The following is a 57,671-nucleotide window of genomic DNA, read 5'->3' on the forward strand; positions in this document are numbered from 1 at the left end:
ATGATCTCGGATATATCGACTTGGAACAGAGGACTTTGCAAACCATCGACAACCCGTTCGGCACGAGGTTGTTACCTATGTCTTAGGAACAGATTGTTACCTATGTATCCGGGTTGGACAAGGGTATAATTGGCGACCCCTGCAGGACTCGAACCTGCGACAACCTGCTTAGAAGGCAGGTGCTCTATCCAGCTGAGCTAAGGGGCCGTCGAGGCGTCTTTTAACGCCTCACTGATCAATGCGTCCAGGGCTGAATGCGGTTATAACGGAAATTATCGGGATAGGCGACAACCTGACGGACGGGGTCCTTGGGTGGCATAACGCGGTATTCGATGTTGTTGCGTTGGGCGTAGGCTTCTGCCTCTTCCTGGCTTTCGAAGAACAGCCGGACTTGCTGCTGCATATCCCCCGTTGACGTATAGCCCATCATCGGATCGATCTTGCGAGGCATCTCCTGATCGAATTCCAGGATCCACTGGTTTGTCTTTGCTTTTCCAGACTGCATCGCCGTTTTGGACGGCCGGTAAATTTTAGCAGACATTGCTGCATCGCCTCCGTAGTGCCTTTGGCCGCTTGAACCAGGCCGATCCAAATCGGCACCTGCCTGTTCTACAAGCGAAATAGTGAAGATTTGGATACCCGTCATCGCTCCCCATTTCAAGGAGAAAAAGGGGAAATAAGGGCAATCCTAAAGAGGGCAAGCGCTCGTGATCAAAAACAAAAACAAGCGTATCTGCCCTTCCAAATCTTACTGCATGGCTACCTTTTCGGCGTTCTTCTTACAAGTTGCCGTCAGGTCTAGCGATGGTTTGTACACCTTGGTTGACACATTCATCAGCCCGAGCACGGAGTGGAAGAGATTGTCATGGGAGACGGGTGCGGTCGCGCCTGTTTCCAGACATGAAACATTGATGCCTTCAGCCTTGCTGAAATCAGGCGAAAGCCATACCGCAATCGGAACATGGGTCTGCTGCGAAGGAGCGATGATATAAGGTGCGCCATGCAAATAGATGCCATTCTCACCCAGCGACTCGCCATGATCTGACAGATACACCATAGCAGCCGACACTTTATCCTCGTGCCTCTTCAGTGCGTCGATAACGCTGCCGACAATATGGTCGGTGAACAGGATCGTATTGTCATAGGCATTGATGACTTCTTGCGGCGTGCATTTGCCGAATTCGGCGCTTCTGCAATCGGGCTTGAAGCGGCGGAACTCTTCTGGATAGCGCTCATAGTAAGCCGGGCCATGGCTGCCGAGTTGATGCAGCACAAGCACGCTATCGCCCTTCACATTGGAAAGCCATTCATCCAGCCTGTCGAGCAGGATCGTGTCTTTGCACTCTCCTTCATGACAGAAGCGTGGATCGGCGCTATCAGGCAAAAAGCGATAGCGAATGCGATCTGCAACGCCATAGCTTCCCGTATCATTGTCCCACCAGTCGACGGTTACGCCGGCGTGGCCAAGGATGTCCACGAGATTATCCGTCGCCAGGCCTTTTTCATGGGTATAGTCCGCACGGGAATAACCCGAGAACATGCAGGGAATCGAAACGGCCGTCGAGGTTCCGCAGCTTGAGGCGTTGGAATAGTAGACGACGCCCCTCGCCTTCATTTCTGGGTTCGTCTCGCGCTCGTAGCCATTCAGCGAGAAATTCTGCGCTCTGGCGGTCTCACCGGCAACGATGATGGTCACACGCGGCTTTCCAGTCGCGCTCGCAGCCTGCTGCTTCGCATCCAGGCCCAGAGGAACCCGCACGATCTTCTTGTCCTGCTCGGACGAAAAGGCGTAGCGCGCGGCGCTCGTAACCGGAATGATCGGATTGAGCGTCAGCATAAGATCGCGGTGGAGGCGTCCAACTGCGGCATAGGTTTGCGAAAAGCTGAGGCCGACCGCAACGAGAATCGCAAGGCATGGTGCAATGACCGCCATGTTCCATACGGCTTTACGCATAAAGGTCCTGTGCCGCACCTTCACCCACACAATCAACAGGCTCGGGAGAACGCCCTTCAGCAGAATGTGGAAGATGAAGGCTGACGTCATCAGATGCTGGGATTCGGCTGCCGTGGTCACGGCTGCATTTCTGATCATTTCCCTGTCGATGACGATGCCGAACTGATCGGTAAACCAAGATGCGCTGACAGCCGCCAGGATAAAGAAGATCAAGAAGGGCTTTATCAAATATTTGATCGAGAATGTCGTCACCAGCGCGATCATGGCCGCCGTAATGCCGACGACAAAGGCAACGAAGGCGCTAGGGGAAGACGACAAGTAAGTGTAGGCGCGCGTCCAAAACGTATGGTTCGCGATTGCCAGAATGTAGATCGCTGTCACAACCGACAGCGAAACGCTGCCTATAGATGGACGCCACCGCGCGAAACCGATGCGCATGGTTTTGGCACTTTTCAAGATGAAATTTCTCCATGAGCGAAACGACCCGCCCCTCAGGTCTTCCGCATTCGGCACCTGATGACAGCGTTTCCTGACAGTTTCCTGAACGACGTCATCTAACTGTCATAATATGCACAAACGCTCACACTCGTTCGCCACCAAGCGTCGGCCCGGCGCACACATCTGAGGCATTTCCCAAATCAGTGATACTAAGAAGAGAATTTCGCAGCGTCTCGCGTCACGAGAAGACAGGCTCAGGTTCCGTTTCAGGTAGTGCTGAGTCGCCGCATTCAGAAAGTCGCCGGGGAGAGTCAAACATACCCGTGCGGCGCAAGCCAATTTTATGTTGAGGGGAGTTTCGCCTATAGCCGGCTTAACGAAGATGCTTAAAGCATCATCTTCTTAAACTTCATTATTTCTGGGAAAAATGGTCGGAGTGGAGAGATTCGAACTCCCGACCCTCTGGTCCCAAACCAGATGCGCTACCAGACTGCGCTACACTCCGTCCTTGTGGAAGCCGCAATACACGCTCATGCGTTTGGCTGCAAGAGGCAATTTAGCCTATTTTTATCTGATGCGGCAGTGGCTTGCAAAAACGGTGCTTTTGTCCACAGGCACAGCGTAACTCACCACGCGCATGACCGACGGTCACGGGGTGAGCGTGGCCAGAGAGGCGAATTTCGTCAAATCTCAAGACCGTGCGGGTAACTGCTATCTGGCCTTCGTTGCCGCGCTCGCAATGCGATCGCCGATTTTGATCGACATTTTCTTCACGCTTCCAGCGTTAAGTTCCAGGACATATCTTACCGCCCCCCCCGAATCGATGATGTCTCGCGAGTAAGGAACGGCATTTTCCTTGATGTTCCGCACTGTGCCGGCTGCGTCCATGAACAGCATATCGAGAGGCAGCACCGTATTTTCCATCCACATCTGGACCGGCTGGGCTTTGCCAAAATCGAAAAGCATACCTGCGTTTTCAGCCATCTTTGTCCTGAACATCAGGCCACGCTCCCGTTGCTCAGGTGTTGTCGCGACCTCGACCTGCAGTTCGATCTTTTGTCCGCTTTGCTGGACGATCGTGAGCGGCTCTTTGTCAAAACTTATAGCCCGCTGTGCGAGTGAAAAAGCTGGCATGAGCACGATGAAAAAAAGCGCCATAATGGCGCTTTTGGTCTGAAGCGATCTATACATTAGTGAGCCCGGCTCATCGGCGTTGGTGCATCAGGGTGAATTTCAGCAGCCATGAGCCCTTTATCTCCAGGTCCATAGCGAACCAGCACCACTTGACCTGGACGCAATTCCGTCAGGCCGAAGCGACGCAACGTCTCCATATGAACAAAAATATCCTCGGTACCTTCGCCTCTCGTCAGGAAGCCAAATCCTTTTGTGCGGTTAAACCATTTTACCAAGGCCCTTTCGAGGCCGCTTGTCGGCGTAACCTGAACATGGGTTCGGACCGGCGGCATCTGCGATGGGTGGATTGCCGTTGACTGATCCATCGATAAAATCTTGAAGGCTTGATAGCCACGCTCGCGGCGCTGGATCAACGCAACGATACGCGTGCCTTCAAGGATCGTCTGATAGCCGTCTCTTCTCAGGCATGTAACATGCAAGAGCACATCCTGCATCCCGTTATCCGGCACGATGAAGCCGAAGCCCTTGGCGACATCAAACCATTTGACGACGCCTGTAATTTCAACGAGATCGACAGCATCGCCAAGAACATTATCGTCGAGGCCAGCAATCTCAGTCGGTGAAATCCTGTCAGCCATGTCGCTATCCCCTTACACGCGTCACACGCTTACGTCGCCTGATTCTCCAAGTTCAGATTAACATCTTGGTAACAGATTCGCGCAAGTCCTAGTTTTCGATTATCTGGAAAAGGAAGGTGGCGTTCAGGCCTTGTCCCAGGCTGACCAAGTCCCAGGTTAAGCGTCATCTTCGAACAAACAGGAAGGTGTTACATGCGCTATTTGCACACGATGGTCAGAGTAAAAGACCTCGACGCTTCACTTGCTTTTTACTGTGGCCTCGTTGGCCTTCAGGAGGTGCGCCGCATCGACAATGAAAAAGGACGCTTTACGCTCGTATTTCTGGCAGCCCCTGGCGACGTGGATAGAGCAAAGAATGAAAGCGCGCCGTGCCTCGAGTTGACGTTCAACTGGGACCCTGAGGAATACACGGGTGGACGCAACTTCGGCCATCTTGCCTACGAGGTGGACGATATCTACGGTTTTTGCCAAAGGCTGATGGATGCCGGTGTCATTATAAACCGACCGCCTCGCGACGGCCACATGGCATTTGTCCGCTCGCCGGATGGCATTTCATTGGAGATTCTTCAAAAAGGCGAGCGTCGCCCGCCAGCCGAACCATGGGCTTCCATGGAAAATACAGGCTCCTGGTAAGCGTTCCAGCCTCCAGGCTTTCCTGAGCCTTGCCAGAATGTCGATTTGATCCAGCGCCGCAGCTTCGGTGCTTGCTCAGACCGAAACAGGCGGGCAAACATTCGTCGACTCGACGCAGGAGACGACATTTGCCCGCCCGCAATGCCCTAAAGACCACCAAGGCCGCGCTTATTATTGCCGTGCCTCTACTTGGCGTTTCCGGCTGTGTGACGTCAAAGAAAGAAGTGCCGGCGGAGGCAAGCCCTACGGTTGAGACGCCTGTTGACGGAGCTGCGGCCACGCGCACGGCGGCTATAGGCGCCCAGAGAAATCCCAACGGAAATACGTACACGGATCCGACCGTGAATGCCGCAAATGCGGCAAATCCTTCAGGCGCACGCGGCCCTTGGAGAGGATTTCAAGCCCCTCCAGAAGGCTCGACTGCCGCGGCGCCTGGTGCTTCAATGGCCGATATGGTGATGCAGCCGACTGGCATCAACGCGCAGGCAATGAGCATCTTTTCCTCGCGTCAACCCCCTGTTCAGAACAACACGATCTCCACCACAGTCGCACCTGCGGACAGCAATGCTTATGTCGCCCCGGCGGGTGGGATTGCTCCCGCGCGCGGCAGTGTTTTCAGCCAGCCAAACGTGGCCACACCGCCCCTTCCCAAAAACAGCGCCAATGCGGCAGCGGGCTCAGTGCAGCCGATCGCTTATAAAATGACGACGCAGCCCTATGCGACACCGACGCGCAGTCTGTTCGGTGGGTTGAGCAATCTTCTGCAAACAGCGTCGCTTCCAGGAATGACCCGTATGGCTCCAAACGGGGTCCATGTTCAAAATGAAAGCGTCCAGGTCAGCTGTTTCAAGCCAAAGCTAATGGGGCTGATTCATACGCTCGAATCACACTATGGCAAACCGGTCGTTGTCTCCTCCGGCTATAGAGACCCCGAACATAATAAGCTCGTCGGCGGTGCAGAAGAATCAATGCACAAGAGCTGCGATGCCGCCGATATTCAGATCGCCGGCGTTTCCAAATGGGACATCGCAGCCTTCACGCGGGCTTTGCCGGACCGCGGCGGCGTTGGCACTTATTGCCACACTGAATCTGTCCACATCGATATTGGCAACAAGCGGGACTGGAACTGGGGCTGCTCGAAAAATCAGAGTGAAGCACAGCCCATCTGAAACTCGAAGTAACCGTAAGCGCCATTGCCCTCTCGCTTGAACATGTAACGGACGCAGTGCGTCGGGAGGCAGCCGTCGCAAGAATGTTCGCGACTATCCAGCGAGGCAGCAACTCCCGACAGCAGCGGGCTGCGCAAGCCTCTGAATTAATTCATTAAAGAAGGCTTTATTTCGATGGCCATCCACTGTCATCTTTTTTGCATAAAAATGCATTTTGCGACTTGCGAGATCAGAAAGCCCTGACTATAAGGGCGCCACACAAGCGCACGCGCCCTTCGTCTATCGGTTAGGACGACAGATTTTCATTCTGTAAAGAGGGGTTCGACTCCCCTAGGGCGTGCCACCTCCTCTCATTTTCCAGGTTCGTTGATTGGAGATTCGTAGGTCTCCAAATTTAAATCGCCCGGCCGCTGTTATGCGAACCGGGCAATCGGATTTTTATGATTTGGCGTAACCTATCTGAAAACACCGCGTTCGTCGCGGGTATAGATCCTTTATCGATGCATAACGTGAGTTGGACTTATTCGCTCCCGTCATTCGAACGGGATTTGCGAGCCGTTTTCAGAGTGTCGGATGATGTCTTTCCGTCCGGCTCTTGCCCATAATAGGTTCCGCCAAGATGCGCGCCAGCGCTGGTGTTTTCCACTTGGCGCTCTGCACGCTTACGAATCTCTTCAGCGTCTGTCTTGCTCACGAATAGTCTCCTTTTCGTTTTGCGTAACGAAGAGATAACCGGTAAGCGCGAGCCAGGTTCCTATTTTTCGCTTCGGTGAAGGACAAAAAACCTCTTCTGCAAGATTTCGCTTGTCATCAAACTGTTACAAGGACAGTATTAACGAAAAGACATGTGAAGGGGAAAGACCATGTCGAGATGCGGAAGAATTGTGCTGACGGGAACCAGCCTTTCTCATACGTGCGTGTTTAAGACCGACGACAAAGGCGGATACATTAGAAGCGATCCTCGCTTTCTGTCCGGCGTTGTTGGAAAGAGCAATCTTCGTCTCGTTGAAGAGGGCTGGAGCGCTTCAATCAAGTTGACGAGCTTCGACAGACGCGGCAACGCTGTGTTCACCTGGGTGAGGCACGGTTGAGTCAACCGTTTGCCTCGGACGAAGTGGCTTTTCCCGGGTTTCCACAAGCCACCAAAAAATAATGAAAATTTGCTTTTTTCAGCCTTAAACCGCTTGCGGATTTTTAAGGCCCTGACTATAAGGGCGCCACAAAGCACGCGCCCTTCGTCTATCGGTTAGGACGACAGATTTTCATTCTGTAAAGAGGGGTTCGACTCCCCTAGGGCGTGCCACTCTACCTCAAGAATGTGTTGATCATTTTGCATCAGTCCTCTCAGCAGGATGTATTCTTCCGTTTCTTCCACGGAAGAGCGTAGCTGCTAACGTTCTTTCTCTTTGGTCGTAACAAAGCGGTTTTTCATGCTCTGCGCTTAGATGGTGGGTGACGCATCACTGATGCGAATCTGAATACGCCTTGTCCCCTGATAATGCTCCGCACCGATAGTTCCGGCGACATGAACTGCCGCACCGCGTGCCGACAGTAAAAGCGAGCCAAGCGGCGTATCTGCGGAACGGAAGGCAATGCCATCTAGACGCGCTCCGTCCATTCCCTCCAGCGTGACTTTGACATGCTTTTCCCCAACGGTTCTGACATCACGCACGCGGTGGGCCGGAACAGCAAAAACCGGCTGGCTGTGCCCGGAGCCATAGGGACCGGCGGCTTCAAGCTTGTCGATGAGGTCGGTCGTTGCACCGCTGGCACCGATCGCTCCGTCGATCTTCAACGTTTCATTTGCAACAAGCGATGCCACCGTCTTTCCGGCGCGTTCTTCGAAGAAGCTTCTCAAACTGCCGAGCTTTGCGCGTTCCACGGTCAAACCGGCCGCCATTGCATGGCCTCCACCCTTAAGAAGAAGCCCCTCCTCCACCGCCGCACGAACCATTCGGCCCATATCGAATCCATTTATCGATCGTCCCGATCCAGTCCCTCGACCGTTCGGATCAAACGCAATTGCAAAGGCAGGACGACGGAATCGTTCCTTGAGTCGCGCTGCGATCAAGCCGACGATGCCCGGATGCCACTTTTCGCGCGCGGTCACGATGACCGACGCACCCTCTCCATTGCCATATTCCGCCAGTGCCTCTGCCTCCGCTTCAGCCAGCATAGCAGCTTCCATGGTCTGCCGATCACGGTTGAGCGCATCCAGTTGTCCCGCAATATCCTCCGCCTCGGCCGCATCCTCCAGCGTCAACAACCGGCTGCCAAGCGCCGCATCGCCGATTCGCCCGCCCGCATTGATGCGTGGGCCAATCAGGAAGCCGAAATGATAGGGCGTGACAGGCCCCGCCAAACCTGCTTTGCGGAAAAGAGCCGCCAAACCGGCATTTCCTTGGTGGCGAGCAGCAACCAAGCCTTTTACCACATAGGCGCGGTTGAGACCTTTGAGCGGAACGACATCGCAGACCGTCGCGAGGGCCACAAGATCGAGCCACTTTAAAAGGTCGAGACCGAGAATACCTTTGTGGCCAATCTCTCGCAGCCGACGCAGCGTTGCAACAAGAACCAGGAACACGACACCTGCGGCACATAAATGCCCCTGCCCGGACAAATCATCTTCGCGATTTGGATTGACCAAAGCATGGCAGACAGGCAGGTCGTGTGTCACTTGGTGGTGATCGATCACAACAACATCGATTTTGCGATCAGCCGCGGCCACCAGCGCGTCGTGGCTGGTCGAGCCACAATCCACGGTAACGATGAGGTTGGCACCTTGATCGATGAGTTGATTGATCGCCGTTGGATTTGGCCCGTACCCCTCGAAGATCCTGTCCGGAATATAGATTTCGGCACGTAGCCCAAAATGATGCAGAAAACGGAACATCAAAGCTGAAGACGCCGCTCCATCGACGTCATAGTCACCAAAGATGGCGACCTTCTCCCCGTGCCTGATTGCGGCGACCAGACGCTCGGCGGCCTTCGCGCAATCCGTCAAGACCGACGGGTCGGGCATGAGGCTGCGGATTGAGGGCTGAAGAAACTCCAATGCCTCTTCGACGGAAACGCCTCGCCCCGCGAGCACGCGCGCTATGAGATCGGGAATCCCGTGCTTTTGCGCGATGGCCATCGCCCTGTTCTGCCCAGCCTGATCAAGACGCGCCACCCAACGATGGTTGAGCACGGACTTATCGACCCCGAGAAAGGCGCGCTGGACCGGATCGACAGCATTGTCAGACATATGTAAGGGCGGCTCCATGATCGTTGTAAAGCCTACTTAGGCATTCACGAGCCGGCCCACAATATCGGTGCGCAGCATAAGGCTACGCCTTTCACAGGAGCGATCAGGCTTTTGGCCGCTCGATACGAATGACCTGTGGTTCGCCAACGCAATAACCATCGTCGCGAATCGTCGCAACCGCCTTGCGCACGGCTTCTTCGGTCGTCGCATGCGTGACAAGAATGATGGTCTGATGTGAAGAAGGCGACAAATGCTGCTTCGATCGTTGAACGATCGATTCCAAGGAGATCTTGTTCTCGGCCATTTGGGTTGCAACGCTGGCGAACACGCCAGTGCGGTCAAGCACCGTCAACCGGATGAAATAGCCGCCTTCATGGCTCTGAATTTGCGCCTTGCGATATGGCTCCAATTTTGCGGCCGGATGGCCAAGAACGGGAACGCGCTGAGCGCCTGGCTGGCTCTTGGCAATGTCCGCAATATCGCCAAGGACGGCAGACGCGGTTGCGTTTCCGCCAGCGCCCGGCCCTACCATAAGAAGTTCCCCCAACACGTCGGCTTCGATTGCAACGGCATTGGTCACGCCCTCGACTTGCGCGATAACCGAGTCGATGGGAATCATCGTTGGATGGACGCGCTGTTCGATGCCACTGTCCGTTCGCTGCGCCACTCCGAGAAGTTTGATGCGATAGCCGAGATCGGCCGCGGCCCGTATATCCTCGATCGAGATATTTGTGATGCCTTCGAGATAAATATCGTCCGCAGCGATCTTGTTGCCGAAGGCGAGCGTGGTGAGGATCGATAGCTTATGAGCGGTATCGTTACCCTCAATATCGAAAGCGGGATCGGCCTCTGCGTAACCAAGCCGCTGCGCCTCCTTGAGACAGTCGGCGAAGGATAGGTTTTCCTTTTCCATTCTCGTCAGGATGTAATTGCAGGTCCCGTTCATGATCCCATAGACGCGAGAAATCGTGTTACCCGTCAGCGACTCGCGCAGCGCCTTGATAACAGGGATACCACCTGCCACAGCGGCCTCGAAGTTCAGCAGGACACCTTTTTCCTCGGCAATGGTTGCGAGCTCGACACCGTGATAGGCCAGAAGCGCCTTGTTCGCCGTCACAACATGCAGACCACGTGACAATGCAGCTCTTACGGCTCGATTGGCGGCGCCTTCCGCGCCACCAATGAGTTCGACAAAGAGGTCGATATCAGCCTTGCCCGCAAGTTCCTCCGGGCTCTCGAACCATTCAATGCCACCGAGCTTTAGACCGCGATCTTTTTGCCGATCTCGTGCCGATACAGCTGTGATTTGAATGGGACGCCCGCATGTTGCCGCCAGTTCTTCGGCGCGGTTTTGAACGATGCGCGTCAATGCGGCGCCAACGGTACCGAGACCCGCAATGCCGATTTTAAGAGCGTCTACCATTATCAAATCCTGAAAAATCACGTGGAGCGGACGGCTCTAAGCAAGCCGCCCGTCCTGATATCAACGATGAGCGTTGAGGGAAACGACGTTGTGCATCGTCTGATCGGCGGTCGCGAAAAACTTCTTCAAGCTGCGCGCAGCCTGGCGAATGCGATGTTCGTTCTCAACGAGCGCGATGCGGACATATTCATCGCCGAGTTCGCCAAAGCCAACTCCAGGGGCAACTGCGATGTCGGCCTTTTCTACCAGTAGCTTGGAGAATTCTAGAGAGCCCAGGTGACGAAATTTTTCCGGAATCTTGGCCCAGGCAAACATCGTTGCAGCTGGAGGCGGAACGTCAAATCCGGCCTTGCCAAAACTTTCGACCATGACGTCGCGGCGCCGTTTATAGACCGCGCGCACTTCGGCGATGTCGGAGCCATCCCCATTCAGAGCATGTGTCGCAGCAACTTGAATCGGTGTGAATGCACCATAGTCGAGATAGGATTTGACGCGTGTGAGGGCGGCGATAAGCCGCTCGTTGCCGACGGCAAAGCCCATGCGCCAACCCGGCATCGAGAAAGTCTTCGACATGGAGGTAAACTCGACTGTGACGTCCATGGCACCAGGAACCTGTAGAACCGACGGTGGCGGCTCCTGATCAAAGTATATTTCTGCATAGGCAAGGTCGGATAGGACAATGATGTCATGCTTCTTCGCGAATGCGATCACGTCCTTGTAAAAATCCAGAGAAGCGACATGCGCCGTCGGATTGGACGGATAGTTGATGATGAGCGCCAAGGGCTTTGGGATCGAATGGCGGACTGCCCTCTCCAGCGGCGGGAAAAAACTCTCGTCCGGTTCGACAGAGATCGAGCGAATGACACCGCCCGTCATCAGGAAACCGAAGGCATGAATCGGATAGGTGGGATTGGGGCAAAGAATAACATCCCCTGGCGCCGTAATGGCCTGCGCCATGTTCGCAAAGCCCTCTTTGGAACCGAGCGTAGCGACGACCTGCGTCTCAGGATTGAGCTTTACGCCAAAACGACGCGCATAATAAGCCGCTTGCGCCCGGCGTAGCCCCGGGATTCCCTTGGAAGAGGAATACCGATGCGTACGAGGATCCTGAACGACTTCACAAAGTTTATCGACGATCGCCTTCGGAGTCGGAAGATCGGGATTTCCCATGCCGAGATCGATAATGTCGGCGCCACCGGCTCGCGCGCTTGCTTTCAAACGGTTGACCTGTTCGAAAACATAAGGCGGTAAGCGCCGAACTTTATGAAACTCTTCCATCTTCTTCCCCATGGAATCGCGGTCGTTATGACCGCAGCGAAGCCCGTTAGGTTGAGACAGCCTGCACACGAACTTCAATATGCAGGTGCTTTAGACATTCCAATCCCGGAGGGCGGCTACTCTGTGGCCTGTGGCGGCATACGCTATCGCCAATCCATGCCGGCCATAGAGTGAGCCTCTGCGCTCAAATATCTCGAAAGGCAAGGCCTATTTCGGCATCTGCGAGAGCGTATCGGTCCCATGATCGGCCGCGAGTTTACGAAACGCAGCGACGCGGCGCTGATATTCCGCTTCGGAGATTGCGCCAGACTTGCGCTGCGCAGCAAGTGCGGTGAGCGTCTTTTGCTGGCCAGCGGCCTGATCATCGTTCATCTGCACATTCGCGGCAGTGAGCGGTGCACCAAACGACGGATATCCATCTTTGTAGTGTGTCAAGCTGCTCTCGGTCGAAACCTGACCTTTGGTCGGGCCCATAATCACCGCTTTCGGTGCTGCTCGCTTTTCGGCCGCTGCGGCCTTTTCGGCAGGCGTGGCCTGGCAAGATGCAAGAACGGCAGCCGCGAGTGCGCTAACCAACGCAACACGCAAACCAGGGGCTACTCTCACATAGGCGTTCTTCATCATGCCGATCTTCCGAATCTTCACGTCTTGCGACTGTTAGATTTGTCCGCCTCACAAAGCAATAGTCACAGAGCCAACGGCGCTTGTTTTCGGACACATCACAGATGTAGATAGCATTGCGAGGCGCTTTAGGGAGCAATCATTGGCCAACAACAAGAAGGCGACTGAGGATACCGGCGGTTCCCAGGATCGTAGTTTCGATCCCTATCTTGTCAAAGATCCGGAAGCGATGGCGCTCAACATCGCCCGCGCCCTAGAAAACCTGGGAGCAGCAGCATCCGCCTGGCTTGAACCGCGGCAAGATCCGAAGCGCCCTCCGGCTGGCCTCGGACCCGCAGCAGACATGATCCGAACAATGTCCTCCATCGCCAGTTATTGGACGAGCGAGCCACAGCGAAGCCTGGAGGCGCAGACAAGGCTGCTTGGCGGGGTTCTTGACATATGGATGCGCTCTTGGCGTCTGTTATCGGGCGAACCTATGGATACGCAGCCGCTCGATCGAGGTCTGGGCCGTTTTTCAGATGGCGACTGGCACCGAAACCCCTTCTTCGACTTTCTGCGTCAAATCTACGTCCTGGTCTCTGATTGGCTGCAGAAGCTCGTCGCCGACACGCAAGGGCTGGACGATCACGCGCGTCATCGGGCGGAGTTTTATACAAGGCAGATATTGGCCGCGATCTCTCCAGAAAATTTCGTCCTGACAAATCCGCAACTCTTCAGAGAGACCGTTGCGACTAGCGGTGAAAATCTGGTTCGCGGAATGCAAATGCTACGCGAAGACATTCTTGCCGGCGGCGGCGACCTCAAGATCCGTCATACGGATATGAACCGCTTTGTACTTGGCAAAGATCTTGCCGTTACGCCGGGAAAAGTGGTCGCACGAAATGATCTTTGTGAGATCATACAATATGCAGCATCCACCGAGACTGTGTTCAAGCGGCCCTTGCTGATTTGCCCGCCTTGGATCAACAAATTCTACATTTTGGATCTTAGTCCGGAAAAGTCGATAATCCGCTGGCTCGTTGAGCAGGGACATACAGTTTTCGTCATATCCTGGGTCAATCCCGGCAGGCGCCACGCCGAAATGGGTTGGGAAAACTATATAGATGACGGGATCAATTTTGCGCTCGACACGATCAAGCAAGCGACTGGAGAAAACCAGGTCAACGCTGTCGGCTACTGCATTGGCGGAACCCTTCTTGCCGTCGCATTGGCGCTTCACGCGCAACAAGGCGACAAGCGAATCAAAACTGCCAGTTTGTTAGCGGCGCAAGTTGACTTCACCTATGCGGGCGATCTCAAGATTTTCATCGATGAGGAACAACTCGCAGCACTTGAAGAACATATGTCGGCGATTGGTTATCTCGACGGCGCTAAAATGACGGCGGCCTTCAACCTGTTGCGTGCCTCGGAGCTGATTTGGCCTTACGTCGTCAACAACTACCTCAAGGGAAAGGATCCTATCCCTTTCGATCTTTTGTTCTGGAATGGCGATTCGACCAGAGTGGCTGCTGCGAACCACGCTTTCTACCTGAGGCAGTGCTACCTCAACAACGCGCTGTCTCGTGGTGAGATGAGGATCGGCGATCGCACGCTTTCTCTCAAGGACATAAAAATTCCCGTTTACTGCCTTGCGGCCCGAGAGGACCATATTGCGCCGGCGCGATCGGTCTACGAAGGCTGTCATTACTTCGGTGGAAAGGTCGATTTCGTGTTGTCTGGATCCGGCCATATTGCCGGCGTCGTCAATCCGCCAACGCGTCAAAAATATCGCTATTGGAAGAACGCGACAAAGGACGCAGCCGATTTCAACAGCTGGATTGATAGCGCCAATGAGACACCGGGATCTTGGTGGCCGCACTGGCAGAGGTGGATTTCTTTAAAAAGCAAGGCTAAGGTCGCGGCGCGCGAACCAGGAGGAACATCACTGACTGCTCTGGGAGATGCGCCCGGAGAGTATGTCATGATGCGGTGACATGGGTAAATCGACGTCGTTCCCCGACGGTTTTTGGGTGCGTAAAGGAATTAGCAACCATAGTTTGCGAAGATGCAAATCTGTCGAGAGTGGTTAACAAAGCCTCATTTCGGCCCTGTTGTTAAATTACCCGGCCGGCAATCAAGCTTTGCTGTCGATTCGCCGAACCAGGTAACGCGTTGGAAAGAACGAGTGCCATGGCGTATACAGTCGATGCGGTAAGCTCAATTCGCCGAACCGGAGATACGACTATTCGTCCCATCAGGACCCGCCGTTTTCTTTCCGGCGCAGCCTTTGCTGGCGCAGGAATTGCAGTCGCAATGTGGTGCGCCTTTGCAGGCGCCGTGCACTCCCTGAGTTCAACCGCCCCACGAGGTGGCGATCCATTCGCAGAACTGCGGCTGAGCAACAAAGTTCCGTACCAAAACGCTGCTATTGCCAAGGAACGCGCGCTTCACATGGCGAAGGCGGCACGCTTGAGGCCCTGGCAAAACGATCAAGATTATGCGCTGACCAGCGAAGACATCAGGGCATATGGTCTCGCTCACCTCAAAAACCCGAAAGACGCGATCGCGAAGACGGCTCGCCTCGACGAAACAACAAAGCCCGCAACGGCAGCTACAGTTGAAGTTGCTGCAGTAGCGCCCGCGACACCGGCGATCGTCAATGCACCCTCAGAAGCACCGACGCAAGCGTCCGCTGCCACTGACCGGATTGTCATTCCCTCCAAGGATGAAGTGGCTGCACGGGAAGAAAAAGAGCTTCTTGCCCTCGCTGCAGTACCGGCGTTAATAGCAGCACCGCTCGCTGCCAACCCGCCCGTGCCTACGCCGCGGTCTGGCGCGCCAATCAGACAGGCTGAAGTCGAAGTTGCCTCGGTTGAGGAGAAGACTGACGCTGCCGCATCATCAGGCCCCGATGCTTCTTCCGCCTTCGGCCTTGTTCTATCCGGCCGGGACAGTGACGTTCCATTGCCGATGTCACGCCCTGCAGCTCCATCCAATGCGGGCGGTCGTGGCGCGCCGGCAGCCCTCGCCTATGCCAAAGTCGAAAACGACGAAGATGACGATAACGATGATGACGTCACGCCACGGATCCGCAAGCCGACCATCGCTGCCGGCCGTGGCGTAGCGATCTATGACATCTCGGCCGGCACCGTTTACCTGCCGAGCGGCGAGCGTCTCGAAGCTCATTCTGGTCTTGGCAAGATGCGTGACAATCCGCATTATGTCGATCAGAAGATGCGCGGGCCAACACCGCCGCATACCTATGCTTTGACGATGCGCGAAGCCCTTTTCCACGGGGTGGAAGCCATTCGGTTGACGCCATTGGGCGGCGCCGGTGCAATCCATAATCGCGTCGGTCTGCTGGCGCACACCTACATGCTCGGTGCACGCGGCGATTCCAACGGTTGCGTCTCCTTTAAAGACTACAAGCGCTTTCTTGCAGCCTTTAAGCGCGGCGAGATTCGGCAAATGGTTGTTGTGGCTCGTATGTCTGATGCTCCGTCCTTTGCCTCTTCACCGGCAAGCGGCGGCGCGAAGAAGACCCTGGCTTCGTTGCTCTTCTCGAAGTCTTGAGAGTTGACGCGGCGCACGCGATGAAATGCGACGCATCGGTACCGCTATCGAAGTCTATTACGGAGTTCTTACCCTGCTCTTCCGCAAGGAAAGTCTCGATTGCAGACCTGGTACGATCTTTTTACTTTAGCCGAAAGACACCTGCCTCTACCGTCGCGCCTTCAGGCAGGCCAAAATCCCTGACGTCATAACTGGCAATCTCGCAAAGGCGCTCGCGAGGCAGTGACGTACGACCCGGGTCGCCGATCAGGATATCGATGGTGTGCCGCGAACAATCACTCAAGAACGTAAACATTGAGCGAGCTACTTTCTCGTCGTAGAAGACATCGCCCGCGAGTATAAGATCAATCTGATCTAAGACGTTTGTCGCATCAAGCATGCCGCCAGCAATCTCGATGTGGACTGAATTGGCCGCGCTATTGAGTTTCATGGCTTCGATCGCATAGTCGTCGATCTCGGCCGCGCGCACGATACGCGCACCGCACAAAGCCGCAACGATTGCGACAAAGCCTGATCCAGCGCCGAGGTCCAGGATTCGTTTGCCGCACACAAGCTGTGGATTGCGTGCAATATGGTGAGCCAACGCCCATCCGCCGGCCCAAAGATAGGCCCAGTATGGCGAAGCCGAGGATTTCCCTCTGACGAACGTGCTCAACCTACTTCCAGGATGAGCAAGATAAAGACGGATCGGAAGAGGATCGGTAAAAGTCATCAGTGCGAGATGACGGCGCAGAAGACGCGCCTTTTGCTCAGCACGATCGAATGATCCTGCCGAGCAAGTCGCACCCACGATTTTCAGCCCTTCTTCTTTTTACCGGCAAACTGCTTGCCTTTGCCGGCATTACGCGTATCGCCGGACCGTTCCGGCTTTCCTGCAAAACGCTTCTTCTGCTGATCGTCGCCGCGAGGTTGCCATGCTTGTTTCGTCGCAGGTCGCTCATCCCGCCGCTTTTCGCGCGGTTCGGCCGCAGAGGGCTTGTCGCTTCGCTGACGGCTGAGATCCGGCTGTCCCTGCAGACGCTTCAGGCGCATGCCCCTTTCCAGGGTCCCGTTCGGACCAGCACCGGCCAAAAGCGCTTCGGCGCTGTCGGCTGCAATCTCAATGAACGTTTCATCCTGCTGCATCTTGATCGCGCCGATATCACGCTTGGTCAATCCGCCATTGCGGCAGAGCATCGGAATAATCCAGCGCGGTTCGGCATTTTGACGCCGACCGACAGAGATCGAAAACCAAACGCTTGGCCCAAACTCACCACGCGGACCGTTGTCGATCGGAAATTCGCGTTTACGGTCTGCGCCTTCGCGTGGTTTGCGGCTCTTCGTGTCGTGAACATTGACATCAATCAGTTCTTCAGGAGCCGACTGCCGCGCGCGGTAAAGATTGAGGAAAGCCGCAGCCAATTTTTCCGCGCCATGCGCCGCAAGAAGACGTTCGGCGAGAGGCTGTTCTGCTTCCCCGACGGGGCTTTCAAAAATTGGATCGGCCAAGAGGCGCTCTTCGTCTCGACGCGTGACGTCATCGGCCGAAGGTGGACGCGTCCAACTTGCATCGATATTGGCCCCATCCAGCAGTCGCTCAGCCTTACGGCGCGCGTTGAGCGGAACGATCAGCGCGCTTACGCCCTTGCGTCCAGCGCGACCGGTTCGGCCACTGCGATGCAGAAGCGTTTCCGAATTGGTCGGCAGATCGGCGTGAATGACAAGCTCGAGTCCAGGAAGATCGATACCGCGTGCTGCGACGTCTGTCGCGATACAAACGCGCGCACGACCATCGCGCATCGCCTGCAGAGCATGACTGCGTTCGTTCTGTGTCAATTCGCCAGAAAGAGCAACGACATCGAAATTGCGGTTGTGGAGGCGAGCGGTCAAGTGATTGACTGCTGCGCGCGTCGAGCAAAATACGATCGCGTTGCGCGCTTCATGGAAGCGCAAGACATTGACGATGGCGTTTTCGCGATCGGAGGGCACAACTACGAGTGCCTGATAGTCAATATCGACATGCTGGCTTCTCTCAGCCTCTGTCGTAATACGCGCTGCGTTCTTCTGATAGCTTGCGGCAAGACGAGCGATCGCGGCTGGCACAGTGGCCGAAAACATCAACGTGCGTCGTTCGGCAGGCGCCGTATCGAGAATGAATTCCAGATCTTCGCGGAAACCGAGATCCAGCATTTCATCCGCTTCATCGAGAACGACAGCCTTGAGCTGTGAAATATCGAGCGAGCCACGGCGGATATGGTCGCATAATCTGCCTGGAGTGCCGACGATGATGTGCGCGCCGCGTTCCAGTGCACGCCTTTCCGTACGGGGGTCCATCCCGCCGACGCAACTTGCAATAACGGCGCCGGTCATCTCGTAGAGCCATTCCAACTCGCGGCAAACCTGCAGAGCGAGCTCGCGTGTCGGTGCAATCGCCAAAGCCAAGGGCGCACCTGCTCTACTAAATCGCTCGGATCCTTCAAGAAGCGTGGGCGCCATGGCAAGACCGAAAGCGACTGTCTTACCTGAACCAGTCTGGGCAGAGACAAGAACGTCCCGCTCCAACAAAGCAGAATCCAACATGGATTTTTGGACGGGGGTAAGGGTCTCGTAGCCACGCTTCGTCAACGCGGAGGCGATCGCCGGTACGACGCCATTAAGTTCTGTCATCTTTATCTGTCTTTCGGAATTCTCGTGCGCGACACGCGCAAAAGCCGGTCATGCCGGCTGGGATTGATGCGCGTTCCTACGCCGTTCGCCGGCGAAAGTCAAAGTACAATCGCGTGACAGACTTAATGTTCAAGCTCATGTCACCGACGCTGGAGATAGATTCTCCGGGTCTGGTCCAATGTAGCGTGCACGCGGCCGTATGAGCTGACCGGTTTGGGCCTGCTCCATCGCGTGCGCGAGCCAACCGGCGACACGCGCCAGAGCGAAGATCACCAATGGGGCATCTTCGGGCAGATCGTAAGCCGCCGTCATAGCCATCAAGGCAAAATCGACCGTGACTGCCTCCCCTATCAATTCTTCGCCAATCTGCCTGAGCTCAGCAAAAATCTTCGGCACAGGGATATTGTCGAGGAGACTTTGCGCACGCGGGTCGCCGTTTGGATAGAGCGGATGACCAAATCCCGCCGGCGCAATCGCCTGTTGCAGAACCATTTTGACGGCTTCGGCAGATCCAATGGATCGCGCGGTCCTCAAGAGATTTGCTACGCCGTGCCACGCACCGCCATGACGTGGACCCGTCAAGGTCGCAAGGCCGCAGAGAACGCATGCGGATAAAGAGGAGCCGGATGAGGCGCAGACGCGTGACGCAAAGGCAGACGCGTTGAGTTCATGATCGGCAAGAAGAACAAGCGATCGCCTGAGAGCATCGGCGGCGTCTGGCCTGTCCCAAGCCAAGGCGAGCCTCAGATGCATAGGCTGATCGGCTTTGCCAGGAGCCAGGGCATCAGCCACGTCATGAAAAACGGTCCAGGCTTCGGAGACGAGCGCGGAACGCGACCGACCGAGCGAAGGCAGATCGTGGGATACCCGCGATGCCAGTTTGGTGAATGCCACCGCTATAGAGGGGCAGACAGCTTCGCCAGCAGCGCGAATCGCAGTCCTCGGAGCGCTCGCCTCCCACAACAAGGCGGCGATATCCTCCAAAGTCGCGTCTCTGGACATAAGGATGGCGTCGCGACCGCGATAGAACAATCGCTCGTTTCGTACCGTTGATATTGTCGATGGCAGAATGGGATCGCCCCATCTGATTGCCTCGGCCGCAACTGCTTCGGCTTTGCGTCGACCTGAATGGCGCTGCGCCAATCGCATAACGTCTTCAAGGCGATAGAGGCTCTTCCGCGGATTGGTGGGATCCGGTTTGGCGTGGATCCGGCCACGGCTCACATTCGCATAAAGCGTCTGGGGCTTGGTACCTAGTCTTTCAAGTGCCTCGTCTGCGGATATCCAGGTCATGGGCGTGACATTGATGTTATGGATCAAGATTGACGTCAATGTATGTAAGAGCAATCCTTGCGTTGGTAAAGGAGAAAACTATGACCAAGAGTGGATTGGACGACGTCATCGCAACGGAAACTCGCCTTTCGGACGTCGACGGAGAAGCTGGACGCCTGATCATTGTAGGGCTTGCCCTCGAGGAACTTGCCGGTCGTGCAGGCTATGAAGAGACAGCAAGTCTTTTGCTGCGCGGGCTTTTCAATGAGCCAGTCAATGCGCATTCTATGCGAGAGCAGGTTGGACAGGCACGTGTCGAGGTTTTTGCGCGAATGTCCAGATTAGACGCTGATCTCGCTTTTATGCCGCCAGTAGATGCGATGCGCGCGCTGATCGCGCTTCTGCCCGATCAAGGAGATCTTCGCTGCGCCCTCACGCTGATGGCAGCTCCCGCCGTTTTTCTGCCTGCCCTGCTGAGGATGCAGAAGGGCTTGGCTCTGATCGCACCAGATGAGCGCCTTAGTCAGTCCGCCGATATTTTGAGAATGTTGACCGGTGCCATGCCGGACGAAAGCCAGGTTGCAGCCTTGGACGCTTATCTTGTCACGATCTGCGATCACGGCCTGAATGCGTCGACTTTTGCAGCGCGCGTCGTTGCCTCCACCCAAGCAGGCCTCACATCCGCAGTCGTTGCTGCAATTTCCGCTCTGAAGGGGCCACTGCATGGCGGAGCTCCTGGGCCAGTGCTGGATATGCTCGATTCGATTGAGAAGCCTGAACTCGCAAGGTCATGGTTAAGCGCAGCACTCGATCGGGGAGACCGTCTCATGGGTTTTGGTCACCGCATTTATCGCGTGCGCGATCCACGGGCTGACGCTTTGAAGGCAGCGCTAGGTCCGCTCGTAGCCTCCGGGCGTGTCAACAAAGAGCGGATTGCTCTTGCTGAAAGTGTCGAACGCGCAGCTCTGGCAATCCTGAGAGAACGAAAGCCGAATCGCTCGCTCGACGTCAATGTAGAGTTTTACACCGCGGTCCTTCTGGAATCCCTCGGCTTCCCGAGGGATGCATTCACCGGGGTTTTTGCCATAGGTCGAACCGTTGGATGGATCGCACATGCGCGCGAGCAAGCGATCGATGGTCGGCTCATCAGGCCAAAGTCCGCATACGTCGGTGAAATGCCCGCCGCAGCCTGAGCTCGGCATCCTGATCTCAGCACAAATGCTGCAGTTCCCATGCGGATGCTGACAATAAAAAAAGCGCCGCTGCGGTTCGAGCCGCGGCGGCGCTCACTTTTGACCATTGAGTTGCGGGTATGTCTACACGAGGCGGCTTTGCTCGATGGCCGCACCGATGAAGCTTGAGAAGAGCGGATGCGGATCTAGCGGCCTGCTCTTAAGTTCAGGGTGATACTGCACACCAATAAACCAGGGATGATCGGGATATTCGATCGTCTCCGGCAAGACGCCATCAGGCGACATTCCCGAAAAAACGAGACCACAGCTTTCAAGACGGTCCTTGTAGTCGATATTCACTTCGTAGCGATGGCGATGACGTTCAGAGATTTCTGTCGACCCATAGATATCGGCGATCTTGGTATCTTTCTTCAGAGCTGCCCGATATGCACCGAGCCGCATGGTACCGCCCAGATCGCCGCTTGCGGTTCTCTTCTGCAGTTCATTGCCTCTCAACCATTCCGTCATCAAGCCGACCACCGGCTCTTTGGAAGGACCGAATTCCGTTGACGATGCATCTTCAATGCCGGCAAGGCTGCGCGCCGCTTCAATGACGGCCATTTGCATTCCAAAGCAGATGCCAAAATATGGAACCTGCCGCTCGCGTGCGAAGCGCGCTGCCAAAATCTTACCTTCCGAACCACGCTCGCCGAAGCCGCCTGGAACCAGAATACCGTGGACTTTTTCGAGATAGGGAACAGGATCCTCTTTTTCGAAAACTTCCGATTCAATCCATTCGAGATTGACCTTGACCCGATTGGCAAATCCGCCGTGATGCAGGGCCTCGATCAAAGATTTATACGCGTCCTTCAAGCCGGTATATTTTCCAACGATGGCAATCGTGACCTCGCCTTCAGGGGTGCGAATGCGATTGCAAACATCCTCCCATTGCTGCAAGCGCGGTTTCGGGGCCGGTTCGATCCCAAAAGCAGCCAGCACTTCGTTATCAAGCCCTTCCTTATGATAGGCCATTGGCACATCATAAATGTTGGAAACGTCGAGCGCCTGGATAACCGCCGATGGACGGACGTTACAAAATAGCGAGAGCTTTCTGCGTTCGGCTTCAGGGATTTCGCGATCGGCCCGAACAAGAAGAATATCCGGAGCTATACCAAGGGCCTGGAGTTCCTTGACCGAATGCTGTGTCGGCTTTGTCTTCAACTCTCCGGCAGCTGGAATGAACGGCATCAGCGTCAAATGCAGGTAGATGGCCGTGTTGCGAGGAAGATCATTCCCGAGCTGGCGAATAGCCTCCAGGAATGGCATCGCCTCGATATCGCCCACTGTACCGCCGATTTCACAGATAACGAAATCGTAGTCCTGGTTGCCTTCGGTAATGAAGTCCTTGATCTCGTTCGTAACATGCGGAATGACTTGTACCGTCGCGCCGAGGTAATCGCCGCGACGTTCTTTATCAATGATGTTCTTATAGATCCGGCCCGTCGTGATGTTATCGGTCTTCGTCGCCGAACGTCCCGTAAAGCGTTCGTAGTGACCGAGGTCGAGATCGGTTTCCGCGCCATCATCGGTCACGAAGACCTCCCCATGCTGTGTGGGGCTCATGGTGCCGGGATCGACGTTGAGGTAGGGGTCGAGCTTACGCAAGCGAACACGGTAACCGCGTGCCTGAAGGAGAGCTCCCAAAGCGGCAGCTGCAATTCCCTTGCCAAGAGAGGAAACCACGCCGCCTGTGATGAATACATATCGCGCCATGGGAGTCATGGGATACCTTCTCAAAAACGATTCCGCCAGCCTAAAATTCTCAACTAAGAGATTTTAGGGGCGCCAAGTTGAACAATGGCGCACTCTCTGTTCGTGCACCGAAGTGAAGAGCTTTCAACAAAAGAAAACCGGCAGGTCGTAAAACCTGCCGGTAACTTCTTTCTCATACCCGATTACTGGCCGTTCGGAACGGTGCCGGGAGCAGGTTGGGACGGCGCTGCCGGCGTGGTTGTCGACGGCGACGGAGTGGTGGGCGCTGCCGTCGATGGCGCCGGGCTCGCGGGCGCTGTCGCTGGTGCGGCTGGCGCAGCCGGGCTCGTAGGTGCCGGTGCAGCACTTGACGGCGCGCTCGGCGCAGGAGCCTGCGAACCTTCTGTCGGTACGCCGTTGCCGTTCGTTTGGGCCGGGGCAGCCGGAGCTTGGCCGTTAGAAGGGCTCAGGGAATCAAGAATACCATTGCCCTGCCCGCTCGTTGCCGGAATGCGATTCAAGATGTCACTGGTGTTGTTTTGATAGCGGTTCAAAATCCCAAGACCCAAAGAGGTCAGGAAGAAGAGTGTCGCGAGGATCGCCGTCGTGCGAGTCAAAGCGTTTGCCGTGCCGCGCGCAGACATGAAGCCGGAACCGCCGCCGATCCCAAGGCCCCCGCCTTCAGAGCGCTGAATAAGCACCACGCCGACAAGCGCCAGCACGATCATGAGGTGAATAACGATCAGAATGGTTTGCATTGATTGGTTTCCCTGCCCCTGACCGGGGCATAGTTATTTATGGCCGGCTCTTTACATGAGGCCAGCGCCCATTCCAAGCCCTCGCGGACGCTTTTAAGCGAGCAGAGTTTCGTAAGCGCTGTAAATGGCAAGGAAGTCCGCAGATTTCAAGCTTGCGCCTCCGACCAAGGCTCCATCGACATTATCGATTGCCATCAGTTCCGCCGCGTTTGAGGGTTTTACCGATCCACCATAAAGAATCCGGATCTTCTTCCCTTCGCCGCCGAAGCGGGCGACAAGATCATCGCGCATATATTGATGGGCGATCTTGATGTCTTCTGCTGTCGGCGTAAGGCCTGTCCCAATGGCCCATACGGGTTCATAGGCGATGACTGTGTTTTCTGCAGAAGCGGCATCCGGCACTGATTCCAGAAGCTGCCTTTTAAGAACTTGCAAGGTCTGCTCTGCCTGACGCTCTTCCGCGGTTTCGCCGATGCAGATAATCGCCGTCAGATCGGCTGCAAATGCCGCCTCTGCCTTTGCACGGACGAGCGCGTCCGTTTCCCCATGATCGGTTCGCCGCTCCGAGTGACCGACGATCACGTAAGTTCCGAAACAATCTGCAATCATATCAGCAGAAATGTCACCGGTATGAGCACCGGAGACCGCCTGGTGACAATCTTGCGCACCGATTGAAAGCGGGCTGTCAGTTGCCAGCGCAGTCGAAACATAAAGAAGTGTCGCGGGAGGGCAGATGAGAGCTTCGACCTTTTGCGACAGCGGCCCGGACACACCTTCAGCGATCGCTTTGATTTGGCTAAGCGCGTCGCGCGTCCCGTTCATTTTCCAATTGCCCGCTACGAGCGGCCGCACATCTGGCGTCATTTTCTCCCCTCCAAATTACCCGTATGGGCCATAACAAAACGATCTGCGGATTGAAAGCCGGCAACAGAGGAGAGATCAAAAAAGTCGCGCAGAATGAAGCACGCTCAGTTCCATGGCTCGCGACTTCAAGACGACAGGATCCAGTTCAATGTCTCGCGCCAATCAATCATTCTGATTGGCGTTCCATGATTACCGGTATCGAAGAGCGTGAAGCGCGTCGGATAGCCGCTCTTGTGAAGCTTTTCAAAAAGCCCCTGCTGATCGGCTGCCGAATAGACCGGATCGCGGCTCCCATGCCCGAACCAGATGGGACGCTTTGCCTTGAAGTAAGGGCTCTTCTGGAAATCCGGATCCATGACCCCGCTGAGGATGACCATCCCTTTCAACCGCGCCACGCTTGCTTGATCGCGTGTTTCGCCCCAGCAGATCTGACTGCCCATGGAAGCGCAGGCAAGAATAACGGGACGGCCGGGCGCATTTTCACTGGCGTAGCGGATCAACTCGGCGACGGCGCTAGCGCCATCGCTGTCGAAGGTCTTCACCGTCGGTGAGTAATAGACGCCGCCATTGCCGGCGACCAGATTTTTCAGACGATTGAAGTTTCCGCCAAAGGTAAAGTCATTCGCCCCGAGGCGCCGGGTGCCATCTCTGCCGTGGATGAATATCACAGTAAAGGCCGCGTTTTTTGCAGGCCCAACACGCGTGACGTCGATCCTCTTGCCGTTCAATGACAGCGTTTCTTCAACCTGTAGCTTTTTGATCGCAAGCGACACATATTTCTGCTGAACGCGGCGTTCGGGTATGTCGTCGCGACCGTTGATATCGCGCATTTCATCATATCCAATGACTTTGAATGCGCCGCCATCCGCGCTGGAAAGCACCTGTTGTGTTGAAAACAATTCGTCCTTGTAAGGCGGCAAGGTCTCCGCGTTGGTCGAATTAGGCGCAGTAAACAGAAAAAATGCCGCAATTGTCGCGAAATAACGGCAATGACTTGTGGACATCGGCATATCTCAGGCTCCTCTTTCGCGCCAGCGGCTTGCCATTCGTCCGCCAACAAAGCAAATCAGTTATTTGAGAGCGCGACGCGTCAGTTTGAGTAGCGTCGCATAGAGACGCGCTTTCTGGCAGAATCGGCCCGATTCGCAAGCCTGTCACGTAATGTCGCTATTCCGCGTCAGGCGCATCCATCACGATACGGAAGATCTGAACGACCTCATGGACGATAGCAACGACCTTTTCTCCGCTCTTCCCATCGATCAGAAGTCAAAGGCGTCAAACGATGCTTCCGGCGAACCGGCAAAGGCGACCAGCATCGTGAAACCCAATGCGGCGGTCTCGGCATCTGCATCGGGAGATGATTACGGTGCGTCCTCCATCCGCGTGCTGGAAGGCCTCGAGCCTGTCCGCATGCGACCGGGCATGTATATCGGTGGAACGGATGAGAAAGCGTTTCATCATCTTTTCGCCGAAGTGATCGACAACTCGATGGATGAGGCCGTGGCCGGCCACGCCGATTTCATCGATGTTTATCTTGCGTTGGATGGATCGCTGACCGTGACTGATAATGGTCGTGGGATCCCAGTGGAAAATCACCCTCAGGTTCCGGGGAAGTCCACCCTCGAAGTCATCATGACCAAGCTGCACGCTGGCGGCAAATTCGACGGCAAGGCTTATGAAACCTCCGGTGGCTTGCACGGCGTCGGCGTTTCGGTTGTCAATGCGCTTTCGGATATTCTCGAGGTCGAAGTTGCTCGCGGTAAGAAGCTTTATCGTCAGCGATTTTCCCGCGGCGTTCCACTGGCCGGACTAGAAGAACTCGGCGACGTCCATAATCGCCGCGGTACCCGTGTGCGCTTCCATCCCGATCCGCAGATCTTTGGCGAACACGCTAAGTTCGATCCAGGCCGCGTGTTTCGCATGGCGCGATCGAAGGCCTATCTTTTTGGCGGCGTCGAAATCCGCTGGAGCTGCGAAGCCGGCCTATTGCCGGAAGGATCGGATATTCCTGACAAAGCGGTGTTTCATTTCCCTGGCGGCCTGAAGGATTACCTTCAGGCGACCATGGGCAAAGAGTTCACCGTGACGCGGGAAATCTTTGCGGGCAAGACAGAGAAAACAAGCGGCCATGGATCGGTGGAGTGGGCCATCACATGGTATGGCGGCGACCCTCAAGTCCACTCTTATTGTAACACGATCCCGACGCCAGAAGGCGGCACGCATGAAGCCGGTCTGCGCATTGCATTGACCAAAGGCCTGAAGAACTACGCTGAGTTGACGCAAAACAAGCGCGCCCAGCAGATTACCACGGACGACGTGATGATCTCGGGGATCGGCATGCTTTCGGTCTTCATACGAGAGCCGGAATTCGTTGGGCAGACGAAAGACAAGCTCGCCACCGTAGAAGCACAGAGGATTGTCGAAAATGCGCTGCGTGATCCTTTCGATCACTATCTTGCGGGCAATCCAGCGGAAGCGGCCAAACTTCTCGATTGGGTGATTGAGCGCGCAGAAGAGCGGCTGCGCCGGCGTAAAGAGAAGGAAGTCAATCGTAAGACGGCTGTCCGCAAGCTACGCCTTCCTGGCAAGCTCGCCGACTGCTCGCAGAACACGGCAGAAGGCGCCGAACTCTTCATCGTTGAGGGCGATTCGGCAGGCGGCTCGGCGAAGCAAGCGCGCAATCGCGCCAACCAGGCGATCTTGCCGCTTCGAGGGAAGATTCTCAACGTCGCCTCGGCGGGTCGTGAAAAGCTGTCAGCCAATCAACAGCTTGCGGATCTGATTCAGGCGCTAGGATGCGGAACACGCACCAAATATCGCGAAGAGGACCTTCGCTACGAACGCATCATCATCATGACCGATGCGGACGTGGACGGTGCCCATATTGCCTCGCTCCTCATCACCTTCTTTTATCAGGAAATGCCGGAACTCATCCGCGGCGGTCACCTGTTCCTTGCTGTTCCGCCACTTTTCAAAATCACGCAGGGCGCGAAATCGGCCTATGCTCGCGATGATATTCATCGCCAGCAGCTGATGGAGAAAGAATTCAGGGGCAAGGGCAAGATCGAAATTTCCCGCTTCAAAGGTCTCGGCGAGATGTTGCCGGCTCAGTTGAAGGAAACGACCATGGATCCCACAAAGCGGACGCTTCTTCGCGTTGGCATTGACGAAGTGGATTTCGAAGGTACACGGACGGCAGTGGATGATCTGATGGGAACGAAAGCGGATGCGCGCTTCCGCTTTATCCAAGAAAGAGCAGCCTTCGCGGAAAATCTCGACATTTGAGGCCGAGAATAACGGAAGCATCTTGCCATTTGACCTGACGCCGTCACAATGATTGCACAACTAGGATCTAATGGAACTAACCATTGGGGGCGAACCGGTTGAGCAAACCGGGCACTAAAGCTCGTGTTGTTATTGCACGCGTCAACCGCAACGCCCATATTCCCGAGACACGAGCCGGAGCATTACGTTGAGCCTTCCCACCAAAAGCAGCAATAGGAAGAGCGCCCCGCGTTGGATTGGGCCGACGGGCCCAGCCCGAACGCCTCTCATTCCGTCTATTTCTGCGGCCCGGTGGCTGTTGCTTCTTATCGCCGCTGCAGGTGTTTACTTCTTCCACGGCTTCCTTATCCCTGTGCTGGCTGCCCTTGTCATCGGATTTGCCAGCTGGCCGCTATTTCGTCGACTTTTGTCGCAGGTGAATGGAAACACGACGATTGCAGCTACAATCGCGATCATCTGCATCGTGGCCTTCATTGTGCTTCCGCTCGGTTTTGCCATTCACTACACGACCGGCGAAGTGAAAGACTGGCTGACTTGGGCGATCAAAGCAAATCGCGAAGGCGCACCGACACCGCAATGGATGCTGGCGCTACCCTTTGCTGGCCCTTATGTGGACCAGATCTGGACAAAATATGTGGGCAGCCCCGGCGCATTGGGCGAGTTTATTCAGGCAGTCAGCGGTGCGCATATCGGAAATATCTATCGGGCCGTCGTGGTGGCAGGTGGTAATGCGTTTCACCTTCTCCTAACCATGCTTTTCATGCTGATAGCGCTGTTCTTTGTCTACCGCGATGGTAGCGCGTTTTCCCGTCAGATCGATATGCTGGGCGAGCGAATACTCCCCAATCGGTGGGAACGGATTTCGCGCGTCGTTCCGGCTACCATCAGTTCCACTGTCGTGGGCATGACATTGATCGCTATTGGCGAGGGCATCGTTCTCGGCGTTGCCTATTTTATCGCTGGCGTTCCCTCACCCGTTACCCTCGGCGTCATCACCGGCATCATGGCCTTGATACCAGGTGGCGCGCCCCTCTCCTTCACCCTTGTTTCGGTCTATCTCGTGGCAAGCGGTTCGCATGTTGCCGGGATTGCCCTATTGACCTGGGGGACGGTCGAACTCTTCATTGTTGATAAGACGCTGCGACCAAAGCTTGTGGGCGGGCCTATCAAGCTTCCTTTCCTTCCCACATTCTTCGGCCTGGTTGGCGGTGTGAAGACTATGGGCTTTCTGGGACTGTTCATTGGACCGGTGCTCATGGCGCTTCTCGTGGCGATATGGCGCGAGTGGTTGCGTGATATCGCAGAGACCCCGGAAGAGCCAATGGCGGAGGCCGTTATTGGCGAAACTCAGCCTCCGACACGTCGTATTGCCGAAGGCTGATATTGGTAAAGCGATGTCGGAAGGCACGCTGAGCCGACCTCGGAACTGGTGTGAAACAGCCTGTCATCTCGCCAGTGAGTTTAGGGCCTTGCCTTCTTTCGGTTTCAATTCAGGGGCACAACAGGCGCTTTAGATCTTCATTGAAAGAATCCGATATGTCTGCTGCTCTTATTGCAATGACGATTTTAGGATGCAACGACGCGGTGACGAGCTGCCGCTATGTCGCGACGGTCGACAAGAAGTGGGAAACGGTTGCTGACTGTAACACTGCCTCTGAAAAGAGAGTTCAGCTCTATACAAACGCAAATTACCCCACTGTTATTGCGGTATGCGAAAAACCTCAATCAGAGGAAGTAAGTCCGACAGTTGCTGCAACCCCGCCAGAAAACCAACCCAAACCGCCTTTAGAGACCGTGCAGTCTCCCAGCTTTGCTGCACGGATCGCTGCTGAAGTAAGAGCGCATCTTCCGTCAGGCAATGCAATGACCACCGTCATTGCCAAACCGGTACATTACGTGTCGGATGGCTATGCCTGGATGGTACGTCAGTTCTGAGTCCTCGGAGGAAGCAGACCCCAGTTTCGTGAAACCACGAGCTGTTCGACGAGACCCCGACTCCGCTTGCCTGTGCTTAAAGCGCTTTGTCGCAATTTCTATTTTTGAGCAGCGATTAGGCGGCAGTCAAAAGGCGCGACGACGCATATTGGCGTGCAAAGGCTCGCTGTTCGTCGATCTGAAGTCGTTGCACAAAATCAATGAGTTCTTGTCTTGAATTTAGCTGCCCACCCGCTTTACCGAAACGTGACACCAGCTTGCGCGTCACACCGGCCATGATCGTTTCTCGCCGGCTAGCCGCGGCATTCCTCCATAACATCGTCGCCTCAACAAAGACGACGGTCATGTCGGAAGGAATACCAGCCAAATCATAGAGCGCAGATACAGCGTGACTGCGACCGTTTGCGATCACCGAGCGAACACGGCGCTCATCGCATCGTGTCAAAGCGACGATGGCTGCCGCAAAGAATTCGGTTCTGCCGGTGCAGAGGGCACGCATCATAAGCGAGGTAGTCAGCTGTTCGGTTTGTTGCAAAAAGCCGACAAGCTCAGGAAGCTGCTCTGGCAAAGCCTCTTCGGCGATGGCACACGCTGTCGTCTCCAGCGCCTCACGCGCCATCTCTTCTAGATGATCTTGCGGAAGTACGGCCTGGACCAACGGCATGTCTGCGAAAGCAGCGGATAGCCGCATTGCCAGCAAATGGCGCGCTTGCAGCGTCAGATCCGACCTCGACAAGAGAACATCCCTGATTTCGTTGTTATGTCCGAACCGTTCCGCGATCCGGGTAAGTGAAAAGGACGGCAGCGACGCACCCTCATTTTCCAACAAACAGAGCAGTTCGTCTTTATCTCCAATTTCCGCGATGGCTGCGCAAACCGACGGGGAAAGCTGCGCTCTCGCAGCAATCATCATGCGCGTCGCGCTGCTGCCACGAACTGCAATCTCAACCAGATCATGATCGGACAGCAGTGGCGAACATATCAACACGTGGCCCGCCACTTCAGGCTTATCGCCAGCCAGTGACAAAACGACGGCGCGTGGAGCGTCTTTCGACCAAGCCAGAGCTTCTGAAAGCGCTGCGCGCACAGCCGGCGCCGGATCGTCAAGGAGATAGACCATCGCCATTTCTGCCGCATGCCGTTCGTCGACAGACATTGGCGAGAGAAGATAGGCCCGCCCTAACGCATTTGCAGCGCGCGCTCTATCCTTAGACTTCGCACCTCGTGCCCAACGAAGAAAAGCGTCAACGACCACAATACGCCCCGATTCTCATCGCGCTTCCGAAAGCGCGGTACCCTTATGAAAACCGTAAAGACAAATGGTTTACTTTCCGTTCACCATGTTATTGAGCTCATTACTTTTTCAGATCCGTCCGACCAAGCTTCTTGCGACGACTTAGACTTTCGGTCGCATCATTTCGAACACTTCGCTCGCTTCGTTATAGTCCATATATCCCAAACGAGCTACGGGCTTTGCCAGCGCCATATCGAGACGCCCGTCTCTGATGATGCCTTCATCGATGTGGATACCGACCACCTGGCCAAAGGCCATAATGTTTTCAGAGGGCGCGCAATCCAGACCTTTTGGGACGATGATCTCCGTGACCTTGCACTCGAGGACGGCAAGCGCTTCGGCGACGTAGGGCGCATCGACGATCTTTCCCATTTCTGGCGTCAGGCCAGCAAAGGAAAATTCATCGACACCATATGGCAGCGCAGCCGACGACAGGTTCATTTTCTCCACCAAATCCCTGCCGACAAAGTTGCAGGTGAAGACACCGGTTTCCTCAGCGTTTTTTACGCTGTGTTTTGCGCCTGCCGATGAGAACATGACCAGCTTAGGCCGATCGGACACCGCGTTGAAAAACGAATAAGGGCCGAGATTGAGCGAGCCATCCTTGCCCTTGGTTCCGATCCAGCCGATCGGCCGCGGCGAGACGATTGCCTTGAACGGATCATGCGAAAGGCCGTGGCGATTTGTATCGGTGGTGTAGAACATGCTCTCAGCTTTCGCCATGCCAGGTAACGACGTCAGACAATTCGGGCCGCGGGCGTTCGACAGGTGGGAAGGTTGTGGATCCGATATGGATAAAGCCAGCCACTTTCTCTCCGTCCCGCACGCCAAGAAGCGGATAAGCGCGCTCATCGAAGGCGAACCATTCGGACAGCCAATTGGCGACATATCCATGGGCATTCGCAGACATGATGAGATTGAGGCACACCGCGCCGGCTGACATGACCTGCTCCCATTCGGGTATTTTGACGTGCGGCGCAGCCGTGCTCATTACGCCAACAACCACAGGCGCGCGCGTAAAACGGTTCCTCTCGACCTCAATCATTTCAGCCGAAAGATCAGGCTTGGCTTTAAGAGCAAGTTTAAGCAGCTCTTCGCCAAGGCGCGCCCTTTCCTCGCCCCGGTAAATGATGAAACGCCATGGTGCGAGTTTGCCATGATCGGGAACCCGAACGGCTAAGCGCAAGATATCTTCAATTTCAGCCTTGTCAGGCCCAGGTTCGCACATCTGAAATGCAGGAATGGAACGGCGGGTGGCCAAGTAGTCGATCAGCTTGATATCTGATTTCATGGGGAAGCTTTCATTATCTATCATCGAGGCCAGGCAGGGTCTTGAATTTGCCATGGCATTGGTTTTGAAGTGGCTTGTATGAGATATAATGTCAATTGCTGCGACAGAACACGATGAGAGCCGTTTCTCTTGCCGGGCGCATCACCCTTGCGGCAAGCCTTGTCGCCGCTGCACAATTGCCTGCTCTTGCCGAAAATCCATTTCAACAATTTCATCAACTCGATACGACCAGCAAGACGTCGAAGCCAGATGCTTTCGTTGCGCCCGGAACAGTCCCGGAAGGCGTGAAGCTTCATTCTGTAGGGTTTGACGCAAAATTGACTAAGGATGGCCCTGCAATCGAGGACGGCTTGGTATGGTATGTCTTCAGCCCTGTCCCCGGGCCGGACGGCAAACTTCCAATGGTTGCGACATCGCGGGGCGGATCGGCGAATTTCCAGCTGGCGCCTGGCGATTACTTCGTTAACGTGTCTTTCGGACGAGCAGGCGCCACTCGGAAGCTCACAGTCGAGGATCAAGGCGAGCCGGCGCGCCAAACAATGGTTCTGGATGCCGGCGGCCTCCTCCTGAACGCGGTATCGGGATCTGATGTTCGCATTCGCCCGGATCAACTGAGCTTTTCGATTTACTCCTCCGAAGTTCGCGAGGACGGCGAGCGAGGATTGGTGATGGCGAATGTCCCGCCCGATACAGTAGTAAGGCTCAATGCGGGAACCTACCATATTGTCTCACAATATGGGGATGTGAACGCATCTGTCCGTGCTGACATTCAGGTAGAGGCCGGCAAGTTGACGCAGGCGACGATCCAACACAAGGCGGCGCAGATTACCTTCAAACTTGTCTCCGAACATGGGGGAGAAGCGATTGCGGATACTGCATGGTCGATTTTGACGAAGTCAGGCGACAGCGTCGGCGAAAGCGTCAGTGCCTTTCCGACGATGGTGTTGTCGGAAGGCGAATATTCAGCCGTCGCTCGCAACAAAGACAAAATCTATCAACGCGATTTCAAGGTAGTGGCGGGACGTAACATCGATGTCGAGGTCTTGATGGCCGACTTGCAACCGCAGCAGCCAGCAAATACCGCAGCAAAGACGCTTCAAGTTCAGCAATCAGCACCCGAAGGCCAGCCGCCATCCTCGAATACCGCGCCGCTGCCCAGTTTCGATGAATTGCGAGGCGGCTCGAGCACCAGCACCGATACGGATTGACCGTCAGCCGCTTTATTGCGGCCTCCATCTCCAGTCGCGAATTTCCGGCAGGTCTTCGCCATATTCTCGGACATAGGCTCGGTGCTCGTCCAACTTGGCTGAGAGTGTTTCTATAGCAGTCGGAACTTGCTCAGCAAGCCCTGGGACACGCGCAATAGCTTCCAGAGCTAAGTGATAGCGGTCCAGTTCATTCAAGACTGTCATATCAAAGGGCGTGGTCGTGGTTCCCTCCTCAATGAAACCTCTTACATGAAAATTGTCGTGGTTCGTGCGGCGGTACGTGAGCCGATGAATGAGGTAGGGGTAACCGTGATAGGCAAAAATGACAGGCTTATCCTTCGTGAATATGGCATCGAAGCGATCGCCATCCAGCCCGTGAGGATGTTGTTCTGGATCTTGAAGCGCCAGAAGATCCACGACATTGACGGTCCTGATTTTGAGCTGCGGGATTAAGTCATGAAGAAGCATGACTGCTGCCAAGGTCTCCATGGTCGGCACGTCACCCGCGCAAGCCATGACGACATCCGGTGCAATTGCATCGTCTTCGAAACTAGCCCATTCCCAAGTGCCGATGCCTTGTTGGCAGTGAGCAGTCGCTTCCTCGATGGAAAGATATTGCGCTTCAGGCTGCTTGCCCGCAACGATGACATTGATCCTGTTGTAGGTTCTCATGCAATGATCGGCGACCCACAGAAGGGTATTGGCATCCGGCGGTAGATAAATGCGAACGATGTCAGCTTTCTTGTTTGCAACCAGGTCGATGAAGCCAGGGTCCTGATGGGAAAAGCCATTGTGATCTTGGCGCCAGACATGAGAGGTCAGCAGGTAGTTGAGCGATGAGATTGGCTTTCTCCAGGCAAGTTCACGCGACACCTTGAGCCATTTTGCATGTTGATTGAACATCGAGTCGATGATGTGGATGAAGGCTTCGTAGCAGGAGAAAAGTCCATGGCGACCTGTCAGAAGATAACCTTCAAGCCATCCCTGACACAGGTGTTCACTCAACACCTCCATCACCCGGCCGTCACGCGCAAGGTGCACGTCGTAGTCTTCGATGGCTTGCATCCAAACACGCTGCGTCTCCTCGAAGACGTCGCCAAGGCGGTTAGACTCCGTCTCATCCGGGCCGACGATGCGGAAGTTCTTCGTGTCCGCATTCAGTTTGATGACCTGCGTCAGATATCTGCCGAGAATTTCGGTAGACTGGACCTGCTTCGCACCTCTTTCCCCGATATCGACGGCTGAGGCGCTGATGTCGGGTAAAACAAGCTCTGTGCGAAGCAAGCCCCCATTGGCAAAGGGAGTTGCGCCCATGCGTTTCTCACCTGTGGGTGCGAGCGATCTGAGATCGTCTCTCAGTCGGCCGTCTGCATCGAAGAGATCGTCTGGATCATAACTGCGCATCCATTCTTCCAGGATCGCTCTATGTCCGTCGTCGGCTCGGCAGTTTCCGACAGGAACCTGATGGGCGCGCCAGAAACCCTCGACCTTTTTCCCATCAACCTCTTTGGGTCCTGTCCAGCCTTTAGGGCTCCGCAAGATAACCATTGGCCAGCGCGGAACCGTCGACGAGGCGGTACCTTGGCGTGCTTGGTGCTGAAACTCCCTAATCTGGTCGAAGGCACGATCAAACGCCTTCGCCATTTCGCGGTGCATCTTCTCAGGCTCATATCCTTCAACGAATATCGGCTGATAACCATAGCCGGTGAACAGCCGCTCCAGATCCTCATCACTACTTCTGCCTAGGATCGTCGGGTTCGCGATTTTATATCCGTTCAAATGCAGAATCGGCAAAACCGCCCCGTCACGTGCCGGGTTCAGGAACTTGGTGGAATGCCATGCAGCTGCCAGCGGGCCGGTTTCCGCTTCGCCATCGCCAACCACACAGGCGACAACCAAATCGGGGTTGTCAAAAGCGGCACCGAAGGCATGCACAAGCGCATAGCCGAGCTCTCCGCCTTCGTGGATTGATCCGGGTGTCTCCGGCGCAGCATGGCTGGGAATTCCGCCGGGAAATGAGAATTGTTTAAATAGCCGTCGCATTCCTTCGACGTTCTCTGGAATGTCCGGATATATCTCGCTGTAAGTGCCCTCAAGATAGGTGTTTGCCACCATGCCCGGGCCGCCATGGCCTGGTCCACAAATGTAGAGCACGTCTAAATCGCGCTGCTTGATCATCCTGTTGAGATGAGCGTAGATAAAATTCAAACCCGGGGTCGTTCCCCAATGGCCGAGTAGTCTTGGCTTGATATGTTCCGGCTTGAGCGACTCCTGCAGAAGCGGATTGTCCATGAGGTAGATCTGTCCGACCGACAGGTAGTTAGCAGCCCGCCAATATCTGTCGATCAGCTTGACCTCGTGATCTGATAGCTCTTCAGGTTTGACTGTCTGCATGATCTCATCCTTATGTATTGGGTTTAGAGATGACCTCAAGGCCCTCATCTGCAATGATTTTTTCTTCATTTGTTTGAATGACAAACACCTTGATCGAGCTCTCGGGTGCGCTGATGAGGCAGGCGGATTTGTCGTTCGCATGCTCGTCAAGTTTCAACCCAAGAAAGGCGAGATAACCAGCCACACTTGAGCGGACCGCTGGCTGATTTTCCCCAATGCCGGCCGTGAAGACTAAGGCGTCGAGCCCGCCGATCGCGATGGCGAGGCGCCCAATTTCACCGGCGATCCTAAAATAGAAGAGATCCAGTGCTTCCTTTGCCGCGGATGCTTTGCTCTCCAGCAGTTCACGCGTATTGCCGCTGATCTCCGAGACGCCGAGAAGACCGCACTGGTGGTACAGAAAATCCTCCAGTTGATCAGGACTGGGATGATGTTCGCGCAAGAAATGCACCACGACGCCGGCATCAAGCGCACCCGGCCTCGTGGCCATGGGAATGCCGTCCAGGGCTGAAAAGCCCATGCTCGTGTCACGGCTGACACCACCGGACATAGCGCAAAGACTTGCTCCGCTGCCTAGATGTGCGCAGATTATCCTTCCATTAGCGATATCAGGATCAACCGTCACCAGCTGGCGCGCGATGAATTTGTACGAAAGACCGTGAAAGCCGTAGCGCCTTATGCCGGCTTCGTGCAGAGATCTTGGGATCGCGAGTCGAACCGCCTCCGGTTTTTGCGTCGCGTGAAAGGCAGTGTCGAATGATATCGTTTGCGGCACTTCAGGGTGAGCCTTAGCGACCGCTCGGATGACACGCAAAGCGCCCGGCTGGTGAAGCGGTGCAAGAGGAACAAGCGCCTCGAGTGCAGCAAGCGATTCGGCGGTCGCCAACACAGGCCCGCGAAATTGTGAACCACCATGAACGACCCGATGTCCCGTAAGGACGAGATTGGAAGAAGTGGGAAGAACATAATCGCTTAATTTCGCGATGAGACGATCATCGACCTCTTCGACAGTGCCAAGATCGAGTCGACCTTCTATCCCCTCGCCTGAATAGTGCAGGTTAGCATTGTCTCCGAAGCTGAGACTGCCCTTGCCAAGCTGAACCGCCTTGTTTCCGTCAATCGCGAAAACACCGATCTTGATGCTTGATGAACCAGTATTGAAGGTTAGAGCGACGTTCTGCATTTTTGTCCCTCACATTACACCTTCTGGTCGAACGCGCGGTCGCGGGAAGGGTTGCCTTGTGACAAATGTTTAGGTCGCACTAAGGCCCCCGGGCGTTTGAATAACGACCGGGATCATAACAGATGGGCAGCTTACTGCTTTGATGGGGATCAATGATCTGGGCCGAGTTGGCCGCTGGTTCGCTTTCGACAACAGCAACAAAAAACCCTGCCTCGTTTCCGTCGCAGAAGGTCATGATCAACCTATTGAGCGCAGTCCGCGAAGCAGGGTTCTTAAAGAGTATGATCGCAAAGTTTAGGCTGATTTTGCCTTTCTTGCTTCCGCCTTGCGGCGCAAATCCGGCGGTGTCGCTTCAAGCGCTAGCGATGCCAACGCATCGTCAAGGGACATCGCAGTCTGCTGCTGGCTGCCGAGCCTGCGAATATTGACGCTACGCTCTTCAGCCTCTTTCTTTCCGCAAACGATGATGACCGGCACCTTTGTGACCGAATGTTCGCGGATCTTGTAGTTGATTTTCTCATTGCGGAAGTCGGTCTCCACGACGAGACCCGCATCACGCAGCGCTTCAGCCACTTCCTCGCCATAGCTGTCAGCTTCCGAAGTAATGGTCGCCACGACAACCTGCAATGGAGAGAACCAGAGCGGGAGATGGCCTGCAAAGTTTTCGATCAAAATGCCGAGGAACCGCTCCATCGAGCCGCATATCGCGCGGTGGATCATCACCGGCTGGGTCTTCTCTGAATTGCTGTCGATGTAGAAGGCGCCGAAACGCTCGGGAAGGTTGAAGTCAACCTGCGTCGTTCCGCACTGCCATTCACGGCCGATCGCGTCCTTCAACGTGTACTCGAACTTCGGTCCGTAAAATGCACCTTCACCTGGCAAAATACCCGTTTTGACCTGGCTTGATTGAGACTGGATGGTGTCCAGCACACCCATCATGACACTTTCGGCGCGATCCCAAAGTTCGTCCGAACCCACACGCTTTTCGGGTCGAGTCGAGAGCTTGATCGTGATCTCCTCAAAACCGAAATCGCGGTAGACAGACATGATCAGATCATGGATTTTCAAGCATTCGGCCGCCATCTGCTCGTCTGTGCAGAAGATATGCGCATCGTCCTGCGTGAAGCCGCGCACGCGCATCAGGCCATGCAAGGCACCAGACGGTTCGTAGCGATGTACGTTTCCGAATTCTGCAAGTCTAATGGGCAGTTCGCGGTAAGACTTCAACCCATGCTTGAATATCTGAACGTGCCCGGGGCAGTTCATCGGCTTCAGTGCGAAGACCCGATCATCGTCAGTTTCGTCGCCTGCCACGGTTACCTTGAACATGTTGTCGCGGTACCAGCCCCAGTGTCCGGACGTTTCCCAAAGCGACTTGTCGAGAACTTGAGGCGCGTTGACTTCCTGATAATCGCTTTCAAGCCTGCGGCGCATATAGGCCACGAGGCTCTGGAACATACGCCAGCCCTTGCCATGCCAGAACACGACGCCCGGGCCCTCTTCCTGGAAGTGGAAGAGATCCATCTCGCGACCGAGACGGCGGTGATCGCGCTTCTCAGCTTCGGCGAGCACATGGAGGTAATTGTCGAGATCGGCCTGCTCTGCCCATGCGGTACCGTAAATGCGCGTCAACATCGCGTTGTTGGAATCGCCGCGCCAATAAGCGCCGGCAACCTTCATCAGTTTGAAGGCAGTGCCGACCTGACCTGTCGATGCCATGTGGGGTCCGCGGCAAAGATCGAACCAGTCGCCTTGAAAGTAAATCTTGACGTCCTGATCCTCAGGGATCGCGTCAATCAGTTGAACCTTATACATTTCGCCCTTTTCGGCGAAGATCTCTTTTGCCTTCTCGCGGCTCCAGATCTCTTTGCGGAACGGAGCATTGCGCGCGATGATCTCCTTCATCTTCTTTTCGATCTTCGGTAGATCGTCGGGCGTGAAGGGTTCGTTACGGGCAAAATCGTAGTAGAAGCCGTTTTCGATCACTGGACCGATCGTCACTTGCGTTCCGGGCCAAAGCTCCTGCACGGCTTCAGCCATGACGTGCGCTGCGTCGTGCCGGATCAGTTCTAGCGCGCGTGCATCACTGCGCGTGATGATTTCGATCGCACCATCGACAATAGGATCCCCGAGATCGCGGGTTGCACCGTCAATCGAAATCGCCATCGCCTTTTTCGCGAGCGATTTCGAAATGGATTCGGCAACGTCACGCCCGGTCGTTCCTGCTGGGAATTGACGGACAGAACCATCGGGAAATGTGAGGGAAACGGCTTGAGACATAAATTTCTCCATATCCAGTCCCGCCAACCAATGCGGGTGGGTCAAAAGATTCAGCCCGGCGCGGGCCGGTTCGGGTGACGGCGTGATAATTTGAAACCGCAAGGGAGTAAAGAATTATCGCTGCTTCTGCCGCGCGTAACCGAGCAAATCTGCTGGGCGATCCTACTGATGGGCAGACCGAAAGTACCGCCAGGGCGTCCACCAGCGCTGACGAGTGGAAAGACGTTCCGGCACCGGATCGAGTCCAGAGGTGCCGCCTGGGCCACAGCGCAAGACACGAAAAAGCGTCAACCACCCGCCCGGCCAGATACCATGTCGTGCAACGGCTTCATATCCATATTCAGAGCAGGTCGGAATATGACGACATGCGTTCCCGACAAAACCCGACAGCGTAAGTTGGTAAAACCTGATCATCGTCATGCCGAGCAACCTATCCGGCGTCTTGCGATAAGAGCCGCGATAGTTACGTGAGCGACTGGGTTTGGAAGCCGCTGCACCGCCTTCGTCGGCGTCATTTTCTGGCCCTAGGCAATATTGGCACATGCGGTCAGGCCTTCACCCGCTCCGTATGTTGCGACTGCGCCTCATCGATTGCAGCCACAACCGCGTCGAATGTCAGCATGGTGGACGCATGGCGCGCTTTAAAATCCTTCACCGGGCGCAAATAGCGCATATCCTCAAACCGACCGCTCGGGCCTTCTCCGTCTGCCTTCAGCATGGCGAGCATATCCTCGCGCGCCTGACGCAGTTCAGTTGTCGAAGCTCCTACGATGTGACGCGCCATAATCGAAGACGAGGCCTGCCCTAAAGCGCAGGCTTTGACCTCGTGAGCGAAATCCGCGACGATGTCACCATCCATCTTGACCCAAACGCGCACGCGCGATCCACAAAGTTTCGAATAGGCTTGCGCCGTCCCGTCAGCCTCTTCAAGTGAGCCGGTCATTGGTATGTTACCGGCAAATTCCAGGATCTTTAGATTATAGATCTCGTCCATGAGAACAATCGTCTCCGGATTGGGCAACATTGATCGTTGCGCAAACAAAAAACACACTGTTGCGCAAAGCTCTACTTTCACAGCCGCGCTTGGATCATATATGTATGTCTAAAGAGGCCATTACAGCAATGACCTCTAAAAATATGTTTGGGAAACCGTGCCGTTGGCGCTATGAGCGCATCCATCGGCCCCGGAGCCTGCCAAAGGTGCAAGATCCCCTTCGTGGAAGTACCAGTGGCCTGTCCGATAGACGATCCGCCAGCGCGGGTCAGGAGACTGTACGTAATGGACGCCATCGTAAAGAATTTTCCCCATAATAAAGACGACCGCCCGACGCAAAAAGAAGCCGAGGACGCCGTCCGCGTGTTGTTGCGCTGGGCAGGAGACGACCCCGCACGCGAGGGATTGCTGGATACGCCCAAGCGCGTGGCGAAAGCGTATCGCGAACTTTTTTCGGGATATGATCAAGATCCTGAGGAGATTCTCGGCCGTACGTTTGAGGAAGTGTCGGGCTATGACGACATGGTTCTCGTGCGCGATATCCCGTTCCATTCCCATTGCGAACATCACATGGTGCCCATCATCGGTAAGGCGCATGTGGCCTATCTTCCTTCTGGCCGGGTTCTCGGTCTATCGAAGATCGCGCGTTTGGTAGACATCTACGGTCGGCGGCTCCAGACACAAGAAGCGATGACCGCGCAAATCGCAGATGCCTTGGATAAGACACTGAGGCCTGAAGGTGTTGCCGTGATGATTGAGGCAGAGCATATGTGCATGGCAATGCGCGGTGTACAGAAGCAGGGCTCCACCACGCTGACGACGCGATTTACCGGCAAGTTCAAAATCGATCCGACCGAACAGGCGCGATTTTTGACGCTGGTTCGAAACGCCTGACATCGAAAACGCGTCCGAGTTACAGCAAGTCCATGGGATTGCCGAATGGCAAGCCCATGAATGGCGTGTACGCTTGCCGGCCATCAATAGACGCCTCGCTTGCCTCTTTCCTTCATGAAAGTGAAGTTTTTGTCTTTTAAGGATGCTGCGTCTCCCTCTCTTAAATCGGCCTTGATTCTAAACACTTATATTGTCGGTAAAATGCAAGTTAACTGAGCCCCTCCGCCTGGCTCTCAAGGAAGATGCCGATGGTTGCCTTCAATGCACCCTCCGAAGATAAAAACGAGTTGGAAGACGCTGGCGATTTTACGCCTCGCTTCGATGATCGTGGATTGATCACGGCGATCGTCTCCGATGCGCGTGACGGCGAACTCCTAATGGTTGCACACATGAATGCGCAGGCTCTTGCTCTCACGATCCAAACCGGGGTCGCGCATTACTTCAGCCGCTCGCGGAAGAAGCTTTGGAAAAAGGGAGAAACATCAGGCAATATTCAAACCGTGAAGGAGATCCGGACCGATTGCGACCAGGATGCAATCTGGCTCAAGGTTGAAGTGGCCGGCCATGATGCCACCTGCCATACCGGCCGCCGTTCCTGTTTTTACAGGACCGTAAACCTTATAGACGGTAAACCGATGCTTGAAATCGTTGACGACGAACTTCACTTCGATCCCAGCACAGTTTACGAGAAATAGCGTTTTTTCGCCCCTTCATCTCCCTTATCCCGTCAAATTCACCGCCTATATACCAATCCTAAAGCTTGGGGATGTATTGGTATGAACGCGGGGGTGCGCGAGGGAGATGCGAATGTTGAGCTGGGGTTCACACCGGCAAGGGTCCGACACCGGAACGACTGGCGCAACGCCTCTTGAAAAGACAGCTCTAGAAAACACAACACTTCCCAGTTTACCCAAACAGAAAAGCAAAATCGCTTTGGCCCTTGGCGGTGGCGCTGCACGAGGATGGGCGCATATCGGCGTCTTGCGTGCGCTCGATGAAGCCGGCATCGAAATTGGAATGGTAGCGGGAACCTCGATCGGTGCGCTGGTTGGCGGCTGCTATCTCGCCGGCAAGCTCGACGAACTGGAAGGCTTCGCGCGTTCGTTGACGATGCGTCGAATAGCCAGCCTTCTTGATTTAACGATCGGCGGAAGTGGATTGTTCGGCGGAATGCGGCTGACAAAGCGGATGCAGGAGCATCTTGAGGGAATGAGCATAGAACGGCTCGATCGGCCCTTCGTTGCCGTGGCCGCCGAGGTCAATACTGGCCATGAGGTCTGGATTGCCACCGGCTCATTAATTACGGCCTTGCGGGCTTCCTATGCACTGCCGGGCATCTTTGAGCCAATCCGCAGCAATAACAGAACCCTGGTTGACGGCGCTTTGGTCAACCCGGTCCCGGTTTCCGTCTGCCGCGCTTATGAACAACCCCTGGTGGTTGCCGTTAATCTCAACTACGACCTTTATGGGCGATCGGCGGTGGTGCGCCACAATGCTGAACTATCGCCATCGGAGGTTCAAAAACGCGAGGCCGTTCCCCAGCACAAGCTGGGTATGACCGGGGTAATGGTCCAGGCCTTCAATATCATTCAGGACAGGATCGCTCGCGCAAGGCTCGCGGGGGATCCACCCGACGTATCGCTGCATCCGCGGCTCAGCGATATCGGCCTGTCTGAGTTTCATAGGGCCGGCGAAGCAATTGACCGCGGCTATGAAGAAACCAAGGCACGCCTTGCTGAGCTGAGACGGCTACAGGACGTCCTCGTTCCTGCTCCTTGAGGGAAAACGTCCTGATGCCTGCTATCAACCGGCGATATAGGCCTTGATGTGCTCTGCCTCCATCTCGACCTCAGCCATTCGGGCCTTGACGACGTCACCGATCGAAACGATTCCTGCCAGACGTCCGTCTATTTCGACCGGGACATGGCGGAAGCGGTTGCGCGTCATCAACTCCATCAACTCATTGACGGTGGTCTTTTCGCTGCACGTGAAAACACGGGTTGTCATCAGCGCAGCAACGGGCCGCTCAAGACAGGATGAACCTGCGCGGGCGACTGCATTCAGAACGTCTCTTTCTGTAAAAATGCCAGAGATGCGATTATCGACGCCTGTTATGACAACAGCTCCGATCCGTTTATCGCTTAAAAGTTTGGTTACGTCAGCCACACTTGCATCTGGCGCGGCCGTGAGTACATCCCTACCCTTTTGATCGAGGATGGCCTTTACCGTATTGGTCATTTGCACCTCCCTGTTCCGTTTCCGGTCATCACTGAACCCGGCGCTGTTCAAGCGGCAGCTTCTCCTCCTCTGCCGCCAAAACACGAAAACATGGTGCCCCTGATCCATCAGGATTGCAAGGGATCATCCTCGGCGCTGCCATGATCCTCGAGCCTCGGCTTCACATCAAAAAGATCGAAAAGCAGGAAGCCAAACAAAAAACCGCCAATGTGAGCGTCCCAAGCCACGATCTGATCACCATCACCGGCAAGCGGAAGTCCAAGAGCGATCAAGAGATTGCCGGCTAACCAAAAGACGATGAAGGCAACGGCGGTTCGGCTTTTGAAGACCTCTCGGATGGATAGGCGCGGATTGCGGTGAGCGGGGTGCGCCCTGACCTTGGACGGCGGGAAAGCAAACCGACAGGCAGCACCCATCAAACCCGAGATTACACCGGAGGCTCCGATGAGGACAGTGTTTTCGCCCCAATTCAGCGCGAGATGGAAAGCGGCAGAGGCCACTGAGGAGAGGATCCAGAACAAGAGATAGCGCAGGGTTCCAATCCTGCGGACAACAGGCGCACCGAAGATCATCAACCAGAGGCTATTGAAGAGGATGTGCTGTATGCTTCCATGCAGAAGCGAATAAGTTACCGGCGTCCAATAAAGCTGCGGCCCCTGTTGAGATAAGGCCGTCGCATATCGCAGCGGGATCAAACCAAAGTTGAAAAGAAGCCAGTCAACGGCACCCTCCGGCAACAACAGGGATTGAACGGCGTAAATGACGGCTAGCAGGACGATTGTCAGAAGAACGGAGGTGGGAGCATTGAAAATTGGCTGCCGCGCTGGCGGTACCTCGTTTTGGATGGGCGCCTCGTTTTCCACATTATCGTTCATTCTTGTCTCACCTCATTCAAGAACTTGGGATACAGAAGCCAGGTGTAAAAAGAAAGACGGTGTTGGACCGTCATTCCGCCACGCCTCGTCGCCGATGTTCCCAAGATCACGCAAAAACCTTCCATTAAACAGTAAGTGCTAAGTTTGCCGAAAAGCGCCACATAAGAAGACCCGGATGAACGCCTATAACGCCACGCAAACAAGACAGCCGTCCTCGCAGTCCGAGGGAGGCATATTCCAGCGCGTGACAATCAATATGCAGGGTAGACTGATGCTGGCGAACTATGAAGAGTTCGCTTGCTTCGTGATCGAGATGTCGCCTGGTGATCTTTACGTGAAATGCGCAGGACGGCCCCGTCTTCGTGAAAGAGTCATTGCCTATATCGATCATATCGGTCGTATCGAAGGAAATGTTCTGGCGCTCGATGAGACCGGTTTCACGCTCTCGGTAAACGCGACAGAGCGTAAGCGGGAGAAACTGGCGGCCCAATTGATTTGGCTTGCGAACAAGCATGAACTGGGGCTTCCTGAAGATCGGCGCCATGACCGCCTCACGCCGCGCCAAACAACGAGCGAGATCGTCCTCGAAGATGGAACGCGCTACACCTGCCGCATCATGGACTTGTCGCTATCAGGTGCGGCCATAGACGTGGAAAACAGGCCGCCGGTGGGCACTCCTCTTCGATTGGGAAATATGCGTGGCCGAGTCGTACGTCACTTCATGGAAGGCGTCGCGATCGAGTTCCTGTCCATCCAGTCGCGTGACACGCTTCGAGAGTTTTTGTAGACGTCATTCCTCCTTCAACAAGGTCTGTCACGACAACCTTGCTGTTAAGAAGAGGAAACGTCAGTGCTCTATCCAGAAATCGAGCCCTATGCCGAAGGGCTGCTGGACGTCGGCGAGGGTCATCAGCTCTACTGGGAGACGAGCGGCAACCCGCATGGGCAACCCGTTGTGGTCCTCCATGGCGGTCCGGGTTCAGGCTCCTCGCCACATCAGAGGCGACTTTTCGATCCATCCTTCTACCGGATCGTGCTTTTCGATCAGCGCAATTGCGGGAAAAGCCTACCACATGCATCGGCGAACAATATTGATTTATCCGCAAATACGACATGGCATCTGGTTGACGATATCGAAAAACTTCGGGTGCTTCTTGGCATCGACACTTGGTTGCTTTTCGGTGGGTCATGGGGTTCGACCCTCGCCCTCGCCTATGGCCAACAACATCCAAGCCGCGTCAGTGGTATCATTTTGGCCGGCGTCACAACGACACGCCAAAGCGAGATAGATTGGCTGACAAATGGCTTGGCTCGTCTCTTTCCGGCAGAATGGGACAAATTATGTTCGGCGATTCCGGTTGGTCCTGGCCCTGTGAACGTCGTAGAGTCCTATCATGCTCTCGTTCATTCCACGGATCGGCGGATCTGCCTCCAGGCAGGATGGGACTGGCATGAATGGGAGCTTGCCTCTATTCTTCTCGCCGATCCGGAAGGAACGCCCCGAAGATGGCGCGACCCACTTTACCGGCTGGCACGGGCCCGTATCGTGCTGCACTATTTTCACAACGCAGCATGGCTCGACGAGAATCAGCTGCTCTCAAACGCCGGCAGTTTGCTGAACATCAAAGGCATACTGATTCAGGGAAGGCTTGATCTTGAAGCTCCTCTGACGACTGCATGGGAACTGTCAAAAGCCTGGCCCAATGGCAAACTCGTCATCGTTGAAAAGGCGGCCCATTCCATCGCCAATCCCAATTTGGAGCAGGCGATCACTGCCGCGACCGATGAATTCCGCGAATTTTTCTAAAAAATTTTTCAGGCAAAACCAAGAAAAGCAGGCCGTTATGGCTCATTTCTTGGTTTAAACAATCTTACTGTGGCGGGCTTTTGCTTAACCCGGATGATGAATGAAAGCTGAAGAATATTGCCTAGGAATAAGCCGCATTAAGATTTCGACGGTTTGTTTCCGCTGCACGGTACGCAGAAACCTGCGTCGATCCGTAAAATTTGAAATAAAGTCGAACGAATTTCAATTGTGAACTTGCTACTGCAAAACTGCCCCAATCGCTAAAATTTTATACAAATTCGATTCAACTAAGCCTTTAATTTCGCTAGCTATTTTTGCGTGAGATAAAAAAAGTTGTGTCAGTTTCCCGATCAAACAAGGGAGACGATGATGAACCTTAACAACGCAATCAGAGCAGGAATCACAATCGCTGCTGCCATGATCGGCATGATGGGCGCAGTGAAGGCAAACCCTGCAAGCATGGTCATTATCGGCGAGGCGAACCCGCCTATCGGCGCTTATCAGTTCTGCCGCGACTATCCGAACGACTGCCGCAACCCTGCCGGCGATGCGGGCGAGCTCATCCTGACTGAGGAGCGTTGGAAGGAAATCCTGCGGATCAACTATCAAGTGAACTCGACGATCAGACCCGCCACCGATATGGAAGTCTATGGTGTCGAGGAACATTGGGATTACCCCAAAACCGCCGGTGACTGCGAAGACTATGCTCTGCTCAAGCGCAAGATGCTGATCGAAGCCGGCATTTCACCGTCGGATTTGCTGATGACCGTTGTTCTCCAGCCAAGCGGCGAAGGTCATGCCGTCCTGACCGTTCGCACCGACCGCGGCGATTTTATTCTCGACAACATGCGCAACAAGGTGATGCTTTGGTCCGATACCGAATATACCTACCTGAAGCGCCAGGCCACCGCCAATCCGGCGCGTTGGGTAAAGCTTCAGGACGGTCGTGCGGTCGCGGTCGGCAGCGTTCGCTGATGTTAACTTGAACATAGCTGGAAGCATCAGAATCTGGCCGGTTACAACGTCCCGGCCAGATTTGCGTTATTCGATAGCAAGGACGACGCCAGTCGGACCATACTCAAGGGTCGCCTGGCCGCCTTCGATGTCAAGCTTATCAAATTTTCCTTCCATCGAACCAGCGGTGAATATCGGGATCCGATCGCCTTCATGCGGATGATAGCCCTCCGCAAAGCTGACATGCAGTGTGCCAGCGATCTTGGCAGGACCACTGACGACCATCCGTTCTCTTTTCGCTGAGACGAGATCCACGGCAAGGGTACCCTCACCCGACTGCCGATATCCAGATCCGATATGAACGCCATCCTTGGCCGTCACCTCGAGACGGCCGCCTGATACCGACACATTACCCGTTCCAAGTGCTGATGATGAAGCAGCAATCAATCTGCCGCCTTCCAGGTTTGTGCCGCCGCTGTAACTATTGTCACCTGTGAGTTGGATTGTACCGGTTCCTTTTTTGGTCAAACCGCCGGTACCCGAGATATCGTTACGCCAGCTATCGAAAGCATTAAAGCCCCCTTCCGATGCATTCATATTGACGGTTACATGGCCGTCGAAACGTCCGTAACCGTCAGCGGCGGCGAAAAGATTGAGGCGCCCGTAACCTTCCTGATCGTCCAGGAACGGGTAGCCTGAGCCGATCTCCGTCGTTGCCAGGACCTCGCGGCGCTGCAGTGGATTGAGATAAGGCTGGCGTGTCTCGAGAAGTACTTCCGCACCTTGCGGAACCTTCGCGGCTTGTGCTCCGTCGTGGATTTTAGGAAAGCCATAGGTCAGCCGAGCGGCCACAAAGGCCTTGTTTGTGGCGTGGTCCGAGAAGCGGTCTTCTTTCGTTGGGGCTGCGTGGGAAAGCGTCTCCAGATCGCTGTCGCTTCCCGCATGCACGGCGGAACCCAGCCAGGTTTGTGCCTGCTTGAAAGCCGAGATCTTCAACTCACCCAAATCAGGACGGTTCAGATTATAGACAACCGCTGCAGTCCCGAGCATCCTACCGCCCATGACGTCAAGCGGCGAATGCATTCCCGCACGGATGCGGTTTTCCCCCAACTCGAAGGCACGCGTCAGCATCTCCTGGTATCGTTGCGGAACCAGATAGGCCATGGCAAGTGCATCCCTCCAAGCTTCGGCCGTGTGGCCGCTTGGAAATCCGCCATCCTCAACGGGCTTGCTGCTTTTCGCAGGCACAAGAGTCGGCAGGAGGACCACCTCGTTACTCCAGCGGAACGGGCGAGCATATTTGAAGTAGCGCTTTGCCGGCTCTGTTGAACCGTTCTCGCTGACCGCGTTGATGAGATCGACTGCGAGTCCAAGATCCGGATTGGCGGGGGTGTTGGCCTTCGTGTCCTGCCTACTACCAAATCCCCGATCGTTGCCGCTGTCCTCGTATTTGACTTTATCGGCATCGGCAGCGACCGATGTGATGCTGGTGGTTTGCTTCGATCCAGCCTTCCATGCCTCCATCAAAGGACCGAGGCCATCGACAATGCTGGCGTTCTTACCGCGCCTGTCATCGAGATAGGCTGCGATAGCTTCATTGGCGGTTCTCTCCCGCGTTGCCTTCACGACATATGCAATATTGGCTTCATGAACGGCCTTATTGCGGATTTGTCCGTCGGTGGGACTGAACGGCACACCGTTCCAGTCGGTCGACTTCACAGCAGGGCAACCGTCTTTTGCGGGTGCTTCAACACCCGCGTCCACGAAGGGCGTTCTTGGCGTCCAAATGTCCAAAAAGCCGGATAAAAGAAAAACCGCTGCGTTGGTGTCCAGCGTGGCATGACACGCATCGCCTCTCAGGTTTGTGTTGCCCGCGCGGATGTAAGGGATGGGCTCAGCCGAGGACGATTCGGCGAAGGCCGTAGAAGAGACGGACGACAGCAACGCGGCCGCTGTAAAGCTTATCAGGAAATCGCGAAAAGTAATCATGCTCGAACCTCAGCCAACAGGTGATGCCAAATACGAATGAGATCGTGCACTAAGGCGATAGTTTTATGACAGCCAATCCACGTGTCGTAATCCTATCCGGCATCGGGCCCAACTTCACCGGACGAAGCCTTGGAAAAATCAACCTCTATAAATTTGGGCTTGCGGAACACACAATGAACAGCTAGTTTCGTTCTTGATTTGTTTCATATTTTTGAGGGTGGTTTAATGTTGACGCGCAAGCAGCAGGAGCTCCTTCTGTTCATTCATGAACGCATGAAGGAGTCGGGGGTACCGCCATCTTTCGACGAGATGAAGGATGCGCTCGACTTAGCTTCCAAATCAGGTATCCACCGGCTGATCACAGCTCTGGAAGAACGCGGCTTTATTCGCCGGCTTCCGAACCGGGCGCGTGCGTTAGAAGTTATCAAACTGCCTGAGACATTTCCGCCGGCAGCACAGCCGCGGCGTGGTTTCTCACCCAGCGTTATCGAAGGCAGCCTGGGAAAAACACAACCGCCTCCTACGCCCGCGCCAAAGCCGGTGCAGATTGAAGGCAATGGCGGCATTTCAGTGCCCGTTATGGGACGTATTGCGGCCGGTGTACCCATTTCCGCCATTCAGAACAACACGCACGATATTACCGTACCTCCCGATATGGTTGGCCCTGGCGAGCATTATGCGCTTGAGGTCAAAGGCGATTCAATGATCGAGGCGGGAATTTTCGATGGCGATACTGTCATCATTCGCAACGCCACCACGGCAAATCCAGGAGAAATTGTCGTGGCGCTGGTCGACGATGAAGAGGCGACGCTGAAGCGGTTCCGCCGCAAGGGGGCCTCCATCGCACTGGAGGCAGCAAATCCCGCTTATGAGACCCGGATTTTTGGGCCTGATCGCGTCAAGATCCAGGGGAAGCTGGTCGGGCTTATTCGGCGTTATCATTGATGGGCGGGAGCTGATCGTCGTAGCGGTCAGCTCTCCAGTCATAGCTGCGTTGGCGTGTCCAGGGGCGCTGCAACTTGCCCTCAAATGCAGTCGTGATGACAGGAGAGCCCAGATCGTCGATCCGCAGCTCAACGGATCCAGTGCGGCGAAGAGATTGTCCTGTGAAGAGCAGGGAACCAGACCTGCAAGATGTGAGACGGACTCGTGCAGCAAGGACGACGATATCAGCAGTGTCGCATGCAGGCCCTAAATAGATCGGGCTCTTGATTGTGATCACACTATAACCGCTACTTAATTTTGCGGCACACCATGCTTTATTGGCGCAAATGAATGTTTGCTCGAAACTGTTCGCCAACGCCTGACGCATATTGGCTTCAACGTCCGATGCCTCAGCCCGTGACAGTCGGCGGTTGCGGTCATCTTCCTTCACCGATGGCAGAGGGTTTTCAACTTCGGTCGGCTTAGTATGCTCTTCCAAGACAAGAGCGTGTTGCCATTGGGCGAAGATAAAATCGGGCGGGCCAGCGCGATTTGACGCGATCGCATGATCTTGAACGATCCCAACAAGCTCTCCGTCTTCGGCAATCAGTAGATCCGGCACAGGCGCTCCTGGTGCCAGCATCAAGTAGATAGACGCAAGTCCTATCAGAGCTGGTCCTATCAATCTCAGTCTGGTCCTCGTCAGTGTGAAGATCAGGAAACCAAGGACGGCGGTTGCGAAATACCATGATGGCATCCGTCCAATGTCCATGGTCCCACCCCAACTGGAAACCCACTTTGCGATCTCGATAACAAGTTCCAACCCAAAACCGACGATTGGCCAGAGCCAACCGTCGAGACCGAACGGCATGAGCATCATTGCCGCCGTTCCAAAAGGCATAACGATAAAGCTGATGATCGGCATCGCCATAAGATTGGCCGGCAGGCCATAGGCCGTCAGCCGATGAAAATGCTCGGCAGCAAAGAGTGCCGTGGAAAAGCCGTCGATCATCGATGATAACAAAATGCCGCCGATGAACTTGCCGATCAGTGAAAGCGGCTTGGCAAAGGGTAATCGCGCTGTGATCCCGGGCGCGCTGCTTCTTCGGGTCCATAAAGCGTAACTCGCCACAAGCGCTAGCGTAGCGGCATAGGACATCTGAAAGCTGGGTCCCAGCGCTTCCGATGGAGAAAGAACAAGAATGATGATGGCTGAGATGGCTACATTGCGCAGGCTGATCGACGGCCGGTCGACAAGGACGGCAATCAGCATGACGGCCATCATGATGAACGCACGTTCGGCGGATACCGCAAAGCCGCAAATCATGTAATAGGCGCAGAGCGTCAGAAGTGCTCCGACGGCGGCAATTTTCTTTGTCGGATAGGTGTGAACGATCTTCGGAAACAGACTGAGAAGATAGCGCAGACCGACAAAGAAGATGCCGGCTGACAGGGCCATGTTCAAGCCCGAAATTGCGACGATATGCGTGAGCCCCGCGATACGAAGCGCATCTGTGGTTTCCTTGGAGATGGCACGTCGCTCATCGGTCACAAGGGATGCAGCAAAAGCGCCGGCATCGCCAGGCAGAACTGCGCGAATACGGTCGGCTATGGCGCTCCGAACGCTTGCGAGATAACGGAAACTTTGCGCAGCAAGGCTCAATTCCTCTGACGGTTCCTGCGGCAGAACTTCCGGCTTCCCATAAAGGAAACCGTTGGCTCCGATTCCATCAAAATAAGCTGCGAAGGCGAAGTCATTCAGTTCGGGAAGCGCTGGGCCAGCCGGCGGTGTCAGCCGTGCCTTCCCCTTCAGGCGAGCTCCAATTGCAAGGGGCTCTGCCGCACCGCGCACGACGAGAGATACCTTTTCTGGCATTCGCTTCAGGTTGGGTCCCTCTGTCGCTTGCAAAGACAAAATATACCGCCAGCGCCCAGGCCCGCTGCTCTCGCGCTCCTCGATGCGGCCTGTCACGGTCGTGGTAACGGGCACATCCAGAATTGTCGCGCTTGCGCGCCAGCTTTCAAATGCAGCGCAGCCGATGCCAATGGCGAAGAGTAGGCCAGCAGTTGCGATAATCCGTTGTATCGCTCGCTGCTGACCCACCATCAGGTAGATGAGCAACCAAAATGCAATCGACGCTAAGATAACGGTCCACGGGAGATCGACCGGCATCTTGAACCACAAGATCGAGCCGCAGATCAGGCAAAGCGGATAGAAGAGAAACAGCCGTCCATGTGCAACTTCCTGCGCGGCGAGCAATTGCGTGTGCTCGAACAATACTAAGATTGATCGTGCAAGACGCAATGAAAGCGGACCGACGCTTTGCGTATTCGCCGGACGCACAATGGGCCACGTGCCCGATGTCGCCGCCAGAGAAGAGATCGGCTGAGCATTAGACGAAATGATGATAGGCTTCCCAGTAACCTCCTCATCTCTTACTTCGCTCATGGGAACCGCTCTACCGCATCGAAACTTCGGTTGAGAATGAGCCTTCACGGCGAATTGAGCAATATTATTCGATTTAAATTTAACGAGCCGCCGAGAAACCTAAAAAGCTTGGTGAATCATCGGCTTCACACTTTCATCAAACCTTTGCCACCTGCGCAAATAAGTTCACACTGCAATGCACAAAATGCCGGTGGAAGAACTTGGCAGCGCGCGCCCTATAATATAGCTATCGAAGATGACGCTTAAAAAACCAAGGCGCTTCAGCGCGCCAGCGGCCAGTCTGGAGGATCATCATGACGGAGCAAAGCGCAACCCTCAACCTTGGCGAAAAGAACGCCAATCTTCCGGTCCGAAAAGGGACGATTGGTCCGGATGTCATCGATATCGGCGCCCTCTACAAGGGAACTGGCGCCTTTACCTATGACCCGGGCTTCACTTCGACAGCATCCTGTGAATCGAAGATTACCTATATTGACGGCGATGCCGGCGTTCTCTTGCATCGCGGCTATCCGATCGAACAACTTGCCGAGCATGGCGACTTCCTGGAAGCCTGCTATCTCCTGCTTTACGGCGAACTACCCACCGCGGCGCAGAAAAAGGATTTCGATTATCGGGTCACGCATCATACCATGGTGCATGAGCAGATGAGCCGGTTCTTTACGGGCTTCCGCCGTGACGCCCATCCTATGGCCGTTATGTGCGGCTGCGTTGGCGCGCTCTCGGCCTTCTATCATGACTCGACGGACATCACAGATCCTCACCAGCGCATGGTTGCATCGCTGCGTATGATCGCGAAGATGCCGACCCTTGCGGCGATGGCCTACAAGTACCACATCGGCCAGCCTTTCGTTTACCCGAAGAACGACCTGGATTACGCCGCCAACTTCCTGCACATGTGCTTCGCAGTTCCCTGTGAAGAATACAAGGTGAACCCCGTGCTGTCGCGCGCGATGGACCGGATCTTCATCCTGCACGCAGATCACGAGCAGAACGCTTCGACGTCTACAGTTCGTCTGGCGGGTTCGTCTGGTGCCAATCCGTTCGCGTGTATTGCGGCTGGCATTGCATGCCTCTGGGGTCCCGCCCATGGTGGTGCAAACGAAGCTGCGCTGAACATGCTTCAGGAAATCGGGACCGTCGAGCGTATTCCTGAATATATCGCACGTGCCAAGGACAAGAGCGATCCATTCCGCCTGATGGGCTTTGGTCACCGCGTCTATAAGAACTACGACCCCCGCGCTAAGATCATGCAGAAGACCTGCCATGAAGTTCTTGGCGAGCTTGGCATCAAGGACGATCCGTTGCTGGACGTTGCCGTCGAGCTCGAGCGGATTGCTTTGACCGATGAATACTTCATCGAGAAGAAGCTTTACCCGAACATCGACTTCTACTCTGGTATTACGCTGAAGGCTCTGGGCTTCCCCACCACGATGTTCACGGTGCTCTTCGCTCTTGCCCGTACCGTCGGCTGGATCGCTCAGTGGAACGAAATGATCGAGGATCCGCAACAGCGTATCGGCCGTCCGCGCCAGCTTTACGTTGGCGAACCGCAGCGCGATTACGTCCCGGTCTCCAAGCGATAAGACACATGCCGCGCTCGAATGGCTTCATTCGGGCGCGGAAATCTTCACTTGTTCTGACGTCAACGCGTCTTTCAGGTAAAAGGCAACCGAGCTCGGCAATCTATCTTGCCCGGCTTTTTTGTTGGAGGAGATCAAGGACGATTCCAGCCGCCTTCTCACCAGGTGGAAGCTCGGTCTGCATTCTTTCCCAAACGAGATCGAAGCCTTCGATCATGGCTCGCCGCTGCAAGGTGTCGTTGCCCAACCTTTCGATCCACCGCGCCAGGCTTCCGCCGCGTACGACTTCGTTCAGATATTCCGGCACGACAGGATAATCGGCGATCAGGTTTGGCAAAGCCGCGCTCCACGTTTTGATCTTTCCGGCGAGAAGCTTGATGATCCAGTCTGTCTTATAGGCAGACACGGTTGGAATGCCGGCGAGGCCGAGTTCAAGAATAACAGTACCTGAAGCAGCCATGGCGGCGTCAGCTGTTGCGAAAGCCTGCCATTTATCGGTTTCTCCAACGAAAATCTCGGGCTTCACCTCCCATTGCGAAACAAGTGCTCTTATCTGCTCTGCCCTTCGCGTGACGGTCGGCAAAGTAAAGCGCATACCTGGATGACGCTTTGCAAGAATATCGACTGCCTGACGAAACGAAGGGATCAGGCGTGTGATCTCGGACGAGCGAGAACCTGGCAGAAGCATCACGGTGCGCAGATCAATACCGTCCTGCGTCAGCCGCTCGGCGCGTCGCTGTCTGACGTTGAGAAGATTGCGATCCGCGACCAGACGATGTCCCACATAGTCCGTTGGAGGGCCGCCCAATCTTTGCATCTCTGCAGGCTCGAACGGGAGCACCGCAAGTACCCGGTCAACATACTTGCACATCTGCTTGGCACGATAATCTTTCCACGCCCATACGCTTGGACAAACATAGTTGACGACGGGCAACGTAGGCAGCTTTGCACGCACACGGCGTGCAACCCTGTGCGTGAAGTCAGGGCTGTCGACAATGAGAAGAAGATCTGGACGGGCTTGGACGATGGCATCGGCAGTCTGGCGAATACGCTTCACGAGAGTTGGAAGACGCTCCAACACCTGTGTAATGCCCATGACGGAGAGCTCTGCAAAATCGAAAAGCGATCGCAATCCCTCGGCCTGCAGACTATCGCCACCAACCCCTATCAACTCGATCTGGCCGGGATATCTCTGCTTGAGTGCCGCGACAAGGTCACCGGCCAATAGGTCGCCGGAAACTTCACCCGCAACCACCGCTATTGTCAAAGAGGACATCATAACCCGATCCCCCATCCGCCAGCGCCTCGATCAATTCCGCAGACAAACAAGCCGCTGTCGTTGGCAGCCGCAACCACTTCAGTGCGTTCAAGAACAAATGCACGTCCTGCTTCCACAACGATACCAGCCAAACCGGCCTTCGCTGCGTTTTGAACGGTGGAAACGCCAATAGAGGGAAGATCGGCACGTATATCCTGCTGAGGTTTGCAGAGCTTGACCAGAACCCCGCGGCGACGTCGAGAGATGCGGCCGTCTTGCCTTAGCTGCTGAACCCTGCCAAGCATCAAGTCGGTCCCCTCAGGTCCCTCCAGGGCAACCACACGACCTCCGACGCTCACCGCACCCTGCCCCACATCCAGACGGCCGAGAATATCCGCCGCTTCGGCAGCTTTTCTGATATCTGCTTTATCGTCTTGGTTTGGCTCCAACGCGCCGATCGGACCGACCTCGGCAAGCAAATTCGGAGCAATATCCTGGGCACCGATAACGCGCCGGCCATTTCCCTCGATCAGGGCGATGACCATCTGCAAAACCTTGTCGTCCCCGCCCGATAACAGGGTGCGAATAGTGGCTGGAAGCTTCATCAAGATTTGCAGTGTCGGACGGATGTCTCGCCATTCCGGTCTGCGTCTCACAGCACCAGACATCACGACACGATCAACACCGTACCGCTCGAAAACACCGCTCAGTTGCGCAAAGTCACCAATACCGAGTTCGACGTGGTCGAAGCGATCCCATGACCGGTCACTTTCACCTTTTAAGGCAACGACCACCGGCGCTTCGCCAGCTGCTTGCGCAGCCTCCGCCACATAGGCCGGCAAATAGCCGCTGCCAGCGATGATTGCCAAGCGGCCACGGCTGGGATCTTGCTCGGCCACGCGGTCAGCCCTTGCTGCCCCTTGCGGGCGAAGAGAGAGCCCGATCGCTGTCTGCGGCGATGAAGTCAAGAATCTCGATAACTTCTGCACAATCCGCAAAGTCGTCTCGAACTGCTGCCGCTTTCTCGCGGATCGAGCCGCCGCCTTCAAAGATCGCTTTGTAGGCGCGTCTGACGGTGTGAATGACCGCCCGCTCGATTCCGGCGCGGGTCATTCCGACAACGTTCAACCCACTCAAGATCCCCGGATTACCGTTCAGCATCCCATAGGGAATGACGTCATAGCTGACCGCTGAAAGACCTCCGATAAAGGCCTGACGTCCGATACGGGTGAATTGATGGACAGCCGAGCCACCACCCAGGATGGCGCGATCGTCAATCGACACGTGTCCCGCCAACATCACGTTGTTGGACAGGATGACGTTATTTCCAACACGACAATCATGGGCGACATGTGAGTTTGCAAGGAACAGGTTGTTATTCCCGACAATCGTCTGACCGCCGTAATCGGCAGTTCCGGTGTTCATCGTGACACCTTCGCGAATCGTGCAGTTTTCCCCAACAGTAAGGCTCGTTTCCTCACCGTGGTGATGCACGCTTTGAGGCTCGCCGCCGACCACAGCCATGGGGAATATACGCGTCGCTTTTCCGATTGTCGTCTTGCCTGTCACGATAGCGTTCGAGACAAGTTCCACGTTTTCGCCCAGGACAACTTTCGGTCCGACGTGGCAGAATGGGCCAATGCGCACCCCTTCGCCAATGATTGCTCCGTCCTCAACAACGGCCAGCGGATGAATGCTGGCGGTGGCTGCAATAGTGCTCATGATTCTTCCTTGCGAACGATCATCGCACCGATATCAGCTTCGGCCACCAATGCACCGTCAACTTTTGCATCGCAATGAAACTTCCAGATATTGCCGCGCTGCTTTTGCTTCACGACATGAAACTCTACGCGGTCGCCCGGCACAACTGGCTTGCGAAAGCGGGCATTATCGATCGTCATGAAGTAAACGAGGTTGCCCGACTCGCCCTGCTTGCGAGCACAAATCGCACCTGCCGTCTGCGCCATACCCTCGATCAGCAAAACACCCGGCATGATAGGGGATTCCGGAAAGTGACCTGTGAAATGCGGCTCATTTGCGGTCACATTCTTGATGCCGATGGCAGAATTATCGCTATCGATGTCGATGATCTTATCCACCAGCAAAAATGGATAGCGATGCGGCAAAAGCTTCATGATCTCGATGATATCGACTGCAGAAAGCGCCTCTTTGATCGCCTCGGCCATTATTGTCCCTCGCCTTTCTTACCGCCCATTGCCCGTTTCATTACCAAAGCGACTTCTCGCATAAAATCATTGATTGGCCGCGCCGGAATGCCGGCATAA

At 55.2% G+C, this 57,671-nt stretch carries 51 protein-coding genes and 4 tRNA genes (1 of these 55 running past the window's edge); 20 read left to right on the forward strand and 35 right to left on the reverse strand.

The window, feature by feature from the left end:
* Positions 1-130: 130 nt before the first annotated feature.
* From VQ830_RS18985 to VQ830_RS19010, 6 genes are all read right to left on the reverse strand, one after another.
* Positions 131-207, reverse strand: a tRNA-Arg gene (locus VQ830_RS18985).
* Positions 208-235: 28 nt separating this feature from the next.
* The gene (locus VQ830_RS18990) at positions 236-541 is read right to left on the reverse strand and encodes an ETC complex I subunit (RefSeq protein ID WP_337269724.1); all 306 of its coding nucleotides are present in this window, start codon (positions 539-541) and stop codon (positions 236-238) included.
* A 207-nt stretch (positions 542-748) separates the two neighbouring features.
* The gene (locus VQ830_RS18995) at positions 749-2,392 is read right to left on the reverse strand and encodes a phosphoethanolamine transferase (RefSeq protein WP_337269859.1); all 1,644 of its coding nucleotides are present in this window, start codon (positions 2,390-2,392) and stop codon (positions 749-751) included.
* A 428-nt stretch (positions 2,393-2,820) separates the two neighbouring features.
* Positions 2,821-2,897, reverse strand: a tRNA-Pro gene (locus tag VQ830_RS19000).
* A gap of 206 nt (positions 2,898-3,103) precedes the next feature.
* Positions 3,104-3,550 carry a DUF192 domain-containing protein gene (locus tag VQ830_RS19005; protein WP_337269725.1) on the reverse strand — a complete coding sequence of 149 codons (447 nt, stop codon included), beginning with the start codon at positions 3,548-3,550 and terminating at the stop codon, positions 3,104-3,106.
* 32 nt (positions 3,551-3,582) lie between these two features.
* Positions 3,583-4,164, reverse strand: a complete 582-nt coding sequence (locus VQ830_RS19010; protein ID WP_337269726.1) for a cold-shock protein — start codon at positions 4,162-4,164, stop codon at positions 3,583-3,585.
* Between the two features lie 192 nt (positions 4,165-4,356).
* Between VQ830_RS19010 and VQ830_RS19015 the strand changes: the two genes are divergently transcribed.
* The 3 genes from VQ830_RS19015 to VQ830_RS19025 all read left to right on the forward strand — a co-directional run bounded on the left by VQ830_RS19015 (position 4,357) and on the right by VQ830_RS19025 (position 6,309).
* Positions 4,357-4,797, forward strand: coding sequence for a VOC family protein (locus tag VQ830_RS19015; protein WP_337269727.1), 441 nt, complete (start codon positions 4,357-4,359; stop codon positions 4,795-4,797).
* A gap of 128 nt (positions 4,798-4,925) precedes the next feature.
* Positions 4,926-5,966, forward strand: a complete 1,041-nt coding sequence (locus VQ830_RS19020) for a YcbK family protein (protein WP_337269728.1) — start codon at positions 4,926-4,928, stop codon at positions 5,964-5,966.
* A gap of 268 nt (positions 5,967-6,234) precedes the next feature.
* Positions 6,235-6,309: transfer RNA gene (locus tag VQ830_RS19025), tRNA-Glu, on the forward strand.
* Between the two features lie 177 nt (positions 6,310-6,486).
* Here the strand turns inward: VQ830_RS19025 and VQ830_RS19030 are convergent.
* Positions 6,487-6,660: a hypothetical protein gene (locus VQ830_RS19030; protein WP_337269729.1), complete on the reverse strand. Its 174-nt coding sequence runs from the start codon at positions 6,658-6,660 to the stop codon at positions 6,487-6,489.
* A gap of 169 nt (positions 6,661-6,829) precedes the next feature.
* Between VQ830_RS19030 and VQ830_RS19035 the strand changes: the two genes are divergently transcribed.
* The gene (locus tag VQ830_RS19035) at positions 6,830-7,057 is read left to right on the forward strand and encodes a hypothetical protein (protein ID WP_337269730.1); all 228 of its coding nucleotides are present in this window, start codon (positions 6,830-6,832) and stop codon (positions 7,055-7,057) included.
* A 137-nt stretch (positions 7,058-7,194) separates the two neighbouring features.
* Positions 7,195-7,269 (forward strand) — tRNA-Glu (locus tag VQ830_RS19040).
* Between the two features lie 138 nt (positions 7,270-7,407).
* On the opposite strand, the gene recJ is transcribed toward VQ830_RS19040, so the two are convergent.
* From recJ to VQ830_RS19060, 4 genes are all read right to left on the reverse strand, one after another.
* The gene (gene recJ / locus VQ830_RS19045; protein WP_337269731.1) at positions 7,408-9,213 is read right to left on the reverse strand and encodes a single-stranded-DNA-specific exonuclease RecJ; all 1,806 of its coding nucleotides are present in this window, start codon (positions 9,211-9,213) and stop codon (positions 7,408-7,410) included.
* Between the two features lie 103 nt (positions 9,214-9,316).
* On the reverse strand, positions 9,317-10,636 hold the full coding sequence (locus tag VQ830_RS19050; RefSeq protein WP_337269732.1) for a homoserine dehydrogenase: 1,320 nt from the start codon (positions 10,634-10,636) through the stop codon (positions 9,317-9,319).
* A 60-nt stretch (positions 10,637-10,696) separates the two neighbouring features.
* Positions 10,697-11,914: an LL-diaminopimelate aminotransferase gene (locus tag VQ830_RS19055; protein WP_337269733.1), complete on the reverse strand. Its 1,218-nt coding sequence runs from the start codon at positions 11,912-11,914 to the stop codon at positions 10,697-10,699.
* 207 nt (positions 11,915-12,121) lie between these two features.
* The gene (locus tag VQ830_RS19060) at positions 12,122-12,538 is read right to left on the reverse strand and encodes a hypothetical protein (RefSeq protein WP_337269734.1); all 417 of its coding nucleotides are present in this window, start codon (positions 12,536-12,538) and stop codon (positions 12,122-12,124) included.
* Between the two features lie 139 nt (positions 12,539-12,677).
* Here VQ830_RS19060 and VQ830_RS19065 point away from each other — a divergent pair, with 139 nt between their 5' ends.
* The gene (locus VQ830_RS19065) at positions 12,678-14,510 is read left to right on the forward strand and encodes a PHA/PHB synthase family protein (protein ID WP_337269735.1); all 1,833 of its coding nucleotides are present in this window, start codon (positions 12,678-12,680) and stop codon (positions 14,508-14,510) included.
* A 197-nt stretch (positions 14,511-14,707) separates the two neighbouring features.
* Positions 14,708-16,090 (forward strand): DUF2778 domain-containing protein, encoded by a 1,383-nt coding sequence (locus tag VQ830_RS19070; protein ID WP_337269736.1) that lies wholly within the window; start codon positions 14,708-14,710, stop codon positions 16,088-16,090.
* Between the two features lie 121 nt (positions 16,091-16,211).
* Here VQ830_RS19070 and VQ830_RS19075 read toward each other — a convergent pair whose 3' ends face one another.
* From VQ830_RS19075 to VQ830_RS19085, 3 genes are all read right to left on the reverse strand, one after another.
* Positions 16,212-16,880 (reverse strand): class I SAM-dependent methyltransferase, encoded by a 669-nt coding sequence (locus tag VQ830_RS19075; protein ID WP_337269737.1) that lies wholly within the window; start codon positions 16,878-16,880, stop codon positions 16,212-16,214.
* Between the two features lie 5 nt (positions 16,881-16,885).
* Entirely contained in the window at positions 16,886-18,736 is a 1,851-nt protein-coding gene (locus VQ830_RS19080; RefSeq protein WP_337269738.1) for a DEAD/DEAH box helicase, read from the reverse strand.
* A 135-nt stretch (positions 18,737-18,871) separates the two neighbouring features.
* On the reverse strand, positions 18,872-20,029 hold the full coding sequence (locus VQ830_RS19085) for a citrate/2-methylcitrate synthase (RefSeq protein WP_337269860.1): 1,158 nt from the start codon (positions 20,027-20,029) through the stop codon (positions 18,872-18,874).
* An 80-nt stretch (positions 20,030-20,109) separates the two neighbouring features.
* On the opposite strand from VQ830_RS19085, the gene VQ830_RS19090 reads away from it, so the two are divergent.
* Positions 20,110-21,201, forward strand: a complete 1,092-nt coding sequence (locus tag VQ830_RS19090) for a citrate synthase/methylcitrate synthase (RefSeq protein ID WP_337269739.1) — start codon at positions 20,110-20,112, stop codon at positions 21,199-21,201.
* A 123-nt stretch (positions 21,202-21,324) separates the two neighbouring features.
* Here VQ830_RS19090 and pyrG read toward each other — a convergent pair whose 3' ends face one another.
* From pyrG to VQ830_RS19110, 4 genes are all read right to left on the reverse strand, one after another.
* Positions 21,325-22,962, reverse strand: a complete 1,638-nt coding sequence (pyrG, locus tag VQ830_RS19095; protein ID WP_337269740.1) for a CTP synthase — start codon at positions 22,960-22,962, stop codon at positions 21,325-21,327.
* A 173-nt stretch (positions 22,963-23,135) separates the two neighbouring features.
* Positions 23,136-23,690 carry a preprotein translocase subunit SecG gene (gene secG, locus VQ830_RS19100; RefSeq protein WP_337269741.1) on the reverse strand — a complete coding sequence of 185 codons (555 nt, stop codon included), beginning with the start codon at positions 23,688-23,690 and terminating at the stop codon, positions 23,136-23,138.
* A gap of 93 nt (positions 23,691-23,783) precedes the next feature.
* Positions 23,784-24,554, reverse strand: coding sequence for a triose-phosphate isomerase (gene tpiA / locus VQ830_RS19105; RefSeq protein ID WP_337269742.1), 771 nt, complete (start codon positions 24,552-24,554; stop codon positions 23,784-23,786).
* Between the two features lie 125 nt (positions 24,555-24,679).
* Positions 24,680-25,564, reverse strand: a complete 885-nt coding sequence (locus VQ830_RS19110) for an alpha/beta hydrolase (RefSeq protein WP_337269743.1) — start codon at positions 25,562-25,564, stop codon at positions 24,680-24,682.
* 208 nt (positions 25,565-25,772) lie between these two features.
* On the opposite strand from VQ830_RS19110, the gene parE reads away from it, so the two are divergent.
* From parE to VQ830_RS19125, 3 genes are all read left to right on the forward strand, one after another.
* Positions 25,773-27,839: a DNA topoisomerase IV subunit B gene (gene parE, locus VQ830_RS19115; protein WP_337269861.1), complete on the forward strand. Its 2,067-nt coding sequence runs from the start codon at positions 25,773-25,775 to the stop codon at positions 27,837-27,839.
* A 235-nt stretch (positions 27,840-28,074) separates the two neighbouring features.
* A complete protein-coding gene (locus tag VQ830_RS19120; RefSeq protein ID WP_438618297.1) occupies positions 28,075-29,220 on the forward strand; it encodes an AI-2E family transporter in 1,146 nt (381 codons plus the stop codon).
* 155 nt (positions 29,221-29,375) lie between these two features.
* A complete protein-coding gene (locus tag VQ830_RS19125; RefSeq protein WP_337269745.1) occupies positions 29,376-29,774 on the forward strand; it encodes a hypothetical protein in 399 nt (132 codons plus the stop codon).
* Between the two features lie 115 nt (positions 29,775-29,889).
* On the opposite strand, the gene VQ830_RS19130 is transcribed toward VQ830_RS19125, so the two are convergent.
* From VQ830_RS19130 to VQ830_RS19140, 3 genes are all read right to left on the reverse strand, one after another.
* Positions 29,890-31,029, reverse strand: coding sequence for a DUF2336 domain-containing protein (locus VQ830_RS19130; RefSeq protein WP_337269746.1), 1,140 nt, complete (start codon positions 31,027-31,029; stop codon positions 29,890-29,892).
* A gap of 141 nt (positions 31,030-31,170) precedes the next feature.
* On the reverse strand, positions 31,171-31,773 hold the full coding sequence (locus VQ830_RS19135) for a flavin reductase family protein (protein ID WP_337269747.1): 603 nt from the start codon (positions 31,771-31,773) through the stop codon (positions 31,171-31,173).
* Between the two features lie 4 nt (positions 31,774-31,777).
* Entirely contained in the window at positions 31,778-32,359 is a 582-nt protein-coding gene (locus VQ830_RS19140; RefSeq protein ID WP_337269748.1) for a nitroreductase family protein, read from the reverse strand.
* Positions 32,360-32,472: 113 nt separating this feature from the next.
* Here VQ830_RS19140 and VQ830_RS19145 point away from each other — a divergent pair, with 113 nt between their 5' ends.
* Complete coding sequence (locus VQ830_RS19145) at positions 32,473-33,567, forward strand: RgsD C-terminal domain-containing protein (RefSeq protein ID WP_337269749.1); 1,095 nt, start codon at positions 32,473-32,475, stop codon at positions 33,565-33,567.
* 12 nt (positions 33,568-33,579) lie between these two features.
* Here the strand turns inward: VQ830_RS19145 and VQ830_RS19150 are convergent, their stop codons facing one another.
* The 5 genes from VQ830_RS19150 to VQ830_RS19170 form a co-directional block, all read right to left on the reverse strand.
* Positions 33,580-35,961 carry a phosphoketolase family protein gene (locus VQ830_RS19150; RefSeq protein WP_337269750.1) on the reverse strand — a complete coding sequence of 794 codons (2,382 nt, stop codon included), beginning with the start codon at positions 35,959-35,961 and terminating at the stop codon, positions 33,580-33,582.
* 10 nt (positions 35,962-35,971) lie between these two features.
* Entirely contained in the window at positions 35,972-37,144 is a 1,173-nt protein-coding gene (locus tag VQ830_RS19155; RefSeq protein WP_337269751.1) for an acetate/propionate family kinase, read from the reverse strand.
* Positions 37,145-37,438: 294 nt separating this feature from the next.
* Positions 37,439-39,424, reverse strand: a complete 1,986-nt coding sequence (thrS, locus tag VQ830_RS19160; RefSeq protein WP_337269752.1) for a threonine--tRNA ligase — start codon at positions 39,422-39,424, stop codon at positions 37,439-37,441.
* Positions 39,425-39,586: 162 nt separating this feature from the next.
* Positions 39,587-39,967, reverse strand: a complete 381-nt coding sequence (yidD, locus tag VQ830_RS19165; RefSeq protein ID WP_337269753.1) for a membrane protein insertion efficiency factor YidD — start codon at positions 39,965-39,967, stop codon at positions 39,587-39,589.
* A 4-nt stretch (positions 39,968-39,971) separates the two neighbouring features.
* A complete protein-coding gene (locus VQ830_RS19170; RefSeq protein ID WP_337269862.1) occupies positions 39,972-40,418 on the reverse strand; it encodes an iron-sulfur cluster assembly scaffold protein in 447 nt (148 codons plus the stop codon).
* 285 nt (positions 40,419-40,703) lie between these two features.
* Here VQ830_RS19170 and folE point away from each other — a divergent pair, with 285 nt between their 5' ends.
* The 3 genes from folE to VQ830_RS19185 all read left to right on the forward strand — a co-directional run bounded on the left by folE (position 40,704) and on the right by VQ830_RS19185 (position 43,091).
* Positions 40,704-41,312 carry a GTP cyclohydrolase I FolE gene (folE, locus tag VQ830_RS19175; protein WP_337269754.1) on the forward strand — a complete coding sequence of 203 codons (609 nt, stop codon included), beginning with the start codon at positions 40,704-40,706 and terminating at the stop codon, positions 41,310-41,312.
* Between the two features lie 242 nt (positions 41,313-41,554).
* Positions 41,555-42,007 (forward strand): phosphoribosyl-AMP cyclohydrolase, encoded by a 453-nt coding sequence (gene hisI, locus VQ830_RS19180; RefSeq protein ID WP_337269755.1) that lies wholly within the window; start codon positions 41,555-41,557, stop codon positions 42,005-42,007.
* Positions 42,008-42,119: 112 nt separating this feature from the next.
* Complete coding sequence (locus tag VQ830_RS19185; protein ID WP_337269756.1) at positions 42,120-43,091, forward strand: patatin-like phospholipase family protein; 972 nt, start codon at positions 42,120-42,122, stop codon at positions 43,089-43,091.
* 24 nt (positions 43,092-43,115) lie between these two features.
* Here VQ830_RS19185 and VQ830_RS19190 read toward each other — a convergent pair whose 3' ends face one another.
* Positions 43,116-43,550: a CBS domain-containing protein gene (locus VQ830_RS19190; RefSeq protein WP_337269757.1), complete on the reverse strand. Its 435-nt coding sequence runs from the start codon at positions 43,548-43,550 to the stop codon at positions 43,116-43,118.
* A 107-nt stretch (positions 43,551-43,657) separates the two neighbouring features.
* Positions 43,658-44,425, reverse strand: coding sequence for a rhomboid family intramembrane serine protease (locus tag VQ830_RS19195; protein WP_337269758.1), 768 nt, complete (start codon positions 44,423-44,425; stop codon positions 43,658-43,660).
* Positions 44,426-44,600: 175 nt separating this feature from the next.
* Here VQ830_RS19195 and VQ830_RS19200 point away from each other — a divergent pair, with 175 nt between their 5' ends.
* The 3 genes from VQ830_RS19200 to VQ830_RS19210 all read left to right on the forward strand — a co-directional run bounded on the left by VQ830_RS19200 (position 44,601) and on the right by VQ830_RS19210 (position 47,207).
* The gene (locus VQ830_RS19200) at positions 44,601-45,212 is read left to right on the forward strand and encodes a PilZ domain-containing protein (protein ID WP_337269759.1); all 612 of its coding nucleotides are present in this window, start codon (positions 44,601-44,603) and stop codon (positions 45,210-45,212) included.
* Between the two features lie 63 nt (positions 45,213-45,275).
* Entirely contained in the window at positions 45,276-46,232 is a 957-nt protein-coding gene (gene pip / locus VQ830_RS19205) for a prolyl aminopeptidase (protein ID WP_337269760.1), read from the forward strand.
* A 417-nt stretch (positions 46,233-46,649) separates the two neighbouring features.
* On the forward strand, positions 46,650-47,207 hold the full coding sequence (locus VQ830_RS19210) for a transglutaminase-like cysteine peptidase (protein WP_438618299.1): 558 nt from the start codon (positions 46,650-46,652) through the stop codon (positions 47,205-47,207).
* A 66-nt stretch (positions 47,208-47,273) separates the two neighbouring features.
* On the opposite strand, the gene VQ830_RS19215 is transcribed toward VQ830_RS19210, so the two are convergent.
* Positions 47,274-49,175, reverse strand: coding sequence for an acid phosphatase (locus VQ830_RS19215; protein WP_337269762.1), 1,902 nt, complete (start codon positions 49,173-49,175; stop codon positions 47,274-47,276).
* 225 nt (positions 49,176-49,400) lie between these two features.
* Between VQ830_RS19215 and lexA the strand changes: the two genes are divergently transcribed.
* Positions 49,401-50,120, forward strand: a complete 720-nt coding sequence (lexA, locus tag VQ830_RS19220; protein WP_337269763.1) for a transcriptional repressor LexA — start codon at positions 49,401-49,403, stop codon at positions 50,118-50,120.
* Here lexA and VQ830_RS19225 read toward each other — a convergent pair.
* Positions 50,101-52,548, reverse strand: a complete 2,448-nt coding sequence (locus tag VQ830_RS19225; RefSeq protein ID WP_337269764.1) for a ComEC/Rec2 family competence protein — start codon at positions 52,546-52,548, stop codon at positions 50,101-50,103. The genes lexA and VQ830_RS19225 overlap by 20 nt on opposite strands.
* Positions 52,549-52,841: 293 nt before the next feature.
* On the opposite strand from VQ830_RS19225, the gene gltA reads away from it, so the two are divergent.
* On the forward strand, positions 52,842-54,131 hold the full coding sequence (gene gltA / locus VQ830_RS19230) for a citrate synthase (protein WP_337269765.1): 1,290 nt from the start codon (positions 52,842-52,844) through the stop codon (positions 54,129-54,131).
* Between the two features lie 100 nt (positions 54,132-54,231).
* Here the strand turns inward: gltA and lpxB are convergent, their stop codons facing one another.
* The 5 genes in view from lpxB to lpxD are tightly spaced (at most 4 nt apart) and all read right to left on the reverse strand, a layout consistent with a single transcriptional unit that may run on beyond the window.
* Positions 54,232-55,407, reverse strand: coding sequence for a lipid-A-disaccharide synthase (gene lpxB / locus VQ830_RS19235; protein WP_438618253.1), 1,176 nt, complete (start codon positions 55,405-55,407; stop codon positions 54,232-54,234).
* Positions 55,404-56,285 carry an LpxI family protein gene (locus VQ830_RS19240; protein WP_337269766.1) on the reverse strand — a complete coding sequence of 294 codons (882 nt, stop codon included), beginning with the start codon at positions 56,283-56,285 and terminating at the stop codon, positions 55,404-55,406. Before VQ830_RS19240 ends, lpxB begins: the two co-directional genes overlap by 4 nt.
* Before the next feature lie 4 nt (positions 56,286-56,289).
* Positions 56,290-57,108: an acyl-ACP--UDP-N-acetylglucosamine O-acyltransferase gene (lpxA, locus tag VQ830_RS19245; RefSeq protein ID WP_337269767.1), complete on the reverse strand. Its 819-nt coding sequence runs from the start codon at positions 57,106-57,108 to the stop codon at positions 56,290-56,292.
* Positions 57,105-57,572, reverse strand: coding sequence for a 3-hydroxyacyl-ACP dehydratase FabZ (fabZ, locus tag VQ830_RS19250; protein ID WP_337269768.1), 468 nt, complete (start codon positions 57,570-57,572; stop codon positions 57,105-57,107). The genes lpxA and fabZ overlap by 4 nt, the downstream gene beginning before the upstream one ends.
* On the reverse strand, positions 57,572-57,671 hold the 3' end of the coding sequence (lpxD, locus tag VQ830_RS19255) for a UDP-3-O-(3-hydroxymyristoyl)glucosamine N-acyltransferase (protein WP_337269769.1). Its footprint extends 953 nt past the window's final position; the window shows 100 of its 1,053 coding nt (coding positions 954-1,053); its start codon lies beyond the right edge, outside the window — the gene reads right to left on this strand; it ends in the stop codon at positions 57,572-57,574. The genes fabZ and lpxD overlap by 1 nt, the downstream gene beginning before the upstream one ends.

Source organism: Oryzifoliimicrobium ureilyticum, assembly GCF_037199735.1.
GTDB classification, from domain to species: domain Bacteria; phylum Pseudomonadota; class Alphaproteobacteria; order Rhizobiales; family Rhizobiaceae; genus Rhizobium; species Rhizobium ureilyticus.

Bases quoted from the DNA above. Each gene is read 5' to 3' on its own strand.
- VQ830_RS18990 (WP_337269724.1), bottom strand. From the start codon at position 541: ATGTCTGCTAAAATTTACCGGCCGTCCAAAACGGCGATGCAGTCTGGA.
- VQ830_RS18995 (WP_337269859.1), bottom strand. From the start codon at position 2,392: ATGCGCATCGGTTTCGCGCGGTGGCGTCCATCTATAGGCAGCGTTTCG.
- VQ830_RS19005 (WP_337269725.1), bottom strand. From the start codon at position 3,550: ATGGCGCTTTTTTTCATCGTGCTCATGCCAGCTTTTTCACTCGCACAG.
- VQ830_RS19010 (WP_337269726.1), bottom strand. From the start codon at position 4,164: ATGGCTGACAGGATTTCACCGACTGAGATTGCTGGCCTCGACGATAAT.
- VQ830_RS19015 (WP_337269727.1), top strand. From the start codon at position 4,357: ATGCGCTATTTGCACACGATGGTCAGAGTAAAAGACCTCGACGCTTCA.
- VQ830_RS19035 (WP_337269730.1), top strand. From the start codon at position 6,830: ATGTCGAGATGCGGAAGAATTGTGCTGACGGGAACCAGCCTTTCTCAT.
- recJ (WP_337269731.1), bottom strand. From the start codon at position 9,213: ATGTCTGACAATGCTGTCGATCCGGTCCAGCGCGCCTTTCTCGGGGTC.
- VQ830_RS19050 (WP_337269732.1), bottom strand. From the start codon at position 10,636: ATGGTAGACGCTCTTAAAATCGGCATTGCGGGTCTCGGTACCGTTGGC.
- VQ830_RS19055 (WP_337269733.1), bottom strand. From the start codon at position 11,914: ATGGAAGAGTTTCATAAAGTTCGGCGCTTACCGCCTTATGTTTTCGAA.
- VQ830_RS19060 (WP_337269734.1), bottom strand. From the start codon at position 12,538: ATGATGAAGAACGCCTATGTGAGAGTAGCCCCTGGTTTGCGTGTTGCG.
- VQ830_RS19070 (WP_337269736.1), top strand. From the start codon at position 14,708: ATGGCGTATACAGTCGATGCGGTAAGCTCAATTCGCCGAACCGGAGAT.
- VQ830_RS19080 (WP_337269738.1), bottom strand. From the start codon at position 18,736: ATGACAGAACTTAATGGCGTCGTACCGGCGATCGCCTCCGCGTTGACG.
- VQ830_RS19085 (WP_337269860.1), bottom strand. From the start codon at position 20,029: ATGACCTGGATATCCGCAGACGAGGCACTTGAAAGACTAGGTACCAAG.
- VQ830_RS19090 (WP_337269739.1), top strand. From the start codon at position 20,110: ATGACCAAGAGTGGATTGGACGACGTCATCGCAACGGAAACTCGCCTT.
- pyrG (WP_337269740.1), bottom strand. From the start codon at position 22,962: ATGACTCCCATGGCGCGATATGTATTCATCACAGGCGGCGTGGTTTCC.
- secG (WP_337269741.1), bottom strand. From the start codon at position 23,690: ATGCAAACCATTCTGATCGTTATTCACCTCATGATCGTGCTGGCGCTT.
- tpiA (WP_337269742.1), bottom strand. From the start codon at position 24,554: ATGACGCCAGATGTGCGGCCGCTCGTAGCGGGCAATTGGAAAATGAAC.
- VQ830_RS19110 (WP_337269743.1), bottom strand. From the start codon at position 25,564: ATGCCGATGTCCACAAGTCATTGCCGTTATTTCGCGACAATTGCGGCA.
- parE (WP_337269861.1), top strand. From the start codon at position 25,773: ATGGACGATAGCAACGACCTTTTCTCCGCTCTTCCCATCGATCAGAAG.
- VQ830_RS19125 (WP_337269745.1), top strand. From the start codon at position 29,376: ATGTCTGCTGCTCTTATTGCAATGACGATTTTAGGATGCAACGACGCG.
- VQ830_RS19135 (WP_337269747.1), bottom strand. From the start codon at position 31,773: ATGTTCTACACCACCGATACAAATCGCCACGGCCTTTCGCATGATCCG.
- VQ830_RS19140 (WP_337269748.1), bottom strand. From the start codon at position 32,359: ATGAAATCAGATATCAAGCTGATCGACTACTTGGCCACCCGCCGTTCC.
- VQ830_RS19145 (WP_337269749.1), top strand. From the start codon at position 32,473: ATGAGAGCCGTTTCTCTTGCCGGGCGCATCACCCTTGCGGCAAGCCTT.
- VQ830_RS19150 (WP_337269750.1), bottom strand. From the start codon at position 35,961: ATGCAGACAGTCAAACCTGAAGAGCTATCAGATCACGAGGTCAAGCTG.
- VQ830_RS19155 (WP_337269751.1), bottom strand. From the start codon at position 37,144: ATGCAGAACGTCGCTCTAACCTTCAATACTGGTTCATCAAGCATCAAG.
- thrS (WP_337269752.1), bottom strand. From the start codon at position 39,424: ATGTCTCAAGCCGTTTCCCTCACATTTCCCGATGGTTCTGTCCGTCAA.
- yidD (WP_337269753.1), bottom strand. From the start codon at position 39,967: ATGTGCCAATATTGCCTAGGGCCAGAAAATGACGCCGACGAAGGCGGT.
- VQ830_RS19170 (WP_337269862.1), bottom strand. From the start codon at position 40,418: ATGGACGAGATCTATAATCTAAAGATCCTGGAATTTGCCGGTAACATA.
- folE (WP_337269754.1), top strand. From the start codon at position 40,704: ATGGACGCCATCGTAAAGAATTTTCCCCATAATAAAGACGACCGCCCG.
- hisI (WP_337269755.1), top strand. From the start codon at position 41,555: ATGCCGATGGTTGCCTTCAATGCACCCTCCGAAGATAAAAACGAGTTG.
- VQ830_RS19185 (WP_337269756.1), top strand. From the start codon at position 42,120: ATGTTGAGCTGGGGTTCACACCGGCAAGGGTCCGACACCGGAACGACT.
- VQ830_RS19190 (WP_337269757.1), bottom strand. From the start codon at position 43,550: ATGACCAATACGGTAAAGGCCATCCTCGATCAAAAGGGTAGGGATGTA.
- VQ830_RS19195 (WP_337269758.1), bottom strand. From the start codon at position 44,425: ATGAACGATAATGTGGAAAACGAGGCGCCCATCCAAAACGAGGTACCG.
- VQ830_RS19200 (WP_337269759.1), top strand. From the start codon at position 44,601: ATGAACGCCTATAACGCCACGCAAACAAGACAGCCGTCCTCGCAGTCC.
- VQ830_RS19210 (WP_438618299.1), top strand. From the start codon at position 46,650: ATGATCGGCATGATGGGCGCAGTGAAGGCAAACCCTGCAAGCATGGTC.
- VQ830_RS19215 (WP_337269762.1), bottom strand. From the start codon at position 49,175: ATGATTACTTTTCGCGATTTCCTGATAAGCTTTACAGCGGCCGCGTTG.
- lexA (WP_337269763.1), top strand. From the start codon at position 49,401: ATGTTGACGCGCAAGCAGCAGGAGCTCCTTCTGTTCATTCATGAACGC.
- VQ830_RS19225 (WP_337269764.1), bottom strand. From the start codon at position 52,548: ATGAGCGAAGTAAGAGATGAGGAGGTTACTGGGAAGCCTATCATCATT.
- gltA (WP_337269765.1), top strand. From the start codon at position 52,842: ATGACGGAGCAAAGCGCAACCCTCAACCTTGGCGAAAAGAACGCCAAT.
- lpxB (WP_438618253.1), bottom strand. From the start codon at position 55,407: ATGATGTCCTCTTTGACAATAGCGGTGGTTGCGGGTGAAGTTTCCGGC.
- lpxA (WP_337269767.1), bottom strand. From the start codon at position 57,108: ATGAGCACTATTGCAGCCACCGCCAGCATTCATCCGCTGGCCGTTGTT.
- fabZ (WP_337269768.1), bottom strand. From the start codon at position 57,572: ATGGCCGAGGCGATCAAAGAGGCGCTTTCTGCAGTCGATATCATCGAG.